Genomic DNA, 44871 nt, shown 5'->3' with positions numbered 1-44871 from the left:
ATTGGAGGCTATTTGCTAATATGTCCCTAAGTTGACGCTAGGTTGACCACATTGGAGTCTGACCCCGGAGTATTCACAGCATAATATCCTGAAAGGGACGTTATTGTTTCCCTCTCCAATACATACTTTGATATATTTTTTTACTTTCAGATTTTATTTACTCAACTTTCCCAGCTAATATCTCTAAATAAAGTCTGAATAAATGCGGCTTGAGATGCAATCCATTCACTTACCTATAAATGAGCAAGTTCGTGATTTTGCATAAAAGAAAGACACCTTGATTCCGTGTGTTGTATAATGAAAGTGCCTAAACAAACATTTGCAACATTTACGAAAGAAGGTGTCTCTCGCAAATACTATACATCATTCTACATTCATATACAACCAGCTTAAGAAATTAAACTTATGCAAATTTTATTCCAATCGAGTAATAAATCATCTTATAAGCATTCTGATCAGCATATTTCTTTTAGTGTGAACTCTGCAAAAAAGTTACACTAAATCCGCTACGCCGTATAAATACTAGATTTTCATGGATGATTTTAGTGTAACAGTTACACTAAAACCAATTTGGAGAAAATAACTTGTTTTCAAGCTTTTTAGCTATTTAGTGTAACTTTTATGAAAAGTTCAGATATATACCCTTAGCTGGACGCACGGTCAGATTCCAATGTTCCTCAACTGTGAAAGTAAAATCATTTTATTTTTTTCTTAACTATAGATAAAATATATTCAAATGATTCAACCTTGAATACATATGAGATTCCTACATAAATTATAGCACCAAATATAATCTGTACAGCAAACTGAATTATAACAGGCAAGGATAAATATGATATAAAATAAACACCGACTCCCATTATAACAGCGCTTATCAAAGCCGGAAAGATATCTAATAACTGTTCCTTTATAGAATAATCAATTAAGCTTTTATTTGGCAAAATGTTAATTACCATTGAAATAATTCCAAATATCGCGGCTGAAACGGCAATAGCAAATACACCAAAGTACATCGCAATAACCACCATTGTAATTCCTATCGCTTTTTTTAAAATTTCAAGCTTTAAACATAAGTCGCTTCTTCCAATAGCTTTAATGATTTGCCAATTTGTAGTCTGTATTGGCTGAGTCATCCAATACAAACACAAAATTTGCATGTAAATAATGCTATTGCTCCACTTATCTGTCAATAATAATAGAATAAGAGGTCTAGACACCACTATTAATCCGATCATTATCGGAAAAATAATATAAGAAGTTGTTTTCATAGCTCTTCTTCCTATAGCCTTCAGTCTTTCTTTATCTTCTGCTGCTGACATAGCAGGAAAAACTACATTGCCAATTGCTGTATCAATATTTGTAATTGCCAAAGATGGTATTTGATTTCCCTTATTATAATAAGCAAGATCTGCTGATGAATAAGAACGTCCAATAATAAGACTTCTCGATTCATTATATACTACATTAATTAAATTGGAAAAAACCAATTTCCATCCAAAATCCATCAATTGTTTTGCACGTTCAACAGAAAATATTAATCTTGGATGCCATGGCACAGTTTTCAACAATACCAATATGTCAATAATTGTATTTGTCAAATATTGAAACACAAGTGCCCAAACGCCAAAGCCAGAATATGCCAATACGATACCTAAAATTCCTGAAATAACAGTTCCTCCTAAAGTTGAAAAGAAAAATTTCTTAAATATCATTCTCTTCTGAACATACGCATGTTGCACTGTTGCTATTGATGATAATACAATCTTTATTGATAAAATTCTAAGCACCAAAATAATTTCCTTTGTGTGATAAAATTCGGCAATATATGGGGCTCCAATAAATAATATAATATAAATAACTATAGACAAACTTAATGTACAAAAAAATACGGTAGAAAAATCCAATTCATCTGCATCTTTCTTTTGTACAAGAGCCTCTCCAAATCCTGTACTAGTAAAGACATTTGCAATATTAATAAAAACCATTACCATTGCAATAATTCCATATTCACTTGGAAGCAAAATTCTAGCCAAAATTATTGATAATATAAAAGACACTCCCTGGGCTAGGATTCTCTCACCAAATGTCCAAAATAATCCTGCTAAAACTTTTTCTTTTGTACCGTTTATGCTTTTTATTTCATTATCGCTCATATTTTTTCCTTATTTCTTATATAAATCCTGAAGTAATATACGATCCTTTCGTTTTGTCAAACTTAATAAAGCATCAAAAATTTTTAATAACTTGGTTTTCACAAAGAATCTATATAGCATATTAAAATTGCCTACTTCAAAGTAATATTTTTCTTTATCACTGCTTTTTTGACCTTCATGTTGTCTAAAGCCTGATATTGTTGAATTCACTTTATATAAAGGTTCATATTTCGCAAAATTTTTCCATAACTGAAAATCTCCTGCCATTTTATAATTTCTAATTAAACTTCCTTTACTTTTTTCCCATAATTCTTTTGTCCAAAATGTTGACTCCTGCTGAATAAAAGGAAGAATTCTTCCATCATGTAATCCTGCTTTAATAGCCATTCTTGTATATGTACTAATCCTGAATTGACATCTGCTTATATTATTATCATTCCAATATGTAGGAAATCCCATACACCATTGAGCTTTTGTTTCACTTATCACTTTTTGCATCACTTCAAACGCCCAAGGCATTAACATATCATCCGAATTAAGCCAACACAAAATATCCCCTGTTGCTAACTCGAATCCATTTGCTATGGCATCATACATTCCATTGTCTTTTCTACTATAAATTTTAACATTATATAATTTTTCATATTTCTTAGCTATTTCAAGCGTATTGTCGGTCGAACCACCATCCATAATAATATGTTCAAAATTTTGGTATGTTTGATTCATAATAGATTTTATACATTCTTCAATGTATTTTTCTCCATTATACACGGCTGTAACTATTGTAATTTTTAATTCACTCATCTTTCTTCATCCTTCCTACCGGTCGTTTTTCACACATATATATATATATGAAGATATTAATATAAATAAGTAAAGTGGTTCATACGGTGTAATTAAATCGGTAATCATTGCAATAAAATAACCCAAAATTGCAGCTGCAATAATATTTTTATAATTGTAATTTCGTATTTTTCGTGCAGACTTAATCATGCTATAGAAAAATAACAGAAATGGAATCAGACATATGATACCTCCATTTACTAAAACCTCCAGGAACTGATTATGTGCAACAAAATACACATCTTCAAGAATCTGCGTTTTATCATTCCAGTAGGTTTTGGTCAACCATCCATATTGATTCAATGCATATGAATCACCTTTTCCGTATAAAAAGTGTATGCCTATTAATTCAAGCGCTTGATCCCATAAATCTGTTCGTCCAGTCAATGTCGTATCTTTTCCAAATATTGTTCCAATAAATAGTCCTAATTTTTCCTGTACTCGAAACACAACAATAGCAACATCTGCAATAACACCAATAACTATCCCGGCTTTCATATTTGCTGGTTTCTTTCTTTTATTGCAGACAGTGCAATACCACATAAACACCCCCAAAACTATCAACGCTGTAATTGCAGTCGAAGATCCCATCAAAAATACAGCTATAGTTGCCACACTAACCCCTGACAGAAATCCTTTTTTATGAATGTAATTTTCATTATATAAATAAAATATTATCACTAAATATACTATTGTAAGACTAATAATATGGTTTTTTGTACTCCAAAAATATATGGCAGTATCATAGGAATCTCTTGCTATACCTCTTCCGTATAAAAAAATAACTGACAAAAAGTTCAACCAAATAAAAACATTCACTAATCTATAAAAGAAAAGTATCGCTCTGTTTCCATATTCATATAAAAGAAAGGATACTACAAGTACAAAGACCCCCATCATAACCGCAGTCTTAAAATCATATAATATATCAAGTTTGTTTATAGCAGAAGCTATTATCTGCATTATGTACATTACAATTATAAACCACGTTGATTTTTCCAAACATTTTATTTTTTTTATTCGTTTAAAGATATAAATTACGCCACAGGCTACTGCACAAAGTTTCCAATAATACCATATAGAAGACAAACTTGTATCTGCAATGCTGCTTGGATAAAAAAAAGGCACTATAAGAAATATCCATACTATTGTTTCTTTCTTTATCTTCATATTTTAGCTTTCTTCTTTCTAATAACTATTTTTTCTACTATTCTTCTGACTTGAGTTGAAATAGAGTTGACTATAATAGCATACACATATATTCCGACTACGGCGACTACAAATGATAGAGGAAATGCTAAATGTTCCGCACATAAATCTATTACTACCATTTGTACTAGATAAATCTCTAATGTGATTTTGGCCAGAGAATCAGCAATTTTTGAAATAGCTGTTTTGTGTTTAATTTTAATAAAAAAGCTCTCAAGGTTTTCAAACAAATAAGTAATATAATAAATAAAAACAACTTCTTCAACATGAATAATAAACTGAAACGGAAGCAGGACAGTACATCGTTTAATAACGAATTGCAAGCCATAAAATATCACGAACATAGCACTACAAACAATTAATAAACTGACTTTATTTTGGGCATTACTCCTTTTCTTTTTCTTGCAATAAAAACCCAACATCATAACTGCAAAATAATAAATCCACTTAAATAAGCTATCCCTTTCTATGGATACATATGATTTATCAACACACAATACATATGAAATTGTATATATTATCCCAATTGTTATGAAAACTACTTTGAAACTAAGTGTTCCATTATCAAGCAATCTAACTGTAATATAATAGAGTATATACAAAACCAATATTGCTTGAACGAACCAGAATCCTACTGTCGGATTCACAATATTTCCTAATATCTCCTTTAAGTTAGGGGTTGCTATATGTATCATATATCTGTAGAAAGTATTTATTAAAACAGCAACCACGCATGGAAGATATATTCTCCACAATCTGTGCAAATACCAAGCCCCCCCCGTCCACGACAATTGACCCTCGGCTTTTAATATTCGAAAGACAAAACCCAGATACCCAAAAAAAGATACTATTACCAATACTTCCTCCCATGGACAATTGTGATATTGGATAAATGGTATCAAAATGCGAATTAGTTATTAATATTGTCGCAAGAGCTTTTAAATATATAACAAATTCAAACATTGTTATGACCACCCCTCCTATTCTGGCAGATTTAAATCTATTGATTTTACTGACTATAATGATTTTTTTCACCTTAAAAACAGAGCCAGGAATGATAGATATCATAATATCTATATTAGTCAAACTCCTAGTCCTAGCATTTTTAAAGTATTCCACTGTATTACCGGCAGTCAGTAATACCCGATAGTTTTTGTTTCATAGCAAAATTTATATAAAGTATTTTTTTGAACAATTTCTTTTATTCTTTAAAGTATACAAAAATCCCCATAATTTCTTTTGATTCTTTATGCCATTGATAAGTTTTAATCTGATCCCTTTATATTTTCCACGAAATACAGCGATTCCCCTTGGAACTCCATTTCTAGTCGCAACAATAACACCTTCTTCAAAGACTTTTTTTGCATTGGCATCACTTGCACCGCCAGCTGACATTGATACAATTACATTTGGTGTATATTTGAAATTAGCTCCCTTGCTATAAAATCGTGCCATTAAATCTTTATCCATTATGTATCTAAGATTAATATCAAAGCCTCCCCATTTTTCGTAAGCTGTTCTTCTTACAAAACATGTCGGATGCATAAGTACCATTTCATATTTTAATTTTTTCAATTGCATTTTAGACTTTCTAATATATTGCAGATTACGCTCAGCATCAATCCAAAGACAATCCCCACATACAATATCAACTGTTGGTGTAAAAGCATCTGCAATTTTCACTAATGCTTCATCCATAAGTTGATCATCTGAATTTATAATTCCAATGATATCTCCACTGCTCCTCTGAATTCCTTTGTTAAAAGCATCAGAAATACCATGATCTGGTTCCGATTTATAATTTACTTCTATTCCTGCCTTTTCTAATTCTGGAATATACTTTTTTATCAAGTTTATTGTTCCATCTTTTGATCCACCATCAACAAAAACATATTCCAATGGCCGATATGATTGCCCTAAAATCGAAAGAATCGTTTTTTCTATAGTATTTTTTGAATTGTATGAAATTGTAATAATAGAAATCTTTTCAGCCACTTCATTTTCTCCTTCAATTCTTTATTTTTCTGCAACTATTCTCCCATATATATCTTGTAACACTTTTGCATTATTCTCCCAAGAATAATGTGTTTCCAATCGTTTTCGACCAGCTATACCATGCTTTTCCATTAGATAAGGATTTTGTGCATACTGTTCAATTGCCCTTAGAAATCCTTGTTTTACAGATTCATAAGAAACAGGATCAATTAAAACACCCGTTTCGTCTGTAACAATTTCTCCAACGCCATGGTGATTAATTGCAATGACTGGCAGACCATGAGACATTGCCTCTAACACAACATTTCCAGATGTGTCTCGTAAACTTGTAAACACAAAAACATCTGCGTTGTCATATAAACTATTCACTTCATCATAGCTTAACGCCCCTAAGAAACGTACCTTTTCCTCAATTCCATATTCTCGCACAAGTCTTTCAGACGCTTTACGATCCTGCCCATCTCCAACAATGCTTAATGAATAATTTTCAAATTGGCTATTATGCAAGGCATCAATCAGAACTTTTAAACCTTTTCGTGGCCAAATACCGCCCACCCATAAAAGCCTAATCGGCCTCTTTTTGTTGATTGTTAAATCCTCATCATAATCTTTCACTTCATTCCTTTTCAGGTCATACCCTGTCTCTAGCAAGCGAACGTACTTTCTTGATTTCGGCATAATACTTTCTGTGGACTGATCTGCAATTAAAATAGTATTTGCCTTTTTAACAGCTGCTTTAATATCACTAGAGAATATCAAATAGAATCTATTGATAAAATTCCTTAATTTTTCTTTGTTGATATCTTTTCGACTAAAATAAGCGTCTTTGAAAATAGGATTATAAAACTGCCCGCCTCCAATTGGCCCCCAAACGAATGGCACTGGAAGTTGATACAGCTTTCCTGGTGTTCTAAATTCATTAAATGTTATATGGTGTACAATATCGATTTTCTCATCTTCAACAATTTTTCTTGCGATAGGTAATATTTCTTTTTGCCACATTTTATAGTAAACAAATATACCATTTGGCAATTTCTTCATTTTTCTTTTCCATGTAGCACAATCATGATAATAGAAATGAAGATGTTCCACTGGATGTTTCTGTAAAAATGTTTCGATAACTTTTCGATTGTTAGAGCGGGTTATAACATAAACCTCGTCCATTTTTGCCATTTGTAGTGCCCAATTCCAACCCACACCAGGTTCTGAACCCTTATTTGGTTCACATGCATACGCTGATATTAAAACCCGAATTCTATTTTTTACCATTTTCTTCGTTTCCTCATAATTGCATTGCATTCTTTAAGCATTTTATTAACACATTCATCAACTGTTCCTTCTGTAGTATCAATAAACACTGCTTTGGGATTATTAATGAATCTTTCATTCAATTTTCTCTTCTGTTCATCAATTTCATCAATTGTGATTTCATGTTTTCTATCCAGCAGTTTCTTACTATCACCAGTTAAAATAAATATAACATCTGGTTTTAAAACAAAATGTTCAAAAAACGAAAGAAATTTATCCGACAAATTCAAGTTATAACGCACTTTATCTATTGAATAGTCATAATAATATCTTTCAACCAATACCAGTGTACTTTTAATTTTTGCAATAGCAATCTTTACATTTCCAATTAAAAAATCCAGAAAATAATAGCCAAACTTAGCTACTGAAGTGAATTTTCCTGCTTTTTGCTTCTTTCCATGAGGATTTGATGCATCAATCGGTGTGGCATCTTTTTTTAACTGAGAAATATCTTTTAAAACACGCACTCTTGAATGATAATGATCAATTTTTCTAAATGCCGTAACATATCTAGCTTTTAAATTCTCTGCAATCGTTGTTTTTCCTGCGCCATCTACCCCTAGCAAAACAATGAAAAGACCTGTAGGATGAACAATTCTCTCAAATCTACGCTTCAAATCAAACACTTTATAATGCAGATTATCCGCAACATTGGAAGTTTTCTTTTTTAATAGCTGATGTGCTCGTTCTAAATCAATCAAGTTATATTGCGATGAATCAACACACTCAAGAATTTCATTAATCTGGTCTTCCGCTATGAATCTTTTCAGACCGGCTTTCGTTTCCTGCCTTTCTTTTTCGTTCATTGCTTTCCACAATGCAGTCAGCCGTTGCTTACTACCATCAGAAAAGACTTTCTTCAGTATTTTTTTTACTAAGACATATGTAAATTCAGTTTGTGGTTTTGGTATATAAAAATTTTTGTACATTCTCTTGCCATCTAAGAGTTCTTGTACTGAAATTACAACTCGACCATTTCTCTCATAATGTGTGCAAAAATCAACTTGAAGAAACTCATCATCATTCGAAATAACACAATCTGCTGCATAGTTTTCATGCCGCCAAAATTGAATTACTCTCCAGCCAGTTCCAACCAAGGTATCATCAAGCAACTTGATAGCGTCCTTTATATTCGGAACATTGATTGCTGTATCTATATCAGAGTCAAATCTATCCGGCAAATATTGATATGAATGAATAATAGCATAATCAATATTATTCGAATTGAAAGATTCAAATATATAATTAAAAACCTCTGTACAATTCATTTCTTTACTCTCCTCAACTGATCTGCGTTCTTAGTTTTTCAAATTCTTTTAAAAAGCCTTCTTTTTCTATGGCAAAATCTGGTAAAAACTGATGAATATTCTTCAATCCTTCATCAAATGCTTCCGAAAGTTCTTTACCATTCAATACCTTTTGCACAATAGTTGCATAATGCATAAGGTCAAATCCTGGCATCCTATAACCGCAATGCTCCCAATCAAATAACGTGTACTTATCACCATTTCTTTTTAAGTTCCATGGAGCAAAATCCCCATGTGAAAACTCCAAACCGTTCTTTTTATCTTTTGACAGTTCTTCGTAAATTTCTACGATTTCTTGTGTTAATATAGGCTCTACTTTGTCACCAACAAATTCCTTCGTTATTTGAATATTGAATGTTGCCCCGTCTGCTCTGCTGATACTGCCCAATAATTGCGGAATATCAAAAGTTGAATATACTCTCTTTTGTTGTAAAAAAGAAATCTCTGCATTCATTTCTTTTTCTGTTGCTGCATTTCCAATTTTTATAAAATCAGCATTTTCTGAAGCGTTGAAACACTGAAGAACTATTTTTTGTTTTTCATCATAAGTACCAACAATCATATTCCAGTGCTTTTTTTGAGCGTTCTGCCTACAAGTTTCTACTTCTTTATTAAGTTCCACTTTCGCAAAATATCCCAGTTTCATAAGGTTCAATATCGGAAACGGAATAATATTTATAAACTGCATCAACAGACTTAGTTTTTTTGAATATGTAGAAATATTTTCACTCAACCTTTTGGCTCCGCCATCCAAATCAATTAAATATCGCAAATGCAATCCACTGCAAAGTGCAAAATGCGTAGCCAATTTCCTATTTGTATTTTCAATTTTCATCACCTGTGAAACAATATTTGAGTCTTGCATTTACAACCCTTTCATCTGTATAGCCTTGTAGATCCTACCGATTAATTCATAGTTTTTCTCTACTGAATAATTATCTTTATATACTTTCTTTGTCTGACTACATAATCCATGACATCTTTTAACTGCTTGAATGATTTCATCCACCAAGTCAGCTGTAAACTTATAACCTGTTATTCCCTCTTCAACAACACTTCCAGCATTTCCCAAATCAGAACAAATGACAGGCGTTCCAACACTAAACGCTTCCACAATGCTCATCGGAAATCCTTCATACCACTGAGTAGGCAATACAAGTGCTTTGCTGTTTGCTATTATCTTTAGAGCCTCATTATTTGGCACAAATCCACGCATTTCAATGTTCACATCGTTTTCTCTAATGAACGACTTACACCAATCCTCCATTGGGCCGGTACCACAAACAATCAGCTTAGGCGCGTGTGCTCCCATACGCTTCCATGCTTCAAAAAGCAGGTCAATTCCTTTTAGCTTATCTAATCTTCCTGCAAAAACAAATTGATTCTTTCTATCCTTTTCTGGAATATATTCATTTTTGCATTCAACGAAATTAGGCTTTACAAATACCCTTTCCAGTTTAATTTGCTTTAATCCCAACAGTTTTTGCTTATTAAAATCAGTCAAGCAAATATAATTGATTTTTCCGTAAATTCCTGTCATTCGATGGAATGCAGTACTAAGTACACATGCCAATGTCTGAATTTTACTTCCTCGATAGCAACGGTGTTTTACTGCGCATTTCAAACCATACTCTACGCAATCTTCACAAATATGCCCATCTCTATAAAAAGTCGCACCGGGACAGAGTAGCCGAAAATTATGTATCGTCTGAACCACTGGAACCTTCATGCGTCTTGCCGCATAATAGACCGCTGGACTCACCAGATTAAGTGTGTTATGAACATGAACGATTTCTATCTTCTCATCTCTTATCAACTTCTTGATGTCTCGGTATGTTCTTGGATTAAACACTGTTGTAATTGGAAGAAAAACTTTCTGAAGTTTTGACATTTGCTTCAATTCTGCATTATTACGGCTGTATAAGATTACTTTATGGCAATGCTTCTCAAGCATTTTCTTTTCATTGGCAACAACTGTATCTTCTCCACCTGGAATCTGGTAATAATTATGTACAATCAAAATATTCTGTTTTTTCGCATTGTCCACAGTCATTACCTCACTTTCCCCTTATCATTGCATTCCAAATAAACTTCGTGTTAGTACTCCAATATCTCTTAAACAGTCTCTTCGGATCTTGTACTAATCGATATACCCACTCCAGATTATGTTTTTGCATCCACATCGGGGCACGCTTAATATTCTCTGCATAATAGTCAAATCCGGCTCCAACACCAAGCATCAGTCCATCAATCTTTCCCTGATGTGCTGCCATCCACTTTTCCTGTTTTGGAGCTCCAATCCCAACCCAGACAAAGTCCGGTTTTGTTTCATTAATTCTCTCTATAATTGCCTTATCTTCCTCTTCCGTCAGAGGTCTAAACGGAGGACTGTACATTCCAGCAATTTGGATTCCCGGATAATTACTTGTGAGTTTTTGATACAACAGCTCCAATGTTTCTTCTTTGCTGCCATAAAAATAATGGCGATACCCCTTCTTTGCAGAGATCTCAAAAATCTCTCCCATTAAACTTGGGCCTGTTGTGCGCTCCATATTCTTATGACCGCGTTTCTGACCAACAGTAGAAAGAGGACCGCCATCTGGAATTGCCATTAACCCGCCATTTTGAATTGCGCAGTAATCCGCATCGTCAAAACTGGTTACAGTTGTATGTACATTTGAGACACATATATAGTCTCCTTTTATTTCCGAAATATTTTTTTCGAGATAGTCTACCAACCACTCCATATTGATTGCCGCAATATTAACGCCCATAATATTGCAAGTTGGAATGCGTTTTTTATCAACCTTTCTCTTATACTCCATTTCTCGCACCTTTCCCTCTTTTTCTACTTATACGGAAGGCTCATATTGAGCCGAGCAATTTATATAAAACAGTGTGGTTATCATCCATGCCGGATAATCTATCGCACTGTGGTTATCATTTTTCTCACAATGACATCTATTTTTCCGACCGTCACTGAGTCTTTGATGTAGACCTGTCATGGGCTACTCACCTAACTTGTTGGCATATGAATTTTGTTAAAACTGTACACATCTTTCCATCCATTTTCTACAAGTAACCCCATCCACAATAACAACAAAATCCGCTCCACTTCATGCTCCTTTGCATTCCATGTGCGGACTTTGCCGAATTTTCTTCATACCGATCCTTCCCTCTTCAGAACCATAATTACTGTTTTAAACAGTATTTTAATATCCAACCCAAAATTCCAGTTGCTGATATATTCTGTATCCAGTCTTACAACTTCTTCGAAGTCAGTGATGTCGCTTCGTCCGCTTACCTGCCACATACCGGTGATTCCCGGTTTAATAGCGATTCGAGCCCTGTGATGTAATTCGTATTGACGCAGTTCGTCCTGAAGGATCGGACGAGTTCCCACAAGGCTCATGGTTCCATTTAGTACATTCCAGAACTGTGGAAATTCATCAAGGGATGTTTTCCTGATAAATTCGCCTATTCCGGTTTTTCTAGTTCCGTCCGGCAAAATCTTATTTCCGATTACTCGGGGATCGAAATCGAGTTTGAACATACGTCCATCACTCATTTTGTTCTGAGCCATCAATTCTGCTTTCCGTTCTTCTGCATCCATATACATACTCCGGAATTTGTACATCTTAAATGGCTTTCCGTTTTTTCCAATCCTTGTCTGTGAGAAGAAAATCGGACCCGGAGAACTGATGTAGATAGCCGGTGCTATGAAAATAAAAATGATTCCTGTCAGGAAGCAGCCCACCAGTCCCCCCAGAATATCCAATACTCTTTTGGCAAGTGCCTGTCTGTCTGTGGCATAGTTCATGGTGGTTGTCAGAACTGTATATCCGCCAATTGCCTCCACAAATTGTTTCTGTCCGGGAGTACTTCTGACTTTTGCCAGGTTTACATGAACCGGCATTCCCATTTCCAGCAACTCTTCTATCAGTTCCTGAGGGTATGGATATGTTTCATCTACATTTACAAAGACCTCATCTACCCACTGCTGACAGATAAAGGATGATGCGTTATTTAAGTCTGCTACTACCGGGACTCCTGCAATTTCTTTCCCTGTCATATCTTTATCAATGAGTATCAGACCATTGATGTTGTAGCGGTTATAATTGTGTTCTTTTACATTTTGGATTACTTTTGATGCAAGGTCATAATTGGTTACAATGTAGAGAGAATGCTCTCCACCTTCTGCCATTTTATGTAGCAGACGTTTTTTCCATATTATTCTTGTACAATAGGATAAAAGCACATAGAAAATTCCCATAAGATAAAGGATTATTCTTGAAAAGGCATGTCCGCCACTGACAGTAAACAGGTACAGACCACTTGCCAGTTCAATCAGGATCATCTGCCGGATAACAGAGCGCAGCTCCTGATAACGTCCTCTTCTCAGAACTCCTTTATAAGATTCAAACAAAATGATCAGGAACAGATCCACCAATATGACAAATATCATCACATTGCGATAAATTCCCAGTGTAAACAGGTTCCTGACAGAACCGTTTCGAATCAGATACGCCAGTATTAAAGCCATAAATAAACACGCAAGATCAATTAATATGAAATCTTTGTGTTTATACCATCCTCTTGATTTTTTCCTGTACATACGTTTTCCTAACCTCTCCTTCTTTTTTATTCAAAAAGGCATATTTACAGAATCGTTTTCCTGTAAATATGCCATCATTTTTTATTATTCTTTTCTTATAATTTCCAATCCCACCTTCATTTCTACTGTTCTTCCGAACATTTCTATTTCCAAATATGCTATTCTTTTATGTCTGTCTATCCTGCGGATATTGCCTTCCATTCCCATCAATGGACCTGACAAAATCCGCACTCTGTCGTTCTCAATAATACCTGATGACATCTCAACAAGCTGTTTGTCTGTACCTATTCTCATAAGCAATTCTACTTCTTCCTGCACCAGCGGGACAATCTGATCTCCAATTCCAATCAGTTTCGTCAACCCGATAACCTTTTTGAGTCCATTTACCAGACATTCCAGATTTTGAGCAATTAAAAAGACATACCCGGGAAAGAGGATTCTTTCCTGGATATGCCATTCACCCTGAAATCGTTTCTTCTGTTGGTAATATGGGATAAAGCAGCGTTCTAAAACATTGCTGCTTATTAACCGCTGACACTGACAGCGGATGTTTTCTTCGGTGCCTGTGCGCACCTGCATCACATACCACATTGGATATCTTACCTCCATATTTTGGGTATGCTTCGCCATTCTGCCTGTGTTTCAAAGCAGACTCATACTTCAAGATATGTATTATCCATATCTTCAAACGCGGCAAAGCGACGATTTAAAGACAAAAGATTTACGTCGTGTTTTATTATAACTACATCAATAAAAAAATGCAACATATTTCTACAAAAAAACGCTTTCGCTGCTGCCAAAACATGACCAGTAGCGAAAGCGTTCATTGTATCTTCTTTTTCAGCTAAAATTATTCAGCTGTGTCTTCCTTTGCATCTGCAACGATTGTGAAGTAGCAAAGGTCATCTAATGCGACTTTGATTGTTTTTTTCTCTTTGTCTACATTGATCGGATCAACAATTGTCCATTCCTTTGTTTCTTCATTGTAGCATACAAGCTGAATGTTCTCCATGTCATCTGTGATGCTTGGAACTGAGAATTCAACTTCATATTTGCCATCTGCGTTCTTTACAGCTTTGACAGAGTCAAGAACTTTGAACTGTATGAAACCTGTAACGAAATCTTTTCCGTCCAGTTTCTCAATAACTTCTTCAATCGCAGCTTTGAGTGTTTCATCTGTTTCTTCTTCTGCAAGAGTCTTCAGAACATCTGCGAATCCGTTCATGTCCATCTCGCCTTTTCCAACTTTCTCAAAAGCATCTGCAACTGCCGGAACTGCTTCTTTCAGTTCTTTGAATCCATCAGTATCTTCGATCTTCTGAATGATCTCATAGACCTGGGAATCTTCCTGAACTACTGTAACATCCTTTGTACGGCTTCCATCTGCACTGACACCAAACGCACATCCTACACTGAGGACTGCCGCTAACGCAAGTGCCATGAATTTCTTTGCAATTTTCATAATGCACCTCTCCTTTTGGATTATAATTTATTTAGATAATAGCACACCTTGCACTATCTACCTCTTAATATAATAAAACAAAACATAAAGAATATCAATCAATTTTTGTTATAAAACATCGAAATAATCATATCCGTCAGTTCATCTTCATCTACATGGTATTCATCGAAGTTCTCTCCCTGTGTTCCTTCTCCTGGAACAGTTCGGGAATCTGTAATTTCATTCTGTGATGCTGTCAAAAGTTTTGCAAAAACATCATTTCCCATGTTTGTAACTGTATAATTGTCGATACTGTCATACAGACCTGTTACAAATCCGGCATCTTTGGATGCCTGCTCCTGTGCCTTCTGCAGAAACGCCTGAAGATATGTCTTCTGACGCTCCTGACGGACAAGAGCACTCTGACTCTTTCCTATGTCACGATAACGGACAAACTGTTCTGCATTCTCTCCGGTCAGCGTAACCACCGAGCCTTCTTTAAAATCCGGATTTATATCTTCCAGACTGTTATCCGGCACTGTGATCTCCACACCACCTACATAATCTGTGATTACAGAAATTCCATCCATATTCATGGCACAATATCCCTGAACAGGAAGACCATTCAGAAGGTTGGAAACTGCTGTTTTCATCAATTCACAGCTCTTCTGCCTGCCATCACCGTACGCATACTGAATATTAATATGGTCTGTTGTCATTCCCAGGCTTTTTCCCGCAGGATTAAAGACTTCTATTCTGGTCATAGAATCTCGTGGAATAAACAGAACCTTTATCTTTTCTGTTGCACGATCCATGGACACCAGGAAAATTGCATCTGCCTGCCCGGCATCTACCTGTGACTGATAAGTATCTACAGTTTCCCTTGTATCAATTCCCAGGAATAAATAATTGCTGAGATGATCGTTATATTTGTATGTCTCACCTTTATATTCCACGATATCACCGTTTTGGCTCAAGTCCGTCTGATTCCGGCTGTCACTGTTCTGACCGCCGTTTTGTGGCGATGCAGCATTTTTCTGGCTTAACAGATAATAACCGCCGCCAAGAACGGAAAGAACTATGATCAGGATAATAATCAAAAGCATACAGATCTTGCGCTGTCTGATGGCTTTTCTTGTGGTTTTTGTCATTTTCATTCCTTCAATCTCTGTATTTCAGTTATCTCATCAGTTTTTGCTGATGTAATTAAGCTCCTGCAGTTTCTGTAATATTGCCTCTGCCATTGCCTGCTGGGCCTCATAGGTAGAAGACGGCTGTGCAGTCACATTTGCAAGACTGATATAGTGTTCTCCCCATTTCTGGCTGAGTACCTGATCCAGTGCTTCAGAAGTTACGCTTCCGTCCATAGGGCGTGTTCCTACTACAATAAACTGATCTTTATTCTGAAATGTATTTAAAATCTGTTCCTGCTGGTCTGCCAGTTCTGCAGGATCATGATTCCAGCCGCCATAATATCCCATGAAGATAACAGGAATACAATCCATATCATTTCTTGTAGTCTGTTCTTCTGTCAAATCACGTATTCCGGTCTCTGTCACATTCAGCTGGGCACCGTTTGCAGCCTGCTGATGTCTGGTAATATAGCCCTGAAGGGTTTCATCACTTACACCAGCCATCTTCATCATGGAAAGAGTGCCGCCTCCCTGAAGTGTTTTATTGATTACTGTCATATTATAGCCATTATCGGTCAGAAGCTTCTGAAGTACTGTCATATAGGAATATGTATTGGATTCTTCCCCATTGATCAGATCATCTCCCCAGCACACAATGCCTGAAGCAGCTGTCGTCTTATCTTTTGTATCTTCTGTCTTATCTGCATCTTCTGTGTCAGCTGTATCCGTTTTTTCTGTGTCTTTTGTGTCTTCTGTGTTCTTTGATTTAATGTCTTCTGTATCTTCTGCTTCTTCGGAAGATATCTCCTCCAGCTCTTTTGCACGTTCTTTTACTGCTTCGTAATCTTCAATCCCACTCTGCTGGTCGTCTGCAATTTCTGACAGGTGTCTGGATTCCTTCTGTTCCGATTTATAACTGGTCACAAGAATAAAGCCCAGGAGAACTGCCAGAAGAATGCAGATAAAGCCCAGTAAGATATTCGTCTTTTTTATTTTTTTCTTCCTTATTTTGCTCACTTTTCCAAATTCTCCTTTATCATTGATCATGGTTTCTGTCTTACTGCCAGATAACTGCCCGTATTATTTAATCTGGGCTTCTTCGTCACTTCTGCGATAATACTCTCCATAATGCTTATAATAAGAAGAATAATATTTGTCATCACTGGTATCTATCTTGTTCATAACAGCTCCAAGAATACGGCATCCGCTTCTTTCCAACTGTTTAAATGCTTTCTGTGCATCCCGGTACCTGACATTTCCCGGTTCGATCAGAAAGACTGCACCATCGCAGCATCTTCCTATCACTGCCGCATCAATTACTGTTCCGATAGGCGGTGTATCGATCAGGATATAATTATAATATTCTCTGATTTCCTTTAAGAATACCTTAAAGATATTCTCACTGAGAAGTCCTGACGGATTCGGTGCACTTGGACCTCCGAATATGATATCCATATTCGGAAAGTTTGTAGAATAAATAATCTCCTGTAATCCCACCTGACCGCTCAGAAGCTGTGAGAGACCTTTCACTTCCTCTTCCACACCCAGTCGTCCGGCATATGCAGTCTTCCTGATATCCGCATCCAGAAGGAGAACCTTCTTGCCAATGCTCCCAAGCTCCCGGGCAAGGCTGAGTACTACATCACTCTTACCTTCGTTTGGATAACAGCTCGTAACCAGAATTGTCTTTATGCTCTGACCCGACAGCTGAATATTGGTACGCAGCGTTTTGATCGCCTCACTGTAAAAATAATCCGGGTTTCTTTTATCTGTTAAATTGAGTTTCTTCATTGCTCAGATTCCTCCATCAGTTTAATGGTGCTTCTTATTCTTGTTCTTTGATTTCCTGTTCTTCGCATTTATAAAATCTTTTCTGTCAGGAACCTTGGCAAGAACAGAAACTCCCAGGTATTTCTCAATATCTTCCTCTGTCTTAATAGTATCATCCATTACAGCGTATACAACCACGATTGCCGCACATGCAAGGAAACCGAGTAAGAAGCCGAGTGCTGCATTCTTCTTTACACTTGGAGAAGTTCTTACAGTAGCAATCTTACCAACTTCAATAATCTTTGGCGGAATAACTTCCATTTTATCGCCAATATAGGATGAAGAAACATTCGCAATCTCATCTACGATCTTCTTTGCCATTTTAGAATCTGTATTATTGACAGTAATCTCAAGGATACGGGTATCTGTAGGATTATTGATACTTACGCTTTCTTTCAGTTGTTCTGCAGTCATATCCAGATTCAAATCTGAAATTACCTGCTCCATCACAGGAGTACTTGTGATCAGAACTGTATAATCACTGGTCAGGCTGGCACCTAACTGCAGATCCGCCAGTGATGTCAGTGTGGTTTCTTTTGAAAGTACAAGGATACTGGATGTGGAGCTGTAAATCGGTGTCATCAAAAACTGTGTATATGCTGCTGCAATACAGCCTCCGGCAAGAGCAACCATCAGTACCAGAAGGATTTTTTTCTTGAGCGCATAAAATATTTCCAGTAAGTCGATTTCGACTTCATCATCATTTGCATCGGGTCTCTGTGCTTTGCTGCTCTCAAAGTTACTGTTCAAATTGTCTAACATCTGATAATTTCCTTTTCCCTTTTTTCTTTATAGTTTTGTACATTACTGTTCACAGGTAATATTCTGTCTTATGTATTTCTGAAAGTAAACAGCAAAATTGACATAAACCGATTTTATTGTATATCAGCCAATAAAAAAAGTCAATCTGTAGCCTCATGTTTTTGTTTCTGTTTCAGAATTTCTGCAGGATTATGAATAAACAGTTCATCTGCATAGTCCTGCCCGAATTTCGCTGAAACCATACGATATGCCTCGCCAATCCTGCTGCTCCTCTTTGCACTGTTGTGACAGTCTGATCCAACGAAATGAAGGAGTCCGTCTTTCATGATTTTATTACAGTACCGTTTAGTAAAAAATCCGTCTTTTCCTGTGATGCTGTCTGCATTGATCTGCATATAGACACCCATATCTGCCAGTTCTTCCACAAAATCCAGACTGTTGCGTGTGGCTTCGTAACGTTCTATATGTGCCATGATCGGCTTATATCCTCCGGAGAGCAATGCACCGAGACGTTCCCGTATATAGCTTTCTTCCGAGTTATGGGAAAATTCTGTAAGAACATACCGCGAACCGGCCATTGTCATTACTTTCTGTTCTCTGAGCATGGGAAGCATCTCCATATTGGCGTGAAACTCACATCCCAGATACACATGGAGATCCGGGCTTATCTCTGATGCCGCTTTCTCCACCAGTCTGAACTGCTCTCTGACTTTCTCCGCAGGTGTTTCAAACATCCGAAAGCGGAAATGGGGAGTTGTAATAACCGTCCGCACGCCCTGTTCATATTCCATCCGGAGTAATTTTACGGTTTCTCCTATATCTGTGGCTCCATCGTCTACACCGGGTACAATATGACAGTGTATATCATAAATTCCTTTTATGGACATCCTATCATTCCTTCCTGACTGTCTGCAGCATTTCTGATGCTCCTGTAACTGCTGACCACATTCGTAATCTAAAAAAACAATCAACCGGCTCTGTATGATCATCCTCATACAAAGCCGGTTGCTGAATATTTATGAGTATTCTCTTAATTATTCTTCTGTAGCTTCCTCAGCCGGTGCCTCAAGAGCTTTCATGCTCAGGCTGATCTTTTTGTCTTCGCCGTTGAAGTCAACAACCTTAGCTTCGATCTCCTGTCCGATGGAAAGTACGTCTGAAGGTTTGGCAACGTGCTCTCTGGAAATCTGGGATACGTGAAGGAGTGCATCTACTCCAGGTGCAAGCTCTACGAATGCGCCGAAGTCTGTCATACGTGCAACTTTACCTTTAACTACGTTTCCTACAGCGAAGTCCTCAGCTGCTGTGAGCCATGGATTTGCTTCCGGGAATTTAAGGGAAAGTGCGATCTTCTCTCCGTTGATCTCTTTGATAAGAACTTTGACTTTATCGCCAACAGTAAATACTTTCTTCGGGTTCTCTACTCTGCCCCAGGACATTTCGGAGATGTGAAGAAGTCCGTCTGCTCCGCCCAGATCGATGAATGCACCGAAATCTGTAACGTTCTTAACTGTTCCTTCAACTGTGTCGCCAACATGGATTCTCTCCATTAATTCTTTCTGTTTCTCTGCTTTCTCAGCAAGAAGAAGCTGCTTACGGTTACCGATGATGCGGCGTCTTCTCGGGTTGAATTCTGTGATAACGAATTCGATCTCCTGATCTGCATATTTGGAAAGGTCTTTCTCGTATGTGTCGGAAACGAGGCTTGCAGGAATGAATACTCTTGCTTCGTCTACGTTTACACAAAGTCCGCCGTCAAGTACCTGAGTTACAGGAGCTTTTAATACTTCCTGATTCTCAAATGCTTCTTCAAGACGTTTGTTGCCTTTCTCTGCTGCCAGTCTCTTGTAAGTAAGAGTAACCTGACCTTCTCCATCGTTTACTTTGAGAACTTTTGCTTCCATTGTGTCTCCAACGTGAACAGCATCTGTGAGTACAAGGCTTGCATCGTTAGAGTATTCGTTCTTTGTGATAATACCGTCTGCTTTATAACCGATATTCAGAATAATCTCATCTTCTTTAACATCGATGACAGTACCCTGTACAATCTCTCCATTTCTGATAGTCTTTACGGAATCTTCCAGCATTTGTTCAAAACTTAATTCTGACATGTTCTTGAACCTCCTCAATAATTTTGTTTGGGGTGGAAGCCCCTGCTGTAATACCTACATAACTACTGCATTGGAACATTTCAGAATCCAAGTCTACAGGTGTTTGTATATAGTAAGTATTTCCACATTCCTTTTTACATATTTCAAACAGCTTTTGAGTATTGGAACTATGCCGGCCGCCTACGACCAACATAGTGTCTACCTCTCCGGCTATGTTTTTTGCTTCTCTCTGCCGTTCTTCGGTAGCATTACAAATAGTGTTTAAAATATTGAGAATATTTAAAACATTATTATCATACCTCTTTTTGCAAAGAATTTCAACTAAATCTTTAAATTTGTTGTAATTAAATGTCGTCTGGGACACGATACTTATTTTTTTGCCTTTTGGGGGTACAAATGCTTCGGCTTCTTCTTTGTTTCTGATCACCGTGTACGGTCCCTGACACCAGCCGCAGATGCCCTGTACTTCGGGGTGGTCTTTGTCACCGATGATGATGATGTGGTTTCCTGCAAGGCTTTCCTTTTCCACGATCCTGTGGATTTTCAGGACGAAGGGGCAGGTCACATCTACATAAGAGATGTTTTTTTCTTTCAGCTTATCGTAGATGGCTTTGCCTACACCGTGAGAGCGGATGACTACTGTTCCGTTCTGCAGGGTATCATCCGGGAAATCCAGGTCTGCTTCTGTGATAACATGGACGCCACGGGCTTCCAGATCCGCTACTACGCCTTCATTGTGGATGATCGGACCCAGAGTGAAAATAGGTTTCTGTTCTGTGTCTATGAGTTCGTAGACTTTGTTCACTGCACGTTTGACGCCGAAGCAGAAGCCTGCTGTTTCTGCTACTTTTACTTTCATAAAATAATCCTTCTTAAATTATTTCTGCACTTTTTCCTTATATACATTAAGAATCGCATTTACAACATCATCAATTCCCATTTCCGAGGAATCTACGAGCACTGCGTCCTCTGCCTGTTTCAGAGGGGAGATTTCGCGGTTCATGTCGCGTTCGTCGCGCTCGATGATGTCTTTTCGGATCTGGTCCAGGTCGAAGGATTCTCCCTTCTGTTCATATTCCAGGGCTCTTCTTTTTGCTCTGGTGTCTGCGCTTGCTGTGAGGTAGATTTTTACTTCTGCGTTTGGAAGGATGGTTGTGCCGATATCTCTGCCGTCCATGACTACGTCGTTTTTCTCTGCCAGAGTTCTCTGAAGTTTCAGAAGGTGGGCTCTGACTTTCGGGTTTGCGGAGCTTTTGGATGCCATATTTCCTACCTGTTCGGTGCGGATCATAGCATTTACGTTCTCTCCGTTGAGGATGACAATCTGTTCTCCGTTTTTGTATTCGATGGAGATGTCAGCGCCGGAACATACAGCCTCGATCTCTTCCTGATTTTCTCCGTTTACGCCATGGTTCAGAAGATATAAAGCCATTGCCCTGTACATGGCTCCTGTGTCTACGTAAATAAATGATAATTCTTTTGCTACTTTCTTTGCGATGGTGCTCTTACCTGCTCCTGCAGGTCCGTCGATGGCTATGTTACATCCCATTTTTGTGATTCCTCCTGTTTCTATTATTTAATAACGTATAGTCAAATCATATCATAGTTATATAGCAATTCCATAAAATACTGCAGGCAATCCAGTCCATCATAGCGTGAAGTCCTGCGTCAGATATCTTTGTCGTGCATCAGCACGCCTGCAGATATCTTCCTTGTCCTTCGCACTCTGCCGAACTGTCCTGATTGCATTATTTTGTGTAATTGCTTAATTTGCTTACTGTATCGCCTGCGCTGCCAGATATGCGGTAGACCAGGCAATCTGTAAGTTATATCCACCTGTCACTGCATCCAGATCCAGTACCTCGCCTGCGAAGTAAAGACCTGAGATTTTCTTTGATTCCATTGTCCCGGGATTGATCTCTTTGACAGAGACGCCGCCTCTGGTGATGATGGCTTCTTTAAACTCACCCATTCCTGTGATTGTGAAGGGGAAGGCTTTGATAAGGTCAATGAAGTGCTGGCGTTCTTCTCTGGAGATGTCGTGGATTTTCTTCTCTGCGGGGATTCCACCCAGTTCCAGCATTACCGGAGTCAGAGATGACGGGAAAAGTACGCCAATCACATTCTTGAACTGTTTGTTTGGTCCTGCTTCAAATTCACGCAGGATCCTGGCATCCAGTTGTTCTCTGGTGAGTGCAGGCTTCAGATCCAGATATGCGGACAGTTTGCCGTTTGGTGCTTTCGCCAGTTTTGCACCGATGTGGGCACTGGCGGAGAGGATCATTGGACCTGTGACTCCGAAATGGGTGAACATCATCTCTCCGAAATCCTCATAGAGTACTTTCTTTCCATTCTTTATGGTAAGTCCTGTATTCTTAAGGGAAAGTCCCTGAAGCTTAGGGATATAGTCTTCTTTTGTCTTTAATGGCACAAGGGAGGGAGCAATGTCCGTGACTTTCAGTCCCAGTTCTCTTGCGAAGCGGTATCCGTCACCTGTGGAACCGGTACTCTGATAAGAGAATCCGCCGGTTGCCACGATGACTGCATCTCCTTCCATGAAGGTTCCGTCTGTAAGGATGACTCCTGTGATCTTCTCCTGCTGTATGTCAGATGATTTTTTTCCTTTTCTGCTTTTTCCTGCATCAGATCCTGATTCTGTTAATGTAGCTTCTGATTCCAGGGTATTTGCCGAATCTGTTACAGGTTTCTTTACGATTTCCTGCACAGCAGTATGAAGATGAATCTTTGCTCCTGCTTTCTTCAGCTCACGCTCCAGAGCGCGGATGATGTCTGAAGAATGGTCAGACTGTGGAAATACGCGGTTTCCACGCTCTACCTTCAGAGGGACACCTGCTTTCTCAAAGAACTCCATTACATCCTGAGGGGTAAATGAATAGAAACTGCTGTAGAGGAACTTGGGATTGCTCATCATTGCAGGAAAGAGTTCTTCTGTGTCGCAGGCATTTGTCACATTGCATCTGCCTTTTCCTGTGATGAAGACTTTCTTTCCCAGTTTCTCGTTCTTCTCTAATATATGAACTTCATGATGGTTACGGGCTGCAAAAACCCCTGCCATCATTCCGGCAGCTCCGCCGCCGATTATTATAACTTTGCTCATGGAATATTCTCCTGTATTTATTTTACCCTGCAGATTGTCTATTTCATCATGGTTCCACGTCTCCGCTTCGCTACAATCAATATAGATATGTACCACTGGCATCATATCCCCATTGGCACATTATATTCCCGGGTATCATATTCTTTCATAATAACGCAAAGGAGCCTGCTTACGCAAGCTCCTTTTTTCGTTTGGACATATTTAATTACTGATCAATTATACAGGATATGCTCCGTTCTTTTTGTCAGCTGCTTTCTCGTCAACTTTTGTTTTCTGAGCCTGACGGTATTTGAAGAAGTCCATAGCTACCTGTGGGAACAGTGCGTATGTTAATACGTCTTCATCCTGTTCCTTGTACTGAGCCATTTCGCTCTCAAGTTTCTCAAGCTCGTTGTCAAGAAGGTCTGCCGGACGGCATGTGATCGGTTTCTCATCGCCGATGCACTTCTTCTGTACTTCCGGATTAAACGGTTTTACAGTTGCGCCGTATTTTCCTAACAGGATATCTTTTGTTTCTTTTGTAACCATTTTGTATCTCTCGCCCATAAGTACGTTGAATACAGCCTGTGTACCAACGATCTGTGAAGACGGAGTAACAAGTGGCGGTTCACCAAGGTCTTTACGTACACGCGGAACTTCCTCGAGAACATCGTAGAATTTGTCTTCTGCGTGCTGTTCTTTCAGCTGGGAAGTCAGGTTGGAGAGCATACCGCCCGGTACCTGGTACAGTAAAGTCTTGATGTTAACACCAAGGTTCTTCGGATTGAGCAGTCCGCTGTCAAGAGCTTCGTCACGGATCGGACGGAAGTAGTCAGCGATCTCGGAGAGAAGCTTCTGATCAAATCCTGTGTCGTATGGTGTATCTTTGAATGTCTCAACCATAACCTCTGTTGCAGGCTGGGATGTTCCCAGTGCAAATGGAGACATTGCTGTATCGATGATATCCACACCTGCTTCTACTGCTTTTAAGTAAGTCATGGAAGCTACACCGGATGTGTAATGTGTATGAAGGTCGATCGGGATCTTAACTGTTTCTTTTAATGCTGTTACAAGCTCTGTAGCTTTGTTTGGAAGGAGAAGACCTGCCATATCTTTGATACAGATGGAATCAGCGCCCATATCTTCAATACGTTTTGCAATGTCTGTCCAGTATTCCAGTGTGTAAGCATCTCCTAATGTGTAGGAAAGAGCTACCTGTGCATGAGCCTTCTCTTTGTTTGCAGCGCTTACTGCTGTCTGCAGGTTACGAAGGTCATTGAGGCAGTCAAAAATACGGATGATGTCGATTCCGTTTGCAGCAGATTTCTGTACGAAGTATTCTACAACGTCATCTGCGTATGGACGGTATCCAAGGATGTTCTGTCCACGGAAAAGCATCTGAAGTTTTGTGTTTTTGAAGCCGTCACGTAATTTACGAAGTCTTTCCCATGGATCTTCGTGAAGGAAACGAAGGGATGCATCGAATGTTGCACCACCCCAGCACTCTACTGCGTGATAGCCGACTTTGTCAAGTTTATCTACGATCGGAAGCATCTGTTCTGTGGTCATACGTGTTGCAATCTGGGACTGATGAGCATCACGGAGAATGGTTTCCACAATTTTAACAGGTTTTTTCTCTAATTCTGCCATTATTAAATCTCCTTTATAAATTCAATTATACACCGAAAATAGCCATGAATGTTCCGGCTGCTACGGCTGTACCGATAACACCGGCAACGTTCGGGCCCATTGCGTGCATCAGAAGGAAGTTTGTAGGATCTGCCTCTGCACCCACTTTCTGGGATACACGGGCTGCCATAGGTACTGCGGATACACCTGCGGAACCGATCAGCGGGTTGATCTTTCCATGAGTCAGTTTGCAGAGCAGTTTACCAAGCATACATCCGCCGAATGTACCGATTGCGAATGCAACAAGACCTAAAACTACGATCTTCAGAGTATCTGCGTTTAAGAATGCTTCTGCACTTGTGGAAGCACCTACGGATGTACCCAGAAGGATAACTACGATATACATCAGGGCGTTGGAAGCTGTTTCTGTCAGCTGTTTTACAACACCGCACTCTCTGAACAGGTTACCAAGCATGAGCATACCAACCAGCGGAGCTGTTGTAGGCAGGATCAGGCAGACAACGATTGTGATAACGATCGGGAACAGGATCTTCTCCAGTTTGGAAACCGGGCGAAGCTGATCCATTTTGATCTTACGTTCTTTCTCTGTTGTGCAGAGTTTCATGATAGGCGGCTGGATGATCGGAACCAGTGACATATAGGAATATGCTGCCACTGCGATCGGTCCCATCAGTGCAGACTGTCCAAGTTTACCTGCAAGGAAAATGGAAGTCGGGCCGTCAGCACCACCAATAATGGAGATAGCTGCTGCTGCTTTTCCGTTGAATCCAAGAAAGATTGCAAGGAAGTAAGCTGCATAGATACCAAGCTGTGCCGCAGCACCCATCAGGAAGCTGATCGGGTTTGCGATCAGCGGACCGAAGTCTGTCATGGCACCTACACCCATGAAGATCAGGGATGGTAAGATACTCCACTCATCAAGGATGTAGAAATAATGAAGAAGTCCACCTACACCATTGGACATATCTTCCGGGTTTGCCATAATGTCCGGATAGATATTTACAAGCAGCATACCGAATGCGATAGGAACAAGCAGAAGCGGCTCGAATCCTTTCTTGATAGCAAGATAAAGGAATACGCAGGCTACTGCGATCATCAGGTAATTGCCCCATGTCAGATTGAAGAATGCTGTCTGGTGAATCAGGTTGGACAATGTTTCTGTTACATAAGACATTTGACTACCTCCCGTCTTAGTTCATTGTTGCTAAAGTATCTCCGTTTTCTACAGAGGCACCTTCTGCAACATCAATGCTTGCGATAGTACCGTCCTGAGGAGCTACTACAGGGATTTCCATTTTCATGGATTCAAGAATAATTACGCTGTCTCCGGCTTTTACTGCCTGTCCAACGCTTGCTGCTACTTTGACAACTTTACCAGGTACGGAAGCAGTTACTTTTACTGCGCCGGCGCCTGCTGCAGGAGCTGCTGCTTTCGGAGCTGCTGCAGGTGCAGCCTTAGGTGCTGCTTTTGGAGCTGCTGCAGGAGCGGATACGCTTCCTGTTTCTTCAACAGTTACTTCATATGCTGTACCATTTACTGTAATTGTATAGCTTTTCATTTTAAAATCCTCCTAAATAAATGACAATTATCTTCTATTTCTTTTTACTTTACGGATGGAACGAACTACGAAGCCGTCTGTTGTAGTTCCTTCTGCTGCTGCGATGGCTGCTGCGATAACAGCTACCAGCTCTCCGTCATCTGCAAGGTTCTCTTCTGCCTGTGCAGGTGCTGTCTGTGCGATGACTGCTGCCTCTGCCTCTTTTGCAGCTTTGGCTGCTTTTGCTTCTGCTGCTTTCTTTGCTTCCGGATTCGGAATGAATCTGAACAGAGAGATCAGAAGGCTTAATAAAATCAGCATTACGAATACAGTTCCAATACCCATCAGAGTATTAAGACCTGCTCTCTGAAGAGTCTTGCCCATACCATACTGTACATCTACAGACATGGAAGTCGGTGTTCCCTTTGAGTCAAAGACATATACAAAGTTTGCTTCTGCTTTCTCAAATTTAAGAGGAACAGTAACTGTGTACTGATCATCTTTGAAAGTTACAGTAGTTTCACCATTGCTGTCCTTCTTTGCGCCAAGTTCATCCTTGGATGTCTGCCAGGACTGCATGGCACTTGTTGTAAAGTCATCTCCTGAACTCATGTAATTCTCGATTTCTTCATCTTTAAGCTGGACAATGGCATCTGTCAGTCCTTCTGCTGTAGTTACCAGTGTGGACTTAACAGTATCATCAACCTTATCTGCGGCAAATACCACAGAGGTGCTGCCGATCACCAGCGCAGCCATTACGAGAAATGTCATGAATACAGAAGTTATTTTTTTGATCATTTTCATATGCGTCACCCCGCTTAGACCGTTCCATGTTTCTTAGACGGACGATCTTCTCTCTTTGTGAACAGCATCTCAAATGCACCGATTACATATTTTCTTGTGTCAGCCGGGCTGATCACAGTGTCAACATAGCCTCTTGCTGCTGCGGAAGCAACACCATTCTGAAGCTCTCTGTACTGAGCAGCTTTTTCATTCAGTTCAGCAGCATCTGCATCTGCATACATGATCTTGGCTGCCAGGGAAGCATCCATCATACCGATCTCTGCGTTATCCCATGCATATACAAGGTCTGCACCGATAGATTTGCTGTTCATTGCCACGTAAGCTGTACCGTAAGCTTTGCCGATGATCACATTTACCTTCGGAACAGTTGCATCTGCGAATGCAGCTACCAGTTCACCTACGGATTTCGCCATCATCTTCTCGCTGCATAAGGTTGCCATGAATCCTGTTGCGTTTGTAAGTGTAAGTACCGGAATATCAAAAGCGTCGCAGAATTTCACGAAATCTGCTGCTTTTCTTGCGCCTCTTGCAGAGATGCTTCCGTCAAATGTTTCTGTTTTCTTGCCTTCTGCGTCATATACTTCGCTTCTGTTTGCAACAGCACCTACTGTAGCGCCGTTTAAACGGATAAAGCCTGTAACCATGTCTTTTGCATAGTCTGCTTTTGTCTCGAAGAATTCACCGTTGTCAGCGATCTGGGAAAGTGCGATTGCTGTGTCACCTGCACAGTTTGCAAGATCTGCGCATACGCGGTTAAGATCATCTGTACACTCTGTGTAATTGTCTGTGTCTTCATTATTAGAAGGAAGAAGTGATACTAAGGAACGGATCTGGCCAAGAATCTCATCCTCTGTACCAACGCCATCAATCACACCTGTCTCTTTGCTCTGGAAATCAGCTGCTGCTGTGTCGCATTTGTCTGTGTTGTTTCCTTCCAGTGCGTTTGGTGTGTTGACGAACATTTTTCCTTTTTTGGATTCCATGAATGTGAAATCTGTCAGGGACGGGATAACTGCCATACCACCGCCGCATGTTCCGAAGATTGCTGTGATCTGCGGGATCACACCGGATGCCAGTGTCTGTTTCAGATAAATCTGTCCGAAAGCTTCCAGTGCGTCTGTTGCTTCCTGAAGACGGATACCTGCACAGTCAACAAGTCCGATAACCGGAGCGCCTGTTTTCATGGCAAGATCATAAAGTCTTGTGATCTTCTTTGCATGCATTTCACCAACAGTACCGTTTAATACAGATGCATCCTGGCTGTATACATAAACCAGTTTGTCATCGATCACACCATATCCGGTGATAACACCGTCAGATGGTGCCTTGTTTGCAGTCATGTTGAAATCTGTGGATCTGGCTGTTACACCCTGTCCGATTTCGACAAAACTGTTTGCGTCAAGCAAAGAAGTAATTCTTGTGCCTGCTAAGCTTTGTGTTGCATTACTCATTCTTGTTTGCCCTCCATCTTTATGAGAATATTTAAAAGTTAACCCAAAAATTTAGCCGATTTTAATTTTACCTTTTTCGGCAGAAAATTTCAACATTTATTTGTCATTTTCGTTAAAAATATAGCAGAAAAATTTGTCAGGTTTCTCCAAATTTTGTTTTTTTGAGTATTTCTTCCTATTTAATAGAGGGTATTACGGTTATTTTGTATTGTCCTGTATTTCACCCTCTCCCGCAAACCAGTGTGTCGACAAGTTGATTTCTCGAACAATCCTGCGTCTGAATTTCTTATTTCTATCCTGCAAGATTGTTTCAAGAATCAACTTGTCGGCACACCAGAGCGTGTTTGAGGTAACTATACCACTCACTTGTCTGAGAATCCGACTGCACAAGTATAAAAGTCTCAGCGCAGCTCGGTGAAAAAATACTATAGTCATACAGGTTCAGCAGGATTTTCCCATGCTGTGGATGCAGTTGCGAATGCTTTCATTCAGTACGCGGACAGTGCACGGAAAACCATAGATGTTTTTTATTATATAGCACGAATTATCAATTAGATTTATGGATTATCCCGTTATATAATTAACACATCAAAGAAATTCAGGCCACAGCTAAAGCACTGAACAATTATAGATCCAACAGAAAATTTCAGGAGGAAAGACGTAATGAAAAGCAATTACCAGCATATTTTCACACCACTCACAGTAAAAAATATGACTATCAAAAACCGTATCGTTATGATGCCTATGGGAACCAATTACGGGGAACAGAACGGCGAAATGAGTTTTCTTCACATTAATTATTATAAAGAGCGTGCCAAAGGCGGCACAGGTCTGATCATCGTAGAGAATGCAAGCGTAGATTCTCCGCAGGGTTCCAACGGAACTACTCAGCTTCGTATTGACCACGACAACTATCTGCCGCGTCTGTACAAATTCTGTGAAGAGATCCACAAATATGGTACCTGTATTGCGATCCAGATCAACCACGCAGGTGCTTCCGCTGTTTCCGCACGTACAAATATGCAGCCGGTTTCCGCATCTGATGTTCCGTCCAAAGAAGGCGGAGAGATCCCGCGTCCGTTATCAGTGGAAGAAATCCATCACATTGTAAAGAAATACGGCGAGGCTGCAAAGAGAGCCCAGGCTGCAGGTTTTGACGCAGTAGAGATCCATGCGGGACATTCCTATCTGATCAGCCAGTTCCTCTCTCCTCTTACAAACAAACGTACAGATGAGTTCGGCGGATCTGTGGAAAACAGAACACGTTTCTGCCGTATGGTCATTGAAGAAGTAAGAAAACAGGTCGGACCTTTCTTCCCGATCATGCTCCGTCTCAGCGCAGATGAGCTGATGGAAGGCGGCAACACTCTTGAGGATACTCTTGAATATCTGGAATATGTTCAGGATGAAGTTGATATCTTCGATGTTTCCTGCGGTTTAAACGGTTCTATCCAGTATCAGATCGATGCCAACTACATGAAAGACGGATGGCGTTCCTATATGCCTAAAGCTGTCAGAGAGAAATTCGGCAAACCATGTATCTCCATGGGAAATATCCGTAACCCGAAGGTTGCTGAGCAGATCCTCGCTGACGGCGATGCAGACCTGATCGGTATGGGACGTGGTCTTATCGCAGAACCTGCATGGGTGAACAAAGTAGCTACAGGCAGAGAATGTGACCTTCGCAAATGTATCTCCTGTAACATCGGATGTGCAGGAAACAGAATCGGCTTTAACCGTCCGATCCGCTGTACTGTAAACCCTGCTGTTCTGGAAGGTGATGTTTATAAGAATCAGAAAGTGAACAAAAACTGTAATGTTGTAGTAATCGGAGGCGGTACTGCCGGACTGGAAGCTGCCTGTACAGCCGCAGAAGTAGGCTGTAATACCTTCCTTCTGGAAAAGGGTGAAACTCTTGGCGGTCTTGCTTCTGTGATCTCTAAGATTCCTGCAAAGAAACGTCTGGCTGATTTCCCGAACTATCTGATCCACAGAGCAGAGCAGCTTGAGAATCTTTATATCTTCACAAACACAGAAGGAACACCGGAAAATATCCGCAAGTTCCATCCGAACCTGATCGTAAGCTCCACAGGTTCCGCACCACTGCTTCCTCCGATCAGGGGACTTCACGACCGCATTGACAAAGAAGGCAGCAAGGTTGCTTCTATCCTGGGAATGATCAATCACATCAATGACTATCCGGAAGATATGACAGACAAGAAGGTTGTTGTTGTGGGCGGCGGCGCTGTTGGTCTTGATGTTGTGGAATTCTTTGCAGCAAGAAATGCTGCGATTTCTATTGTGGAGATGATGGATCAGATCGGACGTGACCTGGATCCTGTTACAAAGAATGACATGAAGGACCAGATGAAGAAACATCATGTGGCCCAGCTTACAAAGACAGCTCTTCAGGAAGTAAAAGACAGCTCTTTCCTTGTAAAAGATGCAGAAGGTGAACGTGAGCTTCCATTTGACTACGGATTCGTATGTCTTGGTATGAGAGCTCAGGGACAGCTTTTCGCAAAGCTTTCCGATGCTTTTGTTTCTGATGATGTTGAGATCCTGAACATCGGAGACAGCAAACGTGCAAGAAGGATCATCGACGGAACTCTGGAAGGAAGAAATATCCTTAATACACTGACTCAGATGGGATACCTTCAATAAAAACCTTTACAACAAAATACGAAAGGGGATATTATAATGGCTGAAAGAATTACCGGACATACTGAATTAATCGGTCTGATGGCTTACCCGATCCGTCACTCCAGCTCTCCTGCAATGCAGAATGAGGCTTTTGCAAAACTCGGGTATGACTACGCTTACCTTGCTTTCGAGGTTGGCGCAGATGAGATTGAGGATGCAGTAAAAGCAATCCGTACTCTGAAAATGAGAGGATCCAATGTTTCCATGCCAAACAAAACTCTGGTTGGAAAATACCTGGACGAGCTTTCTCCTGCAGCAGAATTATGCGGTGCAGTTAACACGATCGTAAATGACAACGGTCATCTTACAGGTCATATCACTGACGGTATTGGGTTTATGTCTGCCCTGAAAGATAATGATATTGATGTGATCGGAAAGAAAATGACTATCGTCGGTGCAGGCGGTGCTGCCACTGCTATCGAGATCCAGGCTGCTTTGGACGGCGTTGCCGAGATCACAATCTTTAACCGCAAGGATGAATTCTGGGATCGTGCAGTATCCACAGTAGAGAAGATCAACACAAAGACATCCTGCCATGCAGTTCTTTATGATCTGGCAGATCTTGATAAACTGAAAGCCGAGATGGATGACAGTTTTATCTTTGTCAATGCTACAGGTGTGGGAATGAAACCACTGGAAGGCCAGTCCGTTGTTCCGGACAAGTCTTACTTCCGTCCTGAGCTGATCGTTATAGATGTTCCTTACTCTCCTCTGGAGACAAAAATGCGTTCCATAGCCAAAGAGGTAGGATGCAAGACAATGAACGGTCTGGGAATGATGTTATTCCAGGGTTCCGCTGCATTTGAGTTATGGACAGGCGAACCAATGCCTATCGAACATATGAAAGAGATTCTTCACATCTCCTATGATGAATGATACCCCGGTTATTCTTAATATGATAAGAAATATGAGGATAAGAAAATGAACACTGTTCAGGTAAAAAACACTGTGATCGGTGAAGGCAGACCTAAAATCTGCGTTCCCATCGTAGGAAAAACAAAAACAGACATTCTCGAAGAAGCCAAAAAGATCACCACTCTTCCTGTTGATGTAGTTGAGTGGCGTGTAGACTGGTTTGATGATGTCTTTGCTACTGAAAAAGTATTAGAAACCGCAAAAGAGCTTCAGGAAGTCTTAAAAGATATCCCTGTTCTCCTTACATTCCGTACTTCCAAAGAGGGCGGGGAAAAAGAGATTTCCGTAAGTGATTACGCTGCTTTAAATATCGCAGCTGCTCAGAGCGGTTATGTAGATTTAATTGATGTAGAAGCATTTACAGGCGATGATGTTGTAAAAACGATCATTGACGCTGCTCACGAGGCAGGTGTGAAGGTAATTGCTTCCAACCATGATTTCTTTAAGACTCCTGAGAAGGAGGAGATTATCAGACGTCTTCGTATGATGCAGGATTTCGGTGCTGATATTCCGAAAATGGCTGTTATGCCGACCTGCAAACAGGATGTTCTTACACTCCTCTCTGCTACTCTGGAAATGTCTGAGAAATATGCAGACCGCCCGATCATTACCATGTCCATGGCAGGAACAGGCGTTGTAAGCCGCCTGACAGGTGAGACATTTGGCTCCGCTCTCACTTTTGGTGCTGCTTCCAAAGCTTCTGCTCCGGGACAGGTCGGTGTGCATGAATTAAAACAGGTACTGGATATCATTCACAACAGCCTGTAATCTGTTGATGAATGATGTGATATCAGATGTTATTCTTGCCCATAGTCGTCTGATATCACTCATCTTCGGCAACAGATGATTGTTATCCCATGAGATATATGGCAATAAATATTTACTCAAAAATACTCCTTTAAAATTTTATGATGAAAATTTCCATGACAAAGAACCTGCCAAAAACCTGACAGGTTCTTTGCTTTTATTCTTTATACTTTTTTCTGATTGATCATCAAATTCAGGATTGTAACATCTGTATCTTTCATTCCAACTCTTCCTACGTATCCCATATTTCGGATTGTATCCTCAACATTATCACGTACCAATCCTTCTCCTGCCTGAAAACAATGATCTGCATCCTCCAGAGCGTATGCCATAATTGCTGCATCTACTGCTGAAGCGATTTTGGCAGCACATGAAGACTTAGCTCCATCACATACAATGCCACTTGTATTTGCAAGAGCATTTGTGATTGTTTTAGATATTGCATTGTAATCACCCCCGTTTAACCAGGATATGGCAGCTCCTGCTCCACATGCGGCACTTACCGCTCCACAGTAAGCTGACAGACTTCCAATATAAGTTTTCTGATGAATCGCTACTAAGTTGCTTACAACCAGTGCCCGATACATTTTCTCTTTAGGAACTTTAAGTTCTCTGGCATATTCGATGACTGGCAAAGAACAGGTCATTCCCTGATTTCCGCTCCCGGAATTAATAACTACCGGCATAGAGCATCCATTCATTCTTGCATCAGATCCAGCTGCCGCTTTTGCTCTGGCACGTACTTTGACATCATCACCATATGCGCGAAGCAAGGTACGTCCTACTTCTGCTCCGTAATGATTACGCAGACCTTCTTCGGAAATTGCTGTATTCATGGCAATCTGGCGTCCTATAACCTCCTCTATCTCTTTTATATCCACAATTTCTGCAAACTCCAGAATATCTGCTACATTCAACAAATCTCTTTTATCCTGTTTTTTCTCTGTTTTTTTCTGCTGAAAGCCCTTCTTTTCCAACAGTATCTCATCGTCTTTTTTGATCAGGACAATATTCGTATGTTTATTTTCTATAACCACAACTGCTCTATGTCCATTTTGCGTAAGTTCTGCACGGATATAAAGATTCTCTACTCCTTCTTCAAGATAACATGTACAGAATTGTGTTTCAAGAAGTTTTGCTGTCCGAATACGTTCAGCTTCTGTAATTCCTTCCAGTACTTCCAGTTTCCGTTCTGCCTGACCCCCAACCATTCCAAGAACTGCAGCAGCTTCAATACCTCTCATTCCTCCTGAATTTGGTACTGTAACACTTTTTACATTTTTTATTATATTTCCACTGCAATAAAGATTTAAATGTCCATCATATTTTTTATTTCCATCATCATCTGTTTTTATCACTTTTTCCAGCACAGAAGCTGCTGTTGCAGTTGCATATGCAATTGCAATAGGTTCCGTACATCCCAGAGCAGGAACAAGTTCTTCTCTGAGAATCTCCAGATAACTCTCATACACTTTTTTTTCCATGAATGTGCGCTCTCTTCTCCTAACTGTCAAGCAAAGTTCTTTACCATCTGATTCAGATGATATGTTTTTTCTTACGGCAGCATTTTTCCTGCTGCAAGATAAATTTCATACCATTCTTCACGGCTCAGAACAATATCGGATGCTTTACTTATATCCTGAATTCTTTTCAGATTTGTACTTCCTACAATCGTCTGGATTCCTGCGGGATGACGCATAATCCATGCAACTGCGATTGCATTCTGTGTTACCCCATATTTCTCTGCCAGACGATCTAACACTTTATTCAGTTCCGGAAATTTCTCGTTTCCAATAAATATTCCCTCAAACATTCCATACTGGAACGGAGACCATGCCTGCAATGTCATTTTCTTCAGTCTTGCATACTCGATAATACCACCATCACGATCACATCCTGCATCATTATGGATGTTTACATTTAGTCCTGCATCAATCGTTGGACAGTGAACCGCTGAAAACTGTATCTGATCAATACAGATTTTTCCACCACAGTATTGATTTAATAATTCAATCTGCATCGGATTGTGATTGCTTACACCAAATACTTTTACTTTTCCGCTTTTTTCCAGAATTTCAAATGCTTCTGCTACCTCTTCCGGCTCCATCAACGCATCCGGACGATGAAGAAGTAATATATCTACATAATCTGTTTTTAAACGTTTCAGACTTCCATCTACAGAATTCAGAATATATTCTTTTGAAAAATCATAACAGATACCCGGACGTATGGCACATTTTGTCTGAATCACCATCTTTTCACGCAACTGAGGTGTCAGCGCATTTCCAAATACTGTTTCGGCTTCTCCGCCTGCATAAATATCTGCATGATCAAAAAAATTAATTCCACATTCCAGTGCTCCTTCAGTCAGACTTCTTACCGCTTTTGCATCAGATAAACCTGTAATTCTCATGCATCCAATTCCAATTCTTGATACATTGTCTATTTTGTCACTAATCTGAAACATTTTCATTTTATATCCTCCTGTATTATACTTAGTTTATGTATTTCTCTTTAGTTAACGTATTTCTTTTATTCTTTTGTCCAGTTTTTTAAGTGCAAAAACATATATTTTCACTGCATTCTTCAGATTTTCAAACAATTCCGCTTCATCCGCACAATGACAGTTTCCATGTCCTTTTGGAAGTCCGAGCCTGTCTAGATTTCGCTCCTGTCCAGGGCCAAATGCCACTGCATTGGGAATTTTCCTCGCATAAGTTCCTCCTCCCATAACAAATGGTCTGCCTTCAAGACCTGTAACCTCCCTCCATGCTTCCATCAGAGTCTGTATGAAAGGCTGTTCCGGATTCATATAATATGGTCTGCTGTCTTCAATACCAATGATGCGAATTCCTGATTTAGCAGCTTCTGTTTGCAGCTTCGGAAGAAAATCTTCTGTTTTTTTAGTAACTGGATAACGGATGTCAATCACTATTCTCAAATGTCCTTCGTGCAGAAATGCCTGACCTATATTGCATGTCAGTCTACCAGAACATTCATCAGAACAACAAATTTCTGTTTTTTCCCCATAACCGCCTTCTGAAAGTCTCTCCACAAATTCTAATGCTCTTTTTGTCTGTTCAGGAAAATTTTGCATTTTCAACTTTCCACAAAGTATACCTATTGCATTTTGAGTTCCATCCGGAAAAGCTGCATGTCCACTGATTCCCACTGCTGTTTCTTCGCTCTTTTGTCCTATTTTGTTCTCCGCAACCGCATGAGCAAAAGACGGCACGCTGTTAGGCGCAGTCCCTCCGTCAAATTCCAGAATCCCCTCTACTGCACTAACAGTTTCCATCAACACAATACAATGTCCTTTTTCTCCGCAACATACGGGAAATCCACAATCAGCAACAAAAGAATATTCCGGTGCTTTTTTGTATTTCAGATAATATTCTACATCTGTCATACCGCTTTCTTCCTGACATCCAAGAATCTGCCTTACTTTAATATTATTCAGAATTTCTTTTTCCCTACAATATTTCATTGCATATAAAACAGCAACTGCGGGACCTTTATTATCCTGTACTCCACGCCCAATTAAATAGCCATCCTTTTCTGTACACGTATAGGGCGGATATATCCATCCTTTTCCTTCCGGAACTACGTCCAGATGATTCCATATTCCAATCTCAACATTCCCTTTGCCTGTAGCAATAGTCAGACAGTGTCCGTCTATATCTTCTGTCTCCATCTGTTCTCTCAATCCAAATGCTCGCATCTGTTCCAGTGCTTCCCTGCATTTTTTTCCATATGGTGCCCCCGGAATTGCTTCCTGCTGATCAGCAATGCTCGGGATTCTGATCAATGCTGTAATATCTTCTCGCATCTGATCTTCCTGTCTGGAGATCCATTGTTCTAATAATTCCATATCCGGCTGTGGCTTATTTTCTTCATTCCATTCAACTTTCCCTGGATTCATTTTCACTTCCTCCATTTTTCAGAAATATTCGGTATTTCTTTGGTGTCATTCCTGTTTCCTGTCGGAAAATACGTATAAATTGTGAGGTATCGTTATAACCCGACATCAATGCAACATCTGTTACGGACCATCTCGCATCTGCCAGAAATTCCTTAGCATGACAAATCCGAATCATTCGCAAAAATGCAGAAAAACTAATTCCTTTCTTCTCAGCAAATAAGTGGCTGATATAACTCTGATTCATGAAAAATACATTTTCCGCAAGATTTCGGATTGTAATGTCCATATTATAGTTATTGACTGCATATTCGCTCATCTTCTCCACAATGTCCATTCCCGTATTTGTCAACTCATCTGATTGTCTCTGCGGCTGCATATGACAAATATTTTCCGCAATCCTCCTGAGATAGCTTTCAATCTCCAAAACAGAATCAAACTTCAGAAAACTTTCTGACAGATTATCTAATTCTTTATCATGATTTTCCATTCGAATCGTCCTTCGGTATATAAGGATAATCTGCGAATACAGAAGTTCCATACATTCTATTCGAATTGGGAGAACTTTCTCAATATCTTTAAAAAGTTTATCCAGCGTTGTCCCTGTTTTGCTTTCATTCCCTTCCTTTAGATATTGTTCCAGTTCTCTTTCTATTTCTTTTTCAAGGTAATATTCTGAAAAATCTTCCTGTTTTATTTCCTTCGCAAAAATCAGAGATTCCCTTTTATAAATTCTGCTCTTTATCGCAGTAACTGCTTCTCTAAAAGCATCCAAAACAGAAGCATTTGCACCATACACATTACTGATTCCTATCTTAACCTGGGAATCCTCTTTCTCCAGCAGTTTTCTGATACGTCTCCAGAAAAACAGCATATCTCCCTCCGGTCTTACAAGCAATATCCACATATCTGGTTTCAATTCTACAAACCGAATCTTCGTCAGCATGATACTTCCGCAGCTTTCTTCCAATTCCGTAAGAAAGATTTCCTGTCTGGGCTTATCATGAAGAAACAGAAAAACACCTAGCTGATATTGCGGAAACACTCTTTCAAACATATTTTTCTCTATAAAACCGGAATATTTTGATTCCTGAATGCTGTTCAAAATATATTGTGTTGCCATATCTTTTCTGGATAGCAAAGCTTCTTTTCGTTCTATTTTATGCTGAGTGACAAACTTATTCAGACATTCTGTCAGAGCCGTATCATCAATTGGTTTCAGTAAATAATCTGAAGCTCCATTTACAATTGCACTGCGAGCATATTCAAAATCAGAGTAAGCACTCAGAATAATTACTTTTATTTCTAATTCATTATTGCGGATCTCCTGAAGAAGCTGTATCCCATCCATTTTAGGCATACGAATATCTGTCAAGACAAGTTCTGGTTTATATTTTTCGCAAAATTCCCAGCCTTCCTCTCCATTAGATGCCTCCGATATCTCAAAAAGTCCATCCTGATCATATTTTTTGATTTGTCTTATCATGGCTTTTCTTGCATAAAATTCATCTTCTACAACCAGCATCTTCACTTTTCATGATTCTCCTTTCGCCCGCAATATACTACTTCTACAGGATCAACCTTTTACAGATCCTGCTGTCAGTCCTTTGACTATGTATTTCTGTCCCATACAATAAATGATCAACATAGGCAACATAGCAAGTAAGTATGCCGTAAACGCCATTGTATAGTTAAAAGAATATTCTGTCTTAAAATTATACTGAAAAAGAGGAAGTGTCCAAATAGCCTGTGAACGGTTTAAAATTAGTAAAGGGAGCATAAAGTCATTCCAGATCCACAAAGTATCCATGATCAGCAACGTAGAAATCATAGGCTTTACCAGAGGAAGTACTATTTTTACATATGTCTGAAATACACTGCAACCGTCAATCTGTGCAGACTCCTCAATTTCGTAAGGAAGACCTCTGATATAATTTACAAACAGAAATACTCCCTGCGTCAGGCTAAATGCCACATACAGAATAATCAGTCCCGCATGATTAAGCATATTTAACTTTGACATCATTTTGGTTACAGGCAACAATACTACCTGCGACGGAACAAATAACCCCATCATAATATAGAAATAAATTGTTTTGTAATACTTCCGGTTAAAGTTTCTTGCAATAGAATAAGAAACAGACGGAACAAAAATCAAAATCAAAATGATGGTTATTACTGTTATTTTAAATGAATTTTTCAAAAAAATCCAGTAATTACTGTTAGTAAACAACTCAATATAATTTTCCAGATTCAGTTTTGAAGGAAGCGCAAAGAAATTTTTTCCGGCCTCCTCCAATGTTTTAAATGAGTTGATCAGCACCATCCAAAGAGGGCATAAAATCAGGAGTAATCCACCGATCAAAATAATATTTCTAAAAAAAAGCCATACTCTTTCGTCATTTCCTGCTTTTATCTTCATCAGTCCGTCCCTCCTTTACTTGTCAGTTTCAACTGCGTAAGTGAGAATATCGCAACAATCACAAATAATATACATGCTTCTGCATTTGCCATGGAAAATCGCATATTTTTAAACGCATCATTATATATCAGAATTCCTATTACTTCTGTTGCCCGGACAGGTCCACCTCCGGTAAGTGCGTACGGAAAGTCAAATGAGGTAAATCCCTGTTTAATTGTAAGTATAAGATTTACTGTTACTGTTGGAAGCAAATAAGGAAATGTAACATACCTGAAACGCTGAAAAGCTGTGGCACCATCAATTTTGGCAGATTCATACTGCTCTTCTGGAATCTGCTGCAAACCGGCTATAAAGATTACCGTTGGCATCGCAACCGCCTGCCATATCTGTACAAATACAACTGCAGGCAACGCCGTATCTCCAGACATCAGAACGCTGTTAGATAACCAGGAAATTCCCAGTGCTTTCCCGATTACCGGAATCACTCGATAATAAATCTGATCCCAGATCAGTGCAATTGTAACACCACCAATCATTGCCGGAACAAAATACACGGATTTTACTAATGTCTTAAACTTTTTCAGTGAATTCAGTGAAATTGACAAAATCAGTGATATTACAATTACACCAATCACCAGCAATACACTGTAAATCACCGTTGTTTTTATAGCATTCCAAAAGTTCGGATTTTTGAGCAATATCTTATAATTCTTCCACCCGATAAAATTCATTTTCTGAGCCATTCCATCCCAGTCTGTAAAACTGTATCGAATACCATTGATTACAGATACCACATAAAAAAATGTATAAAGCACTACCGGTATCAGTGTAAACAGAAAAAACGTCACTCTGCCCGATAACTTTTTTCTTTTTGTATTATTCATATAGCACTCCTCTTAAAAGGCTTTGTTTATTATTATCAAATCCAGGTTCAAAAAAAGATTGCTGCCAATGAATCATTATTCTTACGCAGCAATCTTTTTTTGAACGTATACGGTTTTTCTACATTGAGCCGTTTAATATTTTACTGTGCGCTTGAAATTTCAATTGATGCATCCATGTCTTTCATAACTGCATCTACATCTTTATTTGCCCAGAATCCCTGCACTACATTATAAAGATCAGTAGTTACATTGTTATCAATTGTAGACGCCATCCAGTCATGTGTTTTTCCGGCATTAATCATATCTACCATAGGTTTGATTCCATCATCATTGCTTGTAACACCTGTGATACAGGATGGTGCACCGTCATTATCGCAGAATATCTGTGCATTTTCAGGATCAGCAAGATAAGAAAGGAATCTATATGCTGCATCTTTTTCCTTATCACTTGCCTGTGCAGATACACAAATTGCAGCATCAATACCGGATAAGCACTTAGTATCATCATAAGTATCATTTGGAAGTGGGAATACACCAATTTCCAGATTCGGGTTAATAGACTGGATAGTTCCTCTCGCATAAGAACCTGTAATCGTCATTGCATATTCACCATTTACAAAGTTTTCGTAACATGTTGTATCAGAAAGTGCCAGTGCATCTTCATTCGCATAGGAAAGAAGTGTGTTCATCTTTTCAAATACATTTTTAAATTCTTCGTCTCCTTCAATTTTTGCCTCTCCGGAAACAACTTTTCCGATAGTTTCCACACCATCCGGTGCCCATGCAACAGTTGCTGCCTGGAACAGATGTCCTACACGTGCCGGATCTTTTCCATGCATTCCAACAGGAGTAATTCCTGCCTCTTTTAACTTATCACATACTGCAGTAAACTCTTCCCATGTAGTCGGGATTTCTAATCCATTATCTTCAAAGGTCTTTTTGTTATAGTAAACTCCAATATAGTTTCGGCTGTAAGGAAGCGCATAATATCCACCATCTTCCTGTTTTGTCATTTCCAGTGCGGATTCATTGACGTTTTTCAGGAAATCCTGATCAGAAAGATCCTGTACATATCCATTGGCAACTTTCTGTTTAAACTGTGTCTGTGTTGGAAAATCGGAAAAAATCACCGGAATATCACCAGAAGAAATTCTGGATGTAAGAACTGTTCCTGCATCCGGAACTGTATTCATTTCAATCTCTATATCTGAATTTTCTTTATTGAACTTATCAATAATCTCCTTATATCCCTTTTGAGGTCCTTCTTCTCCCTTCTGCTGAAAGAATTCAATTTTTAATGGTTCATCTGCCATTGCTGCTGTTGCAGGTAACATACATGCTGTCATTGCCATTGTTGCACAAAGTAATGCTGCCAAACTCTTCTTACCCATAATATATTTCTCCTTTTACTTTTTATTTCTTGTATGCATGTGCCGCTTCCACTGCTGTTTTAATCAGATCAAGGCTGATATTTTCGCCCTGAATCGTACAGTCAGCTCCAATCATAATTCCTTTTGTTCCAAACGCGTCCAAAATTCCTTTTACTTCTTCTAGGATTGCATCTTCAGAGCCATTCAATACATTACCCTTATTATTCATTCCACCAAGAATCGCGCTGCTGTAAAGTTTACGTCCCTGCTCCAGACTGAAATGATTATCTTTCACTGACCAATTAATCAAATCAGCCGGATAATTCTTAAACCATTCTACATGTGTTTCAAACTGATATTCCGGTTCACCACAAATATGAAGAATATTATATTTCTCTGGCATTTCCTCTGCTACTTTTAAAATCTGAAGATCATATGGGCGCACAAGTTCTTCCCATTCATTTTTTTCAAATCTTCCGATTTCACCAAACTGTGCAGAATAATATATGCCATCTGCTCCTGCCTCCAGATATCCCTTTGTCCACTCTTCCAATGCATCTGCAATAATCTTAACACCAGCCACAACTGCCTCTGGAGCTTCTTTACTGTATTTCATCAGAACATCATCACCAAAAATCATAGATGCAGCTTTAAAAGGTCCAAACATTGTCTGGAAGATCAAAACATCTTTACCTGCTTCTTTTCTTATTCCTCTTATGATCTCTGCCATTTTTGCAAATTCTTCAGAGTCTGTTCCTTTTACCTGGATATGGTACCAGTCATCCGCGCAGGTTATCTTTCCAGAAATCGGATATGGGTAATCCTGCATAATTTTAATAATATCCATATCTGTAGTTCTGAATAATTTCATATGCTCGTCAATCATCTGCTGCACTGTATAATCTGATTTATAATGAAACCAGAATCCAGCCGGAATCATATCCACCTGCTCTTTTTTCATTACTGCCAGTACACGCTCTTTCTTTGTCATCTTTCTCTAACCTCCTGAATTTTCTACTGTCTTCTGCTTTGCAAAGTTCCCTGACCGTTAAAAACAGTATAATAAACTTCTTTTCAAAAAAATAGAAAGATTGTTTTATAAAAATAGAAAATTTCTTAGGATATTTTCTATTTTTTCCAAAAAATACATGCTATAATTCTTTAAAAATATTCTATCACAAATATCTGGAGGTTTTTATGAAAAAAATACATCAATTGTCTTTTCGTATGCAGATTTTTCTGTCATCACTTATTCTCGTTATTTTTCCAACGGTTCTTCTAAGCACAATAAATGCCATTTCAAAAACCAGTACAATCACTTCAGAATATAATACTTCTACTGCAGCAACACTGACGCAAATGAACCAGTCTCTTGATACACTTCTTGAAAATGCACTAAAAATAGCGGATACTCCTCTTCTCAACGATGACGCACGCAAAGCCATGATAACTAATTACGAAAAAGATTATCTGTCATATGCTCAGGATTTCAATGTTTTTCGAAATTTAATGCGCCAGACAAATCAATTGAACAGTTCTATGCTTACCGTCTATTTTCAAAATAGATACGGTTACTCTTTTGAATATAATGTAAAGACAGCGCAGCAGCGTCATACAATTGAATCTAATATGGAAAAATGGAAAAAAATAGCTGAAACTTCTAAAAACCGGACATATTTTGCACCTCTGCAGACAGATTCCAGTACCGGACACAGTATTCTTCCAATGGTCAAAATTTTACTGGATAGATACGATTACCGGGAAACAGGACTATGTTATGCAGAAATAGATTTTACTCCAATTATGGAAATCCTATCTTCATCCTGTGAAACACAAAATACACTTTTAATCTATAATGCAGATAACAAACTTACATGCACAATTAATCTTGCATCTTTTTCAGAAGCAGATATATCTTCCTCTGTTTTGTCCAAACTTGAAGACTTCAGCAATACTCTAACTTCACAGGATGCAATCGGTCAAAGTACTCTTAAGACATCTCTGGGGCAGTTTGTAATTAATGGATGCATTAATAATACTACCCAGTGGCATATTGTTCAGATCATAAGCAACGAAAAAATCGCTCATACTTTTCATGACACTATCATCAGTTACCTGGGAATTTTCCTGTTCTGCGCATTGCTTGGACTTATCCTGGCAATTTTCCTGTCCAGAATACTTACCCGTCCGGTTTCCAATCTATGTCATGAAATCGATATTCTGGATCCTTCCGATGGAACACAGATTGATCTGAAATCCTGCGGTTCCAACCAGGAATTGCGCAAACTGATTGACAGCTTTAACGGAATGAGCCAGCGTCTCTTTCTGATCCTGAAACAAAATTATGAAATTCAGATTGCTGAACAACAAATGCGGGTTCAAATGCTGCAATTTCAGATAAATCATCATTTTCTTCATAATACTTTAAATGTTATCAAGTCACTTGCTGAAATTCATGATGTACCTGAAATCGAAACCATTGCTACTTGTATGTCTGAACTTGTACGGTATAATCTGGAAAAATTTCCTGTTGCAACTCTTCAGGAAGAACTCCAGCAGGTTCAGCGCTATATGACTATCCAGAACATACGCTTTCCCGGAAAA

At 39.1% G+C, this 44871-nt stretch carries 39 protein-coding genes; 4 read left to right on the top strand and 35 right to left on the bottom strand.

Annotated elements, in window-relative coordinates; translation table 11 throughout:
• Positions 1-695: 695 nt before the first annotated feature.
• The 27 genes from LJE09_RS11260 to LJE09_RS11130 form a co-directional block, all read right to left on the bottom strand.
• Positions 696-2153 carry a lipopolysaccharide biosynthesis protein gene (locus tag LJE09_RS11260; protein ID WP_173697767.1) on the bottom strand — a complete coding sequence of 486 codons (1458 nt, stop codon included), beginning with the start codon at positions 2151-2153 and terminating at the stop codon, positions 696-698.
• A 9-nt stretch (positions 2154-2162) separates the two neighbouring features.
• The gene (locus LJE09_RS11255; protein ID WP_118521056.1) at positions 2163-2957 is read right to left on the bottom strand and encodes a glycosyltransferase family 2 protein; all 795 of its coding nucleotides are present in this window, start codon (positions 2955-2957) and stop codon (positions 2163-2165) included.
• A 15-nt stretch (positions 2958-2972) separates the two neighbouring features.
• Positions 2973-4166 (bottom strand): O-antigen ligase family protein, encoded by a 1194-nt coding sequence (locus LJE09_RS11250; RefSeq protein ID WP_227311336.1) that lies wholly within the window; start codon positions 4164-4166, stop codon positions 2973-2975.
• Entirely contained in the window at positions 4163-5062 is a 900-nt protein-coding gene (locus tag LJE09_RS11245; protein WP_173697766.1) for an acyltransferase family protein, read from the bottom strand. The genes LJE09_RS11250 and LJE09_RS11245 overlap by 4 nt, the downstream gene beginning before the upstream one ends.
• A 313-nt stretch (positions 5063-5375) precedes the next feature.
• On the bottom strand, positions 5376-6200 hold the full coding sequence (locus tag LJE09_RS11240) for a glycosyltransferase family 2 protein (protein WP_173697765.1): 825 nt from the start codon (positions 6198-6200) through the stop codon (positions 5376-5378).
• Between the two features lie 21 nt (positions 6201-6221).
• Complete coding sequence (locus LJE09_RS11235) at positions 6222-7469, bottom strand: glycosyltransferase family 4 protein (protein WP_173697764.1); 1248 nt, start codon at positions 7467-7469, stop codon at positions 6222-6224.
• Positions 7463-8776, bottom strand: a complete 1314-nt coding sequence (locus LJE09_RS11230) for a hypothetical protein (protein ID WP_173697763.1) — start codon at positions 8774-8776, stop codon at positions 7463-7465. Before LJE09_RS11230 ends, LJE09_RS11235 begins: the two co-directional genes overlap by 7 nt.
• Before the next feature lie 13 nt (positions 8777-8789).
• Complete coding sequence (locus LJE09_RS11225; protein ID WP_173697762.1) at positions 8790-9680, bottom strand: phosphotransferase; 891 nt, start codon at positions 9678-9680, stop codon at positions 8790-8792.
• Positions 9681-10862: a glycosyltransferase family 4 protein gene (locus tag LJE09_RS11220; RefSeq protein WP_173697761.1), complete on the bottom strand. Its 1182-nt coding sequence runs from the start codon at positions 10860-10862 to the stop codon at positions 9681-9683.
• A 10-nt stretch (positions 10863-10872) separates the two neighbouring features.
• Entirely contained in the window at positions 10873-11640 is a 768-nt protein-coding gene (locus tag LJE09_RS11215; RefSeq protein ID WP_173697760.1) for a WecB/TagA/CpsF family glycosyltransferase, read from the bottom strand.
• A gap of 335 nt (positions 11641-11975) precedes the next feature.
• Entirely contained in the window at positions 11976-13430 is a 1455-nt protein-coding gene (locus tag LJE09_RS11210) for a sugar transferase (RefSeq protein WP_173697759.1), read from the bottom strand.
• Positions 13431-13514: 84 nt separating this feature from the next.
• Positions 13515-14021: an antiterminator LoaP gene (gene loaP, locus LJE09_RS11205; RefSeq protein ID WP_118338470.1), complete on the bottom strand. Its 507-nt coding sequence runs from the start codon at positions 14019-14021 to the stop codon at positions 13515-13517.
• Positions 14022-14280: 259 nt separating this feature from the next.
• A complete protein-coding gene (locus tag LJE09_RS11200; RefSeq protein WP_118338469.1) occupies positions 14281-14892 on the bottom strand; it encodes a phage tail assembly chaperone in 612 nt (203 codons plus the stop codon).
• Positions 14893-14990: 98 nt separating this feature from the next.
• Entirely contained in the window at positions 14991-16028 is a 1038-nt protein-coding gene (locus LJE09_RS11195) for an LCP family protein (RefSeq protein ID WP_226852964.1), read from the bottom strand.
• 30 nt (positions 16029-16058) lie between these two features.
• Positions 16059-17021: a hypothetical protein gene (locus LJE09_RS11190; protein WP_226852962.1), complete on the bottom strand. Its 963-nt coding sequence runs from the start codon at positions 17019-17021 to the stop codon at positions 16059-16061.
• Positions 17022-17084: 63 nt separating this feature from the next.
• The gene (locus LJE09_RS11185) at positions 17085-17795 is read right to left on the bottom strand and encodes a polysaccharide biosynthesis tyrosine autokinase (protein ID WP_118338467.1); all 711 of its coding nucleotides are present in this window, start codon (positions 17793-17795) and stop codon (positions 17085-17087) included.
• A 21-nt stretch (positions 17796-17816) separates the two neighbouring features.
• The gene (locus LJE09_RS11180) at positions 17817-18596 is read right to left on the bottom strand and encodes a YveK family protein (protein WP_118338466.1); all 780 of its coding nucleotides are present in this window, start codon (positions 18594-18596) and stop codon (positions 17817-17819) included.
• A 140-nt stretch (positions 18597-18736) separates the two neighbouring features.
• On the bottom strand, positions 18737-19483 hold the full coding sequence (locus LJE09_RS11175) for a CpsB/CapC family capsule biosynthesis tyrosine phosphatase (protein ID WP_055052994.1): 747 nt from the start codon (positions 19481-19483) through the stop codon (positions 18737-18739).
• A gap of 147 nt (positions 19484-19630) precedes the next feature.
• Positions 19631-20707 (bottom strand): 30S ribosomal protein S1, encoded by a 1077-nt coding sequence (gene rpsA / locus LJE09_RS11170; protein WP_022379815.1) that lies wholly within the window; start codon positions 20705-20707, stop codon positions 19631-19633.
• A complete protein-coding gene (gene ispH / locus LJE09_RS11165) occupies positions 20688-21566 on the bottom strand; it encodes a 4-hydroxy-3-methylbut-2-enyl diphosphate reductase (protein WP_022379814.1) in 879 nt (292 codons plus the stop codon). The genes rpsA and ispH overlap by 20 nt, the downstream gene beginning before the upstream one ends.
• Positions 21567-21584: 18 nt before the next feature.
• On the bottom strand, positions 21585-22256 hold the full coding sequence (gene cmk / locus LJE09_RS11160) for a (d)CMP kinase (protein ID WP_118568651.1): 672 nt from the start codon (positions 22254-22256) through the stop codon (positions 21585-21587).
• A 225-nt stretch (positions 22257-22481) separates the two neighbouring features.
• Positions 22482-23825 (bottom strand): NAD(P)/FAD-dependent oxidoreductase, encoded by a 1344-nt coding sequence (locus LJE09_RS11155; protein ID WP_227311334.1) that lies wholly within the window; start codon positions 23823-23825, stop codon positions 22482-22484.
• A gap of 216 nt (positions 23826-24041) precedes the next feature.
• Positions 24042-25454 (bottom strand): oxaloacetate decarboxylase subunit alpha, encoded by a 1413-nt coding sequence (locus LJE09_RS11150; protein WP_008704465.1) that lies wholly within the window; start codon positions 25452-25454, stop codon positions 24042-24044.
• Between the two features lie 25 nt (positions 25455-25479).
• A complete protein-coding gene (locus tag LJE09_RS11145; RefSeq protein ID WP_008704466.1) occupies positions 25480-26628 on the bottom strand; it encodes a sodium ion-translocating decarboxylase subunit beta in 1149 nt (382 codons plus the stop codon).
• Between the two features lie 16 nt (positions 26629-26644).
• The gene (locus LJE09_RS11140; protein ID WP_022381146.1) at positions 26645-27013 is read right to left on the bottom strand and encodes a biotin/lipoyl-containing protein; all 369 of its coding nucleotides are present in this window, start codon (positions 27011-27013) and stop codon (positions 26645-26647) included.
• A 27-nt stretch (positions 27014-27040) separates the two neighbouring features.
• Positions 27041-27796, bottom strand: coding sequence for an OadG family transporter subunit (locus LJE09_RS11135; protein WP_195982536.1), 756 nt, complete (start codon positions 27794-27796; stop codon positions 27041-27043).
• Positions 27797-27810: 14 nt separating this feature from the next.
• Positions 27811-29247 (bottom strand): acyl-CoA carboxylase subunit beta, encoded by a 1437-nt coding sequence (locus tag LJE09_RS11130; protein ID WP_008704469.1) that lies wholly within the window; start codon positions 29245-29247, stop codon positions 27811-27813.
• Between the two features lie 663 nt (positions 29248-29910).
• Here LJE09_RS11130 and LJE09_RS11125 point away from each other — a divergent pair.
• From LJE09_RS11125 to aroD, 3 genes are read left to right on the top strand one after another with little or no spacing between them, the layout of a single operon-like run.
• Entirely contained in the window at positions 29911-31911 is a 2001-nt protein-coding gene (locus tag LJE09_RS11125) for an oxidoreductase (RefSeq protein ID WP_055152435.1), read from the top strand.
• Positions 31912-31947: 36 nt separating this feature from the next.
• Positions 31948-32826: a shikimate dehydrogenase gene (locus LJE09_RS11120; protein ID WP_227311333.1), complete on the top strand. Its 879-nt coding sequence runs from the start codon at positions 31948-31950 to the stop codon at positions 32824-32826.
• A 45-nt stretch (positions 32827-32871) separates the two neighbouring features.
• Positions 32872-33633, top strand: coding sequence for a type I 3-dehydroquinate dehydratase (aroD, locus tag LJE09_RS11115; RefSeq protein ID WP_227311331.1), 762 nt, complete (start codon positions 32872-32874; stop codon positions 33631-33633).
• A 203-nt stretch (positions 33634-33836) separates the two neighbouring features.
• On the opposite strand, the gene LJE09_RS11110 is transcribed toward aroD, so the two are convergent.
• From LJE09_RS11110 to LJE09_RS11075, 8 genes are all read right to left on the bottom strand, one after another.
• Positions 33837-35156: an L-cysteine desulfidase family protein gene (locus LJE09_RS11110; RefSeq protein WP_173680964.1), complete on the bottom strand. Its 1320-nt coding sequence runs from the start codon at positions 35154-35156 to the stop codon at positions 33837-33839.
• A gap of 71 nt (positions 35157-35227) precedes the next feature.
• Entirely contained in the window at positions 35228-36145 is a 918-nt protein-coding gene (locus LJE09_RS11105) for an aldo/keto reductase (RefSeq protein WP_227226282.1), read from the bottom strand.
• Positions 36146-36190: 45 nt separating this feature from the next.
• The gene (locus LJE09_RS11100; protein WP_227311329.1) at positions 36191-37594 is read right to left on the bottom strand and encodes a M20/M25/M40 family metallo-hydrolase; all 1404 of its coding nucleotides are present in this window, start codon (positions 37592-37594) and stop codon (positions 36191-36193) included.
• Positions 37575-39116: a response regulator transcription factor gene (locus LJE09_RS11095; RefSeq protein ID WP_227226323.1), complete on the bottom strand. Its 1542-nt coding sequence runs from the start codon at positions 39114-39116 to the stop codon at positions 37575-37577. Before LJE09_RS11095 ends, LJE09_RS11100 begins: the two co-directional genes overlap by 20 nt.
• Before the next feature lie 51 nt (positions 39117-39167).
• The gene (locus LJE09_RS11090; RefSeq protein ID WP_008704484.1) at positions 39168-40013 is read right to left on the bottom strand and encodes a carbohydrate ABC transporter permease; all 846 of its coding nucleotides are present in this window, start codon (positions 40011-40013) and stop codon (positions 39168-39170) included.
• Positions 40013-40897: a carbohydrate ABC transporter permease gene (locus LJE09_RS11085; RefSeq protein ID WP_008704485.1), complete on the bottom strand. Its 885-nt coding sequence runs from the start codon at positions 40895-40897 to the stop codon at positions 40013-40015. The genes LJE09_RS11090 and LJE09_RS11085 overlap by 1 nt, the downstream gene beginning before the upstream one ends.
• A gap of 140 nt (positions 40898-41037) precedes the next feature.
• Positions 41038-42288, bottom strand: a complete 1251-nt coding sequence (locus tag LJE09_RS11080) for an ABC transporter substrate-binding protein (RefSeq protein ID WP_020993792.1) — start codon at positions 42286-42288, stop codon at positions 41038-41040.
• 22 nt (positions 42289-42310) lie between these two features.
• Positions 42311-43258 carry a uroporphyrinogen decarboxylase family protein gene (locus tag LJE09_RS11075; RefSeq protein WP_227311327.1) on the bottom strand — a complete coding sequence of 316 codons (948 nt, stop codon included), beginning with the start codon at positions 43256-43258 and terminating at the stop codon, positions 42311-42313.
• Between the two features lie 206 nt (positions 43259-43464).
• Here LJE09_RS11075 and LJE09_RS11070 point away from each other — a divergent pair.
• Positions 43465-44871, top strand: a 1407-nt coding sequence (locus LJE09_RS11070; protein WP_227311326.1) for a sensor histidine kinase, incomplete at its 3' end; no start/stop codon positions are given.

Source organism: Blautia sp. DFI.3.45 (assembly GCF_020593505.1).
Lineage (GTDB): Bacteria > Bacillota > Clostridia > Lachnospirales > Lachnospiraceae > Blautia_A > Blautia_A wexlerae.
The sequence above is the reverse complement of the archived record's forward strand: the minus strand, read 5'-3'. Positions and strand labels throughout refer to the sequence as shown.

What these genes read in the sequence shown, in the direction of transcription:
- LJE09_RS11175 (WP_055052994.1), bottom strand. Translation starts at nt 19,483, where the DNA reads ATGTCCATAAAAGGAATTTATGATATACACTGTCATATTGTACCCGGT.
- LJE09_RS11200 (WP_118338469.1), bottom strand. Translation starts at nt 14,892, where the DNA reads ATGAAAATTGCAAAGAAATTCATGGCACTTGCGTTAGCGGCAGTCCTC.
- LJE09_RS11255 (WP_118521056.1), bottom strand. Translation starts at nt 2,957, where the DNA reads ATGAGTGAATTAAAAATTACAATAGTTACAGCCGTGTATAATGGAGAA.
- LJE09_RS11225 (WP_173697762.1), bottom strand. Translation starts at nt 9,680, where the DNA reads ATGCAAGACTCAAATATTGTTTCACAGGTGATGAAAATTGAAAATACA.
- LJE09_RS11085 (WP_008704485.1), bottom strand. Translation starts at nt 40,897, where the DNA reads ATGAATAATACAAAAAGAAAAAAGTTATCGGGCAGAGTGACGTTTTTT.
- LJE09_RS11155 (WP_227311334.1), bottom strand. Translation starts at nt 23,825, where the DNA reads ATGAGCAAAGTTATAATAATCGGCGGCGGAGCTGCCGGAATGATGGCA.
- LJE09_RS11195 (WP_226852964.1), bottom strand. Translation starts at nt 16,028, where the DNA reads ATGAAAATGACAAAAACCACAAGAAAAGCCATCAGACAGCGCAAGATC.
- LJE09_RS11250 (WP_227311336.1), bottom strand. Translation starts at nt 4,166, where the DNA reads ATGAAGATAAAGAAAGAAACAATAGTATGGATATTTCTTATAGTGCCT.
- LJE09_RS11100 (WP_227311329.1), bottom strand. Translation starts at nt 37,594, where the DNA reads ATGAATCCAGGGAAAGTTGAATGGAATGAAGAAAATAAGCCACAGCCG.
- LJE09_RS11215 (WP_173697760.1), bottom strand. Translation starts at nt 11,640, where the DNA reads ATGGAGTATAAGAGAAAGGTTGATAAAAAACGCATTCCAACTTGCAAT.
- LJE09_RS11130 (WP_008704469.1), bottom strand. Translation starts at nt 29,247, where the DNA reads ATGAGTAATGCAACACAAAGCTTAGCAGGCACAAGAATTACTTCTTTG.
- loaP (WP_118338470.1), bottom strand. Translation starts at nt 14,021, where the DNA reads ATGTGGTATGTGATGCAGGTGCGCACAGGCACCGAAGAAAACATCCGC.
- LJE09_RS11135 (WP_195982536.1), bottom strand. Translation starts at nt 27,796, where the DNA reads ATGAAAATGATCAAAAAAATAACTTCTGTATTCATGACATTTCTCGTA.
- LJE09_RS11140 (WP_022381146.1), bottom strand. Translation starts at nt 27,013, where the DNA reads ATGAAAAGCTATACAATTACAGTAAATGGTACAGCATATGAAGTAACT.
- LJE09_RS11235 (WP_173697764.1), bottom strand. Translation starts at nt 7,469, where the DNA reads ATGGTAAAAAATAGAATTCGGGTTTTAATATCAGCGTATGCATGTGAA.
- cmk (WP_118568651.1), bottom strand. Translation starts at nt 22,256, where the DNA reads ATGGGATGTAACATAGCCATCGACGGACCTGCAGGAGCAGGTAAGAGC.
- rpsA (WP_022379815.1), bottom strand. Translation starts at nt 20,707, where the DNA reads ATGTCAGAATTAAGTTTTGAACAAATGCTGGAAGATTCCGTAAAGACT.
- LJE09_RS11105 (WP_227226282.1), bottom strand. Translation starts at nt 36,145, where the DNA reads ATGAAAATGTTTCAGATTAGTGACAAAATAGACAATGTATCAAGAATT.
- LJE09_RS11210 (WP_173697759.1), bottom strand. Translation starts at nt 13,430, where the DNA reads ATGTACAGGAAAAAATCAAGAGGATGGTATAAACACAAAGATTTCATA.
- aroD (WP_227311331.1), top strand. Translation starts at nt 32,872, where the DNA reads ATGAACACTGTTCAGGTAAAAAACACTGTGATCGGTGAAGGCAGACCT.
- LJE09_RS11080 (WP_020993792.1), bottom strand. Translation starts at nt 42,288, where the DNA reads ATGGGTAAGAAGAGTTTGGCAGCATTACTTTGTGCAACAATGGCAATG.
- LJE09_RS11125 (WP_055152435.1), top strand. Translation starts at nt 29,911, where the DNA reads ATGAAAAGCAATTACCAGCATATTTTCACACCACTCACAGTAAAAAAT.
- LJE09_RS11110 (WP_173680964.1), bottom strand. Translation starts at nt 35,156, where the DNA reads ATGGAAAAAAAAGTGTATGAGAGTTATCTGGAGATTCTCAGAGAAGAA.
- ispH (WP_022379814.1), bottom strand. Translation starts at nt 21,566, where the DNA reads ATGAAAGTAAAAGTAGCAGAAACAGCAGGCTTCTGCTTCGGCGTCAAA.
- LJE09_RS11185 (WP_118338467.1), bottom strand. Translation starts at nt 17,795, where the DNA reads ATGAAGAAACTCAATTTAACAGATAAAAGAAACCCGGATTATTTTTAC.
- LJE09_RS11090 (WP_008704484.1), bottom strand. Translation starts at nt 40,013, where the DNA reads ATGAAGATAAAAGCAGGAAATGACGAAAGAGTATGGCTTTTTTTTAGA.
- LJE09_RS11075 (WP_227311327.1), bottom strand. Translation starts at nt 43,258, where the DNA reads ATGACAAAGAAAGAGCGTGTACTGGCAGTAATGAAAAAAGAGCAGGTG.
- LJE09_RS11150 (WP_008704465.1), bottom strand. Translation starts at nt 25,454, where the DNA reads ATGGCAGAATTAGAGAAAAAACCTGTTAAAATTGTGGAAACCATTCTC.
- LJE09_RS11095 (WP_227226323.1), bottom strand. Translation starts at nt 39,116, where the DNA reads ATGCTGGTTGTAGAAGATGAATTTTATGCAAGAAAAGCCATGATAAGA.
- LJE09_RS11120 (WP_227311333.1), top strand. Translation starts at nt 31,948, where the DNA reads ATGGCTGAAAGAATTACCGGACATACTGAATTAATCGGTCTGATGGCT.
- LJE09_RS11230 (WP_173697763.1), bottom strand. Translation starts at nt 8,776, where the DNA reads ATGAATTGTACAGAGGTTTTTAATTATATATTTGAATCTTTCAATTCG.
- LJE09_RS11145 (WP_008704466.1), bottom strand. Translation starts at nt 26,628, where the DNA reads ATGTCTTATGTAACAGAAACATTGTCCAACCTGATTCACCAGACAGCA.
- LJE09_RS11180 (WP_118338466.1), bottom strand. Translation starts at nt 18,596, where the DNA reads ATGTTAGACAATTTGAACAGTAACTTTGAGAGCAGCAAAGCACAGAGA.
- LJE09_RS11260 (WP_173697767.1), bottom strand. Translation starts at nt 2,153, where the DNA reads ATGAGCGATAATGAAATAAAAAGCATAAACGGTACAAAAGAAAAAGTT.